59 protein-coding genes and 1 pseudogene (2 of these 60 only partly in view) are annotated in these 54,395 nt (G+C 60.2%); 39 read left to right on the top strand and 21 right to left on the bottom strand.

Annotated features, from left to right (window positions below; translation table 11 throughout):
• A protein-coding gene (gene dadA / locus AB3G35_RS03870; RefSeq protein WP_029611630.1) for a D-amino acid dehydrogenase crosses the window boundary here: on the bottom strand, window positions 1-369 show its beginning. 933 nt of this gene lie to the left of the window's left edge; 369 of the gene's 1,302 nt are visible here — the first part of the coding sequence; its start codon is at window positions 367-369; its stop codon lies beyond the left edge, outside the window.
• 156 nt (window positions 370-525) lie between these two features.
• Between dadA and AB3G35_RS03865 the strand changes: the two genes are divergently transcribed.
• Window positions 526-1,014, top strand: coding sequence for an Lrp/AsnC ligand binding domain-containing protein (locus AB3G35_RS03865; protein ID WP_016782681.1), 489 nt, complete (start codon window positions 526-528; stop codon window positions 1,012-1,014).
• Between the two features lie 74 nt (window positions 1,015-1,088).
• On the opposite strand, the gene AB3G35_RS03860 is transcribed toward AB3G35_RS03865, so the two are convergent.
• A complete protein-coding gene (locus AB3G35_RS03860; protein ID WP_016782682.1) occupies window positions 1,089-1,442 on the bottom strand; it encodes a YkgJ family cysteine cluster protein in 354 nt (117 codons plus the stop codon).
• Between the two features lie 147 nt (window positions 1,443-1,589).
• Between AB3G35_RS03860 and AB3G35_RS03855 the strand changes: the two genes are divergently transcribed.
• Window positions 1,590-2,891, top strand: coding sequence for an FAD-binding oxidoreductase (locus AB3G35_RS03855; RefSeq protein ID WP_106115662.1), 1,302 nt, complete (start codon window positions 1,590-1,592; stop codon window positions 2,889-2,891).
• A 99-nt stretch (window positions 2,892-2,990) separates the two neighbouring features.
• Here AB3G35_RS03855 and AB3G35_RS03850 read toward each other — a convergent pair whose 3' ends face one another.
• Complete coding sequence (locus tag AB3G35_RS03850) at window positions 2,991-3,224, bottom strand: DUF1127 domain-containing protein (protein ID WP_016782684.1); 234 nt, start codon at window positions 3,222-3,224, stop codon at window positions 2,991-2,993.
• A gap of 170 nt (window positions 3,225-3,394) precedes the next feature.
• Here AB3G35_RS03850 and AB3G35_RS03845 point away from each other — a divergent pair, with 170 nt between their 5' ends.
• Both AB3G35_RS03845 and AB3G35_RS03840 read left to right on the top strand, forming a co-directional pair.
• Entirely contained in the window at window positions 3,395-4,816 is a 1,422-nt protein-coding gene (locus tag AB3G35_RS03845; RefSeq protein WP_083369715.1) for a PLP-dependent aminotransferase family protein, read from the top strand.
• A gap of 31 nt (window positions 4,817-4,847) precedes the next feature.
• Complete coding sequence (locus AB3G35_RS03840) at window positions 4,848-6,398, top strand: phospholipase D family protein (RefSeq protein ID WP_315249314.1); 1,551 nt, start codon at window positions 4,848-4,850, stop codon at window positions 6,396-6,398.
• A gap of 283 nt (window positions 6,399-6,681) precedes the next feature.
• Here the strand turns inward: AB3G35_RS03840 and AB3G35_RS03835 are convergent, their stop codons facing one another.
• Window positions 6,682-8,175 (bottom strand): aldehyde dehydrogenase, encoded by a 1,494-nt coding sequence (locus AB3G35_RS03835; protein ID WP_083369714.1) that lies wholly within the window; start codon window positions 8,173-8,175, stop codon window positions 6,682-6,684.
• Window positions 8,176-8,343: 168 nt separating this feature from the next.
• Between AB3G35_RS03835 and AB3G35_RS03830 the strand changes: the two genes are divergently transcribed.
• Window positions 8,344-8,715, top strand: a complete 372-nt coding sequence (locus tag AB3G35_RS03830) for a cupin domain-containing protein (protein WP_016782688.1) — start codon at window positions 8,344-8,346, stop codon at window positions 8,713-8,715.
• 198 nt (window positions 8,716-8,913) lie between these two features.
• Window positions 8,914-9,207 carry an I78 family peptidase inhibitor gene (locus tag AB3G35_RS03825; RefSeq protein ID WP_016782689.1) on the top strand — a complete coding sequence of 98 codons (294 nt, stop codon included), beginning with the start codon at window positions 8,914-8,916 and terminating at the stop codon, window positions 9,205-9,207.
• A gap of 70 nt (window positions 9,208-9,277) precedes the next feature.
• Here AB3G35_RS03825 and rpmG read toward each other — a convergent pair whose 3' ends face one another.
• The 3 genes from rpmG to AB3G35_RS03810 form a co-directional block, all read right to left on the bottom strand.
• The gene (gene rpmG, locus AB3G35_RS03820) at window positions 9,278-9,433 is read right to left on the bottom strand and encodes a 50S ribosomal protein L33 (RefSeq protein ID WP_003437824.1); all 156 of its coding nucleotides are present in this window, start codon (window positions 9,431-9,433) and stop codon (window positions 9,278-9,280) included.
• 11 nt (window positions 9,434-9,444) lie between these two features.
• Window positions 9,445-9,678: a 50S ribosomal protein L28 gene (gene rpmB, locus AB3G35_RS03815; protein ID WP_019410280.1), complete on the bottom strand. Its 234-nt coding sequence runs from the start codon at window positions 9,676-9,678 to the stop codon at window positions 9,445-9,447.
• Window positions 9,679-9,826: 148 nt separating this feature from the next.
• A complete protein-coding gene (locus AB3G35_RS03810) occupies window positions 9,827-10,039 on the bottom strand; it encodes a hypothetical protein (RefSeq protein WP_134050281.1) in 213 nt (70 codons plus the stop codon).
• 151 nt (window positions 10,040-10,190) lie between these two features.
• Here AB3G35_RS03810 and AB3G35_RS03805 point away from each other — a divergent pair, with 151 nt between their 5' ends.
• Window positions 10,191-11,777 carry an ABC transporter substrate-binding protein gene (locus AB3G35_RS03805; RefSeq protein WP_324708351.1) on the top strand — a complete coding sequence of 529 codons (1,587 nt, stop codon included), beginning with the start codon at window positions 10,191-10,193 and terminating at the stop codon, window positions 11,775-11,777.
• Between the two features lie 3 nt (window positions 11,778-11,780).
• Here AB3G35_RS03805 and radC read toward each other — a convergent pair whose 3' ends face one another.
• Window positions 11,781-12,455 (bottom strand): DNA repair protein RadC, encoded by a 675-nt coding sequence (gene radC / locus AB3G35_RS03800; RefSeq protein ID WP_016782692.1) that lies wholly within the window; start codon window positions 12,453-12,455, stop codon window positions 11,781-11,783.
• Between the two features lie 122 nt (window positions 12,456-12,577).
• Here radC and coaBC point away from each other — a divergent pair, with 122 nt between their 5' ends.
• From coaBC to argB, 4 genes and pseudogenes are all read left to right on the top strand, one after another.
• Window positions 12,578-13,786, top strand: a complete 1,209-nt coding sequence (coaBC, locus tag AB3G35_RS03795; protein WP_016782693.1) for a bifunctional phosphopantothenoylcysteine decarboxylase/phosphopantothenate--cysteine ligase CoaBC — start codon at window positions 12,578-12,580, stop codon at window positions 13,784-13,786.
• 5 nt (window positions 13,787-13,791) lie between these two features.
• Complete coding sequence (gene dut, locus AB3G35_RS03790) at window positions 13,792-14,247, top strand: dUTP diphosphatase (protein WP_016782694.1); 456 nt, start codon at window positions 13,792-13,794, stop codon at window positions 14,245-14,247.
• A gap of 70 nt (window positions 14,248-14,317) precedes the next feature.
• A pseudogene (locus AB3G35_RS03785) lies at window positions 14,318-15,721 on the top strand (phosphomannomutase/phosphoglucomutase); the annotation flags it as partial.
• 25 nt (window positions 15,722-15,746) lie between these two features.
• Window positions 15,747-16,652: an acetylglutamate kinase gene (gene argB, locus AB3G35_RS03780; protein WP_016782696.1), complete on the top strand. Its 906-nt coding sequence runs from the start codon at window positions 15,747-15,749 to the stop codon at window positions 16,650-16,652.
• Window positions 16,653-16,714: 62 nt separating this feature from the next.
• Here argB and pyrE read toward each other — a convergent pair whose 3' ends face one another.
• Window positions 16,715-17,356 carry an orotate phosphoribosyltransferase gene (gene pyrE / locus AB3G35_RS03775; protein WP_016782697.1) on the bottom strand — a complete coding sequence of 214 codons (642 nt, stop codon included), beginning with the start codon at window positions 17,354-17,356 and terminating at the stop codon, window positions 16,715-16,717.
• A gap of 82 nt (window positions 17,357-17,438) precedes the next feature.
• On the opposite strand from pyrE, the gene AB3G35_RS03770 reads away from it, so the two are divergent.
• Window positions 17,439-18,218, top strand: a complete 780-nt coding sequence (locus tag AB3G35_RS03770) for an exodeoxyribonuclease III (protein ID WP_016782698.1) — start codon at window positions 17,439-17,441, stop codon at window positions 18,216-18,218.
• 179 nt (window positions 18,219-18,397) lie between these two features.
• Here the strand turns inward: AB3G35_RS03770 and AB3G35_RS03765 are convergent, their stop codons facing one another.
• On the bottom strand, window positions 18,398-18,766 hold the full coding sequence (locus AB3G35_RS03765) for a DUF4870 domain-containing protein (protein WP_016782699.1): 369 nt from the start codon (window positions 18,764-18,766) through the stop codon (window positions 18,398-18,400).
• Window positions 18,767-18,801: 35 nt separating this feature from the next.
• The gene (gene rph, locus AB3G35_RS03760; RefSeq protein WP_369782315.1) at window positions 18,802-19,524 is read right to left on the bottom strand and encodes a ribonuclease PH; all 723 of its coding nucleotides are present in this window, start codon (window positions 19,522-19,524) and stop codon (window positions 18,802-18,804) included.
• A 206-nt stretch (window positions 19,525-19,730) separates the two neighbouring features.
• On the opposite strand from rph, the gene AB3G35_RS03755 reads away from it, so the two are divergent.
• The 6 genes from AB3G35_RS03755 (at window position 19,731) to AB3G35_RS03730 (ending at window position 25,040) form a co-directional block, all read left to right on the top strand.
• A complete protein-coding gene (locus AB3G35_RS03755) occupies window positions 19,731-20,594 on the top strand; it encodes a YicC/YloC family endoribonuclease (RefSeq protein WP_088378678.1) in 864 nt (287 codons plus the stop codon).
• Between the two features lie 13 nt (window positions 20,595-20,607).
• On the top strand, window positions 20,608-21,228 hold the full coding sequence (gmk, locus tag AB3G35_RS03750; RefSeq protein WP_016782706.1) for a guanylate kinase: 621 nt from the start codon (window positions 20,608-20,610) through the stop codon (window positions 21,226-21,228).
• A 168-nt stretch (window positions 21,229-21,396) separates the two neighbouring features.
• Window positions 21,397-21,660 carry a DNA-directed RNA polymerase subunit omega gene (gene rpoZ / locus AB3G35_RS03745; protein ID WP_016782707.1) on the top strand — a complete coding sequence of 88 codons (264 nt, stop codon included), beginning with the start codon at window positions 21,397-21,399 and terminating at the stop codon, window positions 21,658-21,660.
• Between the two features lie 60 nt (window positions 21,661-21,720).
• Entirely contained in the window at window positions 21,721-23,826 is a 2,106-nt protein-coding gene (gene spoT, locus AB3G35_RS03740; protein ID WP_016782708.1) for a bifunctional GTP diphosphokinase/guanosine-3',5'-bis pyrophosphate 3'-pyrophosphohydrolase, read from the top strand.
• A 24-nt stretch (window positions 23,827-23,850) separates the two neighbouring features.
• Window positions 23,851-24,231: a RidA family protein gene (locus AB3G35_RS03735; protein WP_016782709.1), complete on the top strand. Its 381-nt coding sequence runs from the start codon at window positions 23,851-23,853 to the stop codon at window positions 24,229-24,231.
• A 68-nt stretch (window positions 24,232-24,299) separates the two neighbouring features.
• A complete protein-coding gene (locus tag AB3G35_RS03730) occupies window positions 24,300-25,040 on the top strand; it encodes a hypothetical protein (protein ID WP_016782710.1) in 741 nt (246 codons plus the stop codon).
• Between the two features lie 125 nt (window positions 25,041-25,165).
• Here AB3G35_RS03730 and AB3G35_RS03725 read toward each other — a convergent pair whose 3' ends face one another.
• Entirely contained in the window at window positions 25,166-26,014 is an 849-nt protein-coding gene (locus AB3G35_RS03725) for an NAD-dependent epimerase/dehydratase family protein (RefSeq protein WP_106115667.1), read from the bottom strand.
• Between the two features lie 188 nt (window positions 26,015-26,202).
• On the opposite strand from AB3G35_RS03725, the gene exbB reads away from it, so the two are divergent.
• The 6 genes from exbB (at window position 26,203) to AB3G35_RS03695 (ending at window position 32,998) form a co-directional block, all read left to right on the top strand.
• Window positions 26,203-27,183 (top strand): tonB-system energizer ExbB, encoded by a 981-nt coding sequence (exbB, locus tag AB3G35_RS03720; RefSeq protein ID WP_029611632.1) that lies wholly within the window; start codon window positions 26,203-26,205, stop codon window positions 27,181-27,183.
• Window positions 27,184-27,189: 6 nt separating this feature from the next.
• Window positions 27,190-27,615: a TonB system transport protein ExbD gene (exbD, locus tag AB3G35_RS03715; RefSeq protein WP_016782713.1), complete on the top strand. Its 426-nt coding sequence runs from the start codon at window positions 27,190-27,192 to the stop codon at window positions 27,613-27,615.
• Window positions 27,612-28,358 (top strand): energy transducer TonB, encoded by a 747-nt coding sequence (locus AB3G35_RS03710; RefSeq protein ID WP_016782714.1) that lies wholly within the window; start codon window positions 27,612-27,614, stop codon window positions 28,356-28,358. The genes exbD and AB3G35_RS03710 overlap by 4 nt, the downstream gene beginning before the upstream one ends.
• A gap of 162 nt (window positions 28,359-28,520) precedes the next feature.
• On the top strand, window positions 28,521-29,441 hold the full coding sequence (locus AB3G35_RS03705) for a hydrogen peroxide-inducible genes activator (protein ID WP_016782715.1): 921 nt from the start codon (window positions 28,521-28,523) through the stop codon (window positions 29,439-29,441).
• Between the two features lie 11 nt (window positions 29,442-29,452).
• Entirely contained in the window at window positions 29,453-31,528 is a 2,076-nt protein-coding gene (gene recG, locus AB3G35_RS03700; protein WP_169869601.1) for an ATP-dependent DNA helicase RecG, read from the top strand.
• Between the two features lie 75 nt (window positions 31,529-31,603).
• On the top strand, window positions 31,604-32,998 hold the full coding sequence (locus AB3G35_RS03695) for an aminoacyl-tRNA deacylase and HDOD domain-containing protein (protein WP_169844952.1): 1,395 nt from the start codon (window positions 31,604-31,606) through the stop codon (window positions 32,996-32,998).
• 133 nt (window positions 32,999-33,131) lie between these two features.
• On the opposite strand, the gene AB3G35_RS03690 is transcribed toward AB3G35_RS03695, so the two are convergent.
• The 4 genes from AB3G35_RS03690 to AB3G35_RS03675 all read right to left on the bottom strand — a co-directional run bounded on the left by AB3G35_RS03690 (window position 33,132) and on the right by AB3G35_RS03675 (window position 35,523).
• Window positions 33,132-33,512: a hypothetical protein gene (locus AB3G35_RS03690; RefSeq protein WP_016782718.1), complete on the bottom strand. Its 381-nt coding sequence runs from the start codon at window positions 33,510-33,512 to the stop codon at window positions 33,132-33,134.
• A gap of 190 nt (window positions 33,513-33,702) precedes the next feature.
• Complete coding sequence (locus tag AB3G35_RS03685; protein WP_016782719.1) at window positions 33,703-33,978, bottom strand: HU family DNA-binding protein; 276 nt, start codon at window positions 33,976-33,978, stop codon at window positions 33,703-33,705.
• Between the two features lie 189 nt (window positions 33,979-34,167).
• On the bottom strand, window positions 34,168-35,316 hold the full coding sequence (locus AB3G35_RS03680) for an NAD(P)/FAD-dependent oxidoreductase (protein ID WP_095039722.1): 1,149 nt from the start codon (window positions 35,314-35,316) through the stop codon (window positions 34,168-34,170).
• 39 nt (window positions 35,317-35,355) lie between these two features.
• Window positions 35,356-35,523 carry a rubredoxin gene (locus tag AB3G35_RS03675; RefSeq protein WP_003437744.1) on the bottom strand — a complete coding sequence of 56 codons (168 nt, stop codon included), beginning with the start codon at window positions 35,521-35,523 and terminating at the stop codon, window positions 35,356-35,358.
• A gap of 203 nt (window positions 35,524-35,726) precedes the next feature.
• On the opposite strand from AB3G35_RS03675, the gene AB3G35_RS03670 reads away from it, so the two are divergent.
• Window positions 35,727-36,290, top strand: coding sequence for a chorismate lyase (locus AB3G35_RS03670; protein WP_083369713.1), 564 nt, complete (start codon window positions 35,727-35,729; stop codon window positions 36,288-36,290).
• Complete coding sequence (gene ubiA, locus AB3G35_RS03665) at window positions 36,290-37,180, top strand: 4-hydroxybenzoate octaprenyltransferase (RefSeq protein ID WP_134050295.1); 891 nt, start codon at window positions 36,290-36,292, stop codon at window positions 37,178-37,180. Before AB3G35_RS03670 ends, ubiA begins: the two co-directional genes overlap by 1 nt.
• Before the next feature lie 133 nt (window positions 37,181-37,313).
• Here the strand turns inward: ubiA and AB3G35_RS03660 are convergent, their stop codons facing one another.
• Together AB3G35_RS03660 and AB3G35_RS03655 are read right to left on the bottom strand one after the other, a co-directional pair.
• Window positions 37,314-39,695, bottom strand: a complete 2,382-nt coding sequence (locus tag AB3G35_RS03660) for a penicillin acylase family protein (RefSeq protein WP_369782314.1) — start codon at window positions 39,693-39,695, stop codon at window positions 37,314-37,316.
• Window positions 39,696-39,732: 37 nt separating this feature from the next.
• Window positions 39,733-40,320, bottom strand: coding sequence for a DUF6436 domain-containing protein (locus tag AB3G35_RS03655; protein ID WP_016782724.1), 588 nt, complete (start codon window positions 40,318-40,320; stop codon window positions 39,733-39,735).
• 108 nt (window positions 40,321-40,428) lie between these two features.
• On the opposite strand from AB3G35_RS03655, the gene AB3G35_RS03650 reads away from it, so the two are divergent.
• Complete coding sequence (locus tag AB3G35_RS03650) at window positions 40,429-41,370, top strand: alpha/beta hydrolase (protein ID WP_016782725.1); 942 nt, start codon at window positions 40,429-40,431, stop codon at window positions 41,368-41,370.
• 78 nt (window positions 41,371-41,448) lie between these two features.
• Here AB3G35_RS03650 and AB3G35_RS03645 read toward each other — a convergent pair whose 3' ends face one another.
• Window positions 41,449-42,201 (bottom strand): hypothetical protein, encoded by a 753-nt coding sequence (locus AB3G35_RS03645; protein ID WP_086795616.1) that lies wholly within the window; start codon window positions 42,199-42,201, stop codon window positions 41,449-41,451.
• 152 nt (window positions 42,202-42,353) lie between these two features.
• Between AB3G35_RS03645 and AB3G35_RS03640 the strand changes: the two genes are divergently transcribed.
• Genes AB3G35_RS03640 through AB3G35_RS03630 form a run of 3 tightly spaced genes read left to right on the top strand, consistent with a single transcriptional unit; the run spans window position 42,354 to window position 44,237 of the window.
• Window positions 42,354-42,989: a 2OG-Fe(II) oxygenase gene (locus AB3G35_RS03640; RefSeq protein WP_016782727.1), complete on the top strand. Its 636-nt coding sequence runs from the start codon at window positions 42,354-42,356 to the stop codon at window positions 42,987-42,989.
• On the top strand, window positions 42,986-43,480 hold the full coding sequence (locus tag AB3G35_RS03635) for a DUF523 domain-containing protein (protein WP_016782728.1): 495 nt from the start codon (window positions 42,986-42,988) through the stop codon (window positions 43,478-43,480). The genes AB3G35_RS03640 and AB3G35_RS03635 overlap by 4 nt, the downstream gene beginning before the upstream one ends.
• A 43-nt stretch (window positions 43,481-43,523) precedes the next feature.
• On the top strand, window positions 43,524-44,237 hold the full coding sequence (locus AB3G35_RS03630; protein ID WP_016782729.1) for a carbonic anhydrase: 714 nt from the start codon (window positions 43,524-43,526) through the stop codon (window positions 44,235-44,237).
• A gap of 115 nt (window positions 44,238-44,352) precedes the next feature.
• On the opposite strand, the gene AB3G35_RS03625 is transcribed toward AB3G35_RS03630, so the two are convergent.
• Window positions 44,353-44,988, bottom strand: coding sequence for a hypothetical protein (locus AB3G35_RS03625; protein ID WP_016782730.1), 636 nt, complete (start codon window positions 44,986-44,988; stop codon window positions 44,353-44,355).
• 344 nt (window positions 44,989-45,332) lie between these two features.
• Between AB3G35_RS03625 and coxB the strand changes: the two genes are divergently transcribed.
• The 9 genes from coxB to AB3G35_RS03580 all read left to right on the top strand — a co-directional run bounded on the left by coxB (window position 45,333) and on the right by AB3G35_RS03580 (window position 53,625).
• Window positions 45,333-46,457, top strand: a complete 1,125-nt coding sequence (gene coxB / locus AB3G35_RS03620; RefSeq protein ID WP_037001590.1) for a cytochrome c oxidase subunit II — start codon at window positions 45,333-45,335, stop codon at window positions 46,455-46,457.
• A gap of 82 nt (window positions 46,458-46,539) precedes the next feature.
• Window positions 46,540-48,129 (top strand): cytochrome c oxidase subunit I, encoded by a 1,590-nt coding sequence (gene ctaD, locus AB3G35_RS03615; RefSeq protein WP_016782732.1) that lies wholly within the window; start codon window positions 46,540-46,542, stop codon window positions 48,127-48,129.
• Window positions 48,130-48,271: 142 nt separating this feature from the next.
• On the top strand, window positions 48,272-48,844 hold the full coding sequence (locus AB3G35_RS03610; RefSeq protein ID WP_169909883.1) for a cytochrome c oxidase assembly protein: 573 nt from the start codon (window positions 48,272-48,274) through the stop codon (window positions 48,842-48,844).
• 11 nt (window positions 48,845-48,855) lie between these two features.
• Window positions 48,856-49,743, top strand: a complete 888-nt coding sequence (locus tag AB3G35_RS03605) for a cytochrome c oxidase subunit 3 (protein ID WP_016782734.1) — start codon at window positions 48,856-48,858, stop codon at window positions 49,741-49,743.
• A complete protein-coding gene (locus AB3G35_RS03600; RefSeq protein ID WP_196883331.1) occupies window positions 49,740-50,477 on the top strand; it encodes an SURF1 family protein in 738 nt (245 codons plus the stop codon). The genes AB3G35_RS03605 and AB3G35_RS03600 overlap by 4 nt, the downstream gene beginning before the upstream one ends.
• A complete protein-coding gene (locus AB3G35_RS03595; protein ID WP_106115674.1) occupies window positions 50,452-51,045 on the top strand; it encodes a hypothetical protein in 594 nt (197 codons plus the stop codon). The genes AB3G35_RS03600 and AB3G35_RS03595 overlap by 26 nt, the downstream gene beginning before the upstream one ends.
• A gap of 11 nt (window positions 51,046-51,056) precedes the next feature.
• Window positions 51,057-52,106 (top strand): heme A synthase, encoded by a 1,050-nt coding sequence (locus tag AB3G35_RS03590; RefSeq protein ID WP_106115675.1) that lies wholly within the window; start codon window positions 51,057-51,059, stop codon window positions 52,104-52,106.
• Window positions 52,094-52,993, top strand: coding sequence for a heme o synthase (gene cyoE, locus AB3G35_RS03585; protein ID WP_369782313.1), 900 nt, complete (start codon window positions 52,094-52,096; stop codon window positions 52,991-52,993). The genes AB3G35_RS03590 and cyoE overlap by 13 nt, the downstream gene beginning before the upstream one ends.
• Window positions 52,990-53,625, top strand: coding sequence for an SCO family protein (locus AB3G35_RS03580; RefSeq protein ID WP_016782739.1), 636 nt, complete (start codon window positions 52,990-52,992; stop codon window positions 53,623-53,625). Before cyoE ends, AB3G35_RS03580 begins: the two co-directional genes overlap by 4 nt.
• Before the next feature lie 138 nt (window positions 53,626-53,763).
• Here the strand turns inward: AB3G35_RS03580 and AB3G35_RS03575 are convergent, their stop codons facing one another.
• Window positions 53,764-54,395, bottom strand: partial view of a MetQ/NlpA family ABC transporter substrate-binding protein gene (locus AB3G35_RS03575; RefSeq protein WP_016782740.1) — the 3' portion only. It continues 139 nt past the right edge of the window; 632 of the gene's 771 nt are visible here — the last part of the coding sequence; its start codon lies beyond the right edge, outside the window — the gene reads right to left on this strand; its stop codon occupies window positions 53,764-53,766.

The following is a 54,395-nucleotide window of genomic DNA, read 5'->3' as shown; positions in this document are numbered from 1 at the left end:
ACGCAGTTCATCGAGGCAGTCACGGCTGTACTCGGACAGGCGGACCATGCGCTCCTTGTTCACGGCGTAGCGGCTGGCGGTGCAGTTGCGCAGCATCTGGGCCATCCACAGGTACTGGTCGATGCTGGTCGTGGCCTTGATGGCCAGAGGCGCGTGGCGTTCGAGCAGCCATTTGATGGCCTTGAGCGGCACACCCGGTGCAGCCCACGGCGAAGCGTAGCCCGGGGACACCTGGCCGGCGTTGGCAAAGCTGGTTTCCATTGCAACGGCTGGCTGACGGTCGACGACGACCACATCGAAACCGGCTCGGGCCAGATAATAGGCGCTGGCAGTACCAATAACGCCGCCACCCAATACCATAACTCGCATATTTATATCCCTCATCGCGGCCAGCCGCAGACGTTTATTGTTCAGAGCGAAGATGAGCGCAGTATAAGAAGCATTGGCTAGTGGAATTCACTGTATAAGCAGCTATATTTGGCGACAATTCCCGGGCGAATCGCTTTTCACGGAGGAGAATCTCCTATGCGTACAAATCATCAAACAAAGCGTGAACTGGACAAGATAGACCGCAACATTTTGCGCATCCTGCAAGTCGATGGCCGCATCTCGTTTACCGAGCTGGGCGAGAAGGTCGGGTTGTCCACAACGCCCTGTACCGAACGGGTGCGCAGGCTGGAACGCGAAGGGATCATCATGGGCTACAACGCCCGGCTCAACCCGCAGCACTTGCAGGGCAGCCTGCTGGTGTTTGTGGAGATCAGCCTGGACTACAAGTCAGGCGATACCTTCGACGAATTCCGACGGGCCGTGCTGAAGTTGCCCCATGTGCTGGAATGTCATCTGGTGTCGGGGGATTTTGACTATCTGGTGAAAGCGCGGATCAGCGAGATGGCTTCATACCGCAAGCTGCTGGGCGACATCCTGCTCAAGCTGCCCCATGTGCGCGAATCCAAGAGCTATATCGTGATGGAAGAAGTGAAAGAGAGCCTGAATTTGCCGATTGCAGATTGACCGCGTCCCTCGACCGGCTTTTGCCTTTAGTCCCCTTTCCCTGCGGGAGAGGGTTAGGGTGAGGAGCTCTTGATCTAGACCAACACCTGCCGCGTGCTGGCGATGTATTCATGCACCAGCTTCTCTGCACTGGGGTGAATCATCTCTACCGGGCGTCGGCCATTGGGGCACGGCAAGGTGGGCGTCGTACCGAACAGCCGACAGATCAGTGGCCGCTCTTCATACACCGTGCAGCCATTGGGCCCCAGATGCACACAGTTCAGCTCATCCATCGCCGCTTCCTGCTCGGCCGCCGTCTTGCGTGGCAAGCGGGCCATTTCTTCGGATGAAGTGGTCACAGGCCCGCAGCAGTCATGGCAACCCGGCACGCAGTCGAATGAGGGGATTTGCTGCCTGAGAAAGCGGATCTTGTGGCTGTTGCAGCTCATCCAGAACGTACCGATTTTGAAAAGGCCGCAGAGTCTGCCTGAAAACCCCTGCACTAGACAGGGCCATTCGGCTGTTCTTGCCCCGCGGGAATGGCACGGCTTATGCTCCGTCAAATTTTCCAAACATCAATAATCAGGATTACGCACATGAACGCCCCAGTTCAGCGCAGCCAGCACACCGCTTCTTATTACGCCGCCAGCAGCCTGCCGCAACCCGATCACCCGGTGCTGCAGGGCGAGCTGATGGCGGATGTGTGTGTGGTGGGCGGTGGCTTTTCCGGCCTGAACACGGCCCTGGAGCTGGCCGAGCGCGGCATGAGCGTGGTCTTGCTGGAAGCGCACAAGATCGGCTGGGGCGCCAGCGGGCGCAATGGTGGCCAGTTGATTCGCGGTGTCGGTCATGGCCTTGAGCAGTTTGAAGGCATCATCGGCAAGGACGGTGTACGACACATGAAGCTGATGGGGCTGGAGGCCGTGGAAATCGTGCGCCAGCGCGTCGAGCGCTTCAATATTTCCTGCGACCTGACCTGGGGCTATTGCGACCTGGCCAACAAGCCCCGTGACCTTGAAGGTTTTGCCGAAGAAGCCCAGGAGCTGCGCGACCTGGGCTATCGCCACGAAACCCGCCTGTTGCAGGCCAATGAAGTACATACCGTGGTGGGTTCGGACCGTTATGTTGGCGGTTTTGTCGATATGGGCTCGGGGCATTTGCATCCGTTGAACCTGGCGCTGGGCGAAGCCGCAGCGGCGGCACAACTGGGTGTAAAGCTGTTCGAAAACTCCGCCGTGACCCGTATCGATTATGGCCCTGAGGTGCGGGTGCACACGGCCCAGGGCACTGTGCGGGCCAAAAGCCTGGTGCTGGGTTGCAATGCTTACCTCAAGGACTTGAACCCGCAGCTCAGTGGCAAAGTGCTGCCTGCGGGCAGTTACATCATCGCCACCGAGCCGTTAAGCGAGGCCCAGGCGCACGCTTTGCTGCCGCAAAACATGGCCGTGTGCGATCAGCGAGTGGCGCTGGACTACTACCGGCTTTCGGCGGATCGACGCTTGCTGTTCGGGGGTGCCTGTCATTATTCGGGCCGTGACCCGCAGGATATTGCGGCGTATATGCGTCCGAAAATGCTTGAGGTGTTCCCCCATCTCAAGGATGTAAAAATCGATTACCAGTGGGGCGGCATGATCGGCATCGGTGCCAACCGTTTGCCACAGATTGGCCGCCTGCCAGACCAACCCAATGTGTATTACGCCCAGGCTTACTCGGGGCACGGGGTCAATGCCACTCACCTGGCGGGCAAGTTGCTGGCCGAAGCCATCAGTGGCCAGCACAGTGACGGTTTTGATCTGTTTGCCAAAGTCCCGCATATCACCTTCCCCGGCGGCAAATACCTGCGTTCGCCGTTGCTGGCGCTGGGGATGCTGTGGCACCGGTTAAAAGAACTGCGTTAAACCTGTGGGAGCGGGCTTGCCCGCGATCAAGCCCCCCGGTGTAGCCGACACACCGCGGCGCTCCCATCGCGGGCAAGCCCGCTCCCACAGGCGTTGCAGTCATGAACGCCAAAACGGCTTGCAGCCTTCACGCTGAGCCATTTCACGGCTCAGGCCCACGTCACGCAGCTGTTGTTCGTCCAGGTTCAGCAGTACGCGGCGGCTGCGGGCGCGGTGGCAAAACAGGCCCCACAACCCAAGGCCGGTCGGGATGCTGGTGACTTCACGGGTTTCATGCTCGGCCAGTAATTGTTGGCTGTGCAGCGTCAGGCGCACATCGCTCAAACCATTCATCAGACAGCTCCTTTTGACTCAATTGCCATGAGTCAGCATGATGGCCGCCTGCTCAAAACCATGACAGATTCAGCAAAGTCCTTTTAAGTGCATACAGATTCGGCATTTCAGGCGCTGAATCCTTGGTTTTAGCCCTATCTGTACTGGTCAACCCTGCAGGAGCCCTGCCCATGACCCTCTACGTCAACCTCGCCGACCTGCTAGGCACACGCATCGAACAAGGCTTTTATCGCCCTGGCGACCGTTTGCCTTCTGTACGCGCGTTAAGCGCCGAGCACGGCGTGAGCCTGAGCACGGTGCAGCAGGCGTATCGGTTGCTGGAGGACAATGGCCTGGCATCGCCGCGGCCCAAGTCCGGGTACTTTGTGCCGATGGAGCGTGAGCTGCCCGCCCTGCCGGGCATGGGCAAACCGGCGCAACGCCCGGTGGAAATTTCACAATGGGAACAGGTGCTGGAACTGGTGCGCTCGGTGCCACAAAAGGACGTGATCCAGCTGGGGCGCGGCATGCCCGATGTCACCACACCGACCATCAAGCCGCTGTTGCGCAGCCTGGCGCAGATCAGCCGGCGTCTGGATTTGCCCGGTCTGTATTACGACAACGTCTACGGTGTGCTGGGCCTGCGCGAGCAACTGGCGCGGCTGTTGCTCGATTCGGGCTGCCAGCTGGGCGCAGAAGATCTGGTGATCACCACCGGCTGCCATGAGGCGTTGTCGTGCAGCATTCGCGCCGTGTGCGAGCCGGGGGATATCGTCGCGGTGGATTCGCCGAGCTTTCACGGCGCCATGCAAACCCTCAAGGGCCTGGGTATGAAAGCCCTGGAAATCCCCACCGATCCACTGACGGGTATCAGCCTCGAAGCCCTGGAACTGGCCCTGGAACAGTGGCCGATCAAGGCCATCCAGCTCACCCCCAGTTGCAATAACCCGCTGGGCTATATCATGCCCGAGGCCCGCAAGCGGGCGCTGGTCACCCTGGCCCAGCGTTTTGATGTGGCAATCATTGAAGACGATGTGTACGGCGAATTGGCCTACACCTACCCTCGCCCGCGCACCATTAAATCCTTCGACGATGACGGTCGTGTCCTGCTGTGCAGTTCTTTCTCCAAAACCTTGGCCCCCGGCTTGCGCGTTGGCTGGGTTGCGCCGGGGCGTTATCTGGAGCGGGTGCTGCATATGAAATACATCAGCACCGGCTCTACTGCGCCGCAGCCGCAACTGGCGGTTGCCGATTTTTTGAAAAACGGTCATTTCGAGCCGCACCTGCGCAAAATGCGCAGCCAGTATCAGCGCAATCGCGACCTGATGCTGGGTTGGATCAGTCGTTACTTTCCGCCCGGCACCCGCGCCAGCCGGCCCCAGGGCAGTTTTATGCTCTGGCTTGAGCTGCCGGAGGGGTTTGACAGCCTGCGCCTCAATCGCGCGTTGCTGGACCAGGGAGTTCAGATCGCAGTGGGCAGTATTTTTTCGGCCTCGGGCAAGTACCGTAACTGCCTGCGCATGAACTACGCTGCAAAGCCTACACCGCAGATCGAAGACGCTGTGCGCAAAGTGGGTATGGCGGCCAGTAAACTGCTGGCAGATTCCGTTTAACTCCCGTGACGTCTGCCCGAGGCTCTACCCGTTGAAATCACTTTGCGCATTGTTTTTAGCCGTCTTGCTGGGAGGCTGTGCCACGTTGGACGTACCCCGTGAACCCACCCAGGCGTTGCCCGCAACCGACTCTTCCTTTGGCCGTTCAATCCAGGCCCAGGCCGCACCGTATCAGGGCCGCTCGGGGTTTCGCCTGCTGCCCAACAGCGGCGAAGCGTTCAGGGCCAGGGCCGAGCTGATCCGCAACGCGCAAACCAGCCTCGACCTGCAGTACTACATCGTCCACGACGGGCTGAGTACGCGCATGTTGATCGACGAGCTGCTCCAGGCGGCCGATCGCGGAGTACGGGTGCGCATCCTGCTCGATGACACGGCCAGTGATGGCCTGGACGATGTGCTGGCAACCCTTGCGGCCCATCCCAATATCCAGATCCGCCTGTTCAACCCGCTGCAACTGGGGCGCAGCACGGGCGTGACCCGGGCGATGGGGCGGCTGTTCAATCTCTCGCGTCAGCACCGGCGCATGCACAACAAGCTCTGGCTGGCCGATAACAGCGTGGCGATCGTCGGCGGGCGCAATCTGGGCGATGAATATTTCGATGCCAAGCCGGAGCTGAATTTCACCGATATCGACCTGCTCAGCGTCGGCCCGGTGGCAGAACAATTGGGGCACAGCTTCGACCAATACTGGAACAGCGCCCTGAGCCAGCCGATTGGCGATTTTGCCTCTTCGAGCCTGACTGAGCACGAGCTGGGCAAGGCGCGCAAACAACTGGAAGCCTCGCTCAAGCGTGCGCAGCAACGCAACCCGGCGCTGTATCAAGAGCTGGCCTCGTACGAAACCCGCCCGCAGCTCGACGTGTGGCGCAAGGAACTGATCTGGGCCTGGAATCAGGCGCTGTGGGATGCACCCAGCAAGGTGCTGGCCCGCGACGAGCCTGACTCACATTTGATGCTGACCACGCAACTGGCGCCGGAATTGGCGGGGGTGAACCAGGAGCTGATTCTGGTTTCCGCCTACTTTGTACCCGGTGAAACCGGGCTGCTGTACCTCACGGGCCGCGCCGATGCCGGAGTGGATGTACGTTTATTGACCAATTCGCTGGAGGCCACCGACGTACCCGTGGTGCATGGCGGTTATGCACCGTATCGCAAGGCGCTGCTGGAGCATGGGGTCAAGCTCTTTGAGCTGCGGCGCCAGCCGGGCAGTAGCGGCGGCAGCGGCCCGCATTGGTTCAAGCCGGGGATGAGTTCGGATTCGAGCCTGCACAGCAAGGCGATGATTTTCGACCAGCAGAAATCCTTTATCGGCTCGTTCAATTTCGACCCGCGCTCGGGCTTGTGGAACACCGAGGTCGGCGTGCTGGTGGACAGCCCTGAACTGGCTGCCGAGGCCCGCAAACTGGCGTTGCAGGGCATGGCCCCGGCCTTGAGTTATGAACCGAAACTGGAACAGGGCAAGTTGGTCTGGGTGACCGAAGACAACGGCCAGTTGCACACCTTGCACCATGAGCCCGGCAACTGGTGGCGCCGGCTCAATGCCTGGTTCAGCAAGAGTGTGGGGCTTGAGCGAATGCTCTGAGTGACGGCTGCCCTCTCCCCAACCCTCTCCCGGAGGGAGAGGGAGCTGATTGGGGGATATTTTAGAGTTTCGGCAATCTGACAGTTTTAAGTTGAATCCAGCATCAACTCGGTCAGTCCCCTCTCCCTCCGGGAGAGGGTTAGGGTGAGGGCGCTACTTGTGTAGTGTAAAAACCATTGTGGGAGCGAACCCGCCCGCGATGAAGGCACCGGGGTCTGTCAGTCAGACCTCAGTGCTGCCATCGCGGGCAAGCCCGCTCCCACAGGGTGTTGCGCTTACGCTGTTACAGCTTGATCCAGGTGGACTTCAGCTCGGTGTACTTGTCGAACGCGTGCAGCGACTTGTCACGGCCGTTGCCCGACTGCTTGAAGCCACCAAACGGCGCGGTCATGTCGCCGCCATCGTATTGGTTGACCCACACGCTACCCGCGCGCAGGGCCTTGGCGGTCAGGTGCGCCTTGGAAATGTCCGCAGTCCACACGGCTGCTGCCAGGCCGTAAGGCGTGTCGTTGGCAATCTTGATGGCCTCTTCGGCGCTGTCGAAGGTGATCACCGACAGCACAGGGCCGAAGATTTCTTCCTGGGCGATTTTCATCGCGTTACTGACGCCGTCGAAAATGGTCGGTTCAACGTAGGTGCCGCCGGTTTCTTGCAGGATTTGATTACCGCCTGCGACCAGTTTTGCGCCTTCACTATGGCCAGACTTGATGTACGACAGCACGGTGTTCATTTGCTGGGTATCGACCAGAGCGCCCACGGTGGTGTCCGGATCCAGCGGGTTGCCGGGCTTCCAGCCCTTGAGTGCGTCGACCACCAGCGGTAGGAATTTGTCTTTGATCGAGCGCTCCACCAGCAGGCGCGAACCGGCGGTGCAGACTTCGCCCTGGTTGAAGGCAATGGCGCTGGCCGCCGCTTCGGCAGCGGCTTGCAGGTCCGGCGCATCGGCGAAAACGATGTTCGGGCTTTTGCCGCCAGCTTCAAGCCAGATGCGCTTCATATTGGATTCGCCCGCGTAAATCATCAATTGCTTGGCGATTTTGGTCGAACCGGTAAACACCAGCGTATCGACATCCATATGCAGGGCCAGGGCCTTGCCAACGGTGTGGCCGTAGCCTGGCAGCACGTTGAACACGCCCGCAGGAATACCGGCTTCAACCGCCAGCGCTGCGATACGAATGGCTGTCAGAGGAGACTTTTCGGACGGCTTGAGAATGACCGAGTTACCGGTCGACAGGGCCGGGCCCAGTTTCCAGCAGGCCATCATCAGCGGGAAGTTCCACGGCACGATGGCAGCAACCACGCCCACCGGCTCACGGGTTACCAGGCCCAGCTGGTCGTGGGGGGTGGCGGCAACTTCATCGTAGATCTTGTCGATGGCTTCGCCGCTCCAGCTCAGCGCGCCGGCAGCACCGGGTACGTCGATATGCAGGGAGTCACTGATCGGCTTGCCCATGTCCAGGGTTTCAAGCAGGGCCAGTTCTTCGGCGTTTTGCTTGAGCAGGCCGGCAAAGCGGATCATTGCCGCCTTGCGCTTGGCCGGGGCCAGGCGCGACCAGACGCCGGACTCGAACGTCTTGCGGGCCACTTCAACGGCGCGCTGGGCATCTGCGCTATCACAGCTGGCAACCTTGCCCAGCAAGCGGCCATCGACCGGGCTCAGACACTCGAACGTTTCATTGGAGACCGCAGCGGTGTACTCACCGTTGATAAAGGCGCGACCTTCGATTTTCAGCTGTTGGGCCCGTTGTTCCCAGTCAGCACGCGTCAGGGTGGTCATTCGAGTGTCCTCCTCTTGTTGAAATGGAAGCGCCACCCTAAACCAGTGGCCATTGAACTTTCAATATATTTGACACAAGTGACGCATACGGCATGGCTTGTTCGTTTTAATAAACATAGACTTTGGTTTTCTGACCACATACGCCGCAATTTCGGGGGGATAACAAAGATGAGCATCGCAAGCGTAGTCGACTTCAGCACTGCCAATACCCAGGCTGAGCGTTTTAGTCCGGCCCCGGAAAAGGTGCTCAAAGGCAGCCCCGAACAAGTTATCCACAACCACTACGACAGCCCCTGTGGGCAAATGAACGCCGGAGTGTGGGAAGGAGCTGTGGGCCAGTGGACCGTCAATTACACCGAGCACGAATACTGCGAGATCGTGCAGGGCGTTTCCGTTTTGCGTGACCATGAAGGTAACGCCAAGACCCTGCGCGCCGGAGATCGCTTTGTCATCCCCGCGGGCTTCAAAGGGACATGGGAAGTACTGGAGCCATGTCGGAAAATTTACGTCGTCTTTGAGAAAAAGGCCGAAGACAGCTGATCCAGAGCTTTAAACAAGCCCTGCCACGCTTTGCTGGCGGGGCTTTTTTATGCCTGCCCTTCAAGGTAACGACTACAAATTCAGAAATACGTCACCAGCACCTTTCGCGCCGATTTGGGCCAGTCTTGGGAGAACGCCGGGCACTTACGGAATGAGACCCGCAGCGTTACTTCATTTATCTGAAAACAGGGAAGATCCATGTCCAGTCTGAATGCGTTGAAACGTTTGTTAGTGGCCAGCAGCGTCGTACTGGGGGTTTGCTCCACGCCCGCAATGGCTGAGCAGGGCGGCAAGTGCAAACAGGTTGCAATCAATTTTCTGGTTGCGCCTGAGGCGACGCCTGCCCTGCTGGAGATGTTGCGTCGCGAGACCGGGGCGACAGAAATTCGCGTCGAGGAACCCGGCAAGGGCTATACCAAGGAATACAACGCTGATCGTCTTCGCGTTATTGTCGACGAAAACAACCTGATGCAGAGCTTTATGTGCGGCTAAGGCCGAAAAGCGCGCACAAAAAAGGCCCGTATCGTGAGATATGGGCCTTTTTCGTAAGAAGAAAAACCAATTACTTGATTTTGGCTTCTTTGTAGATCACGTGCTTGCGAACCCGCGGATCGAATTTTTTGATTTCGATTTTGTCCGGAGTGGTGCGCTTGTTCTTATCAGTGGTGTAGAAATGGCCTGTACCAGCGCTCGACACCAAACGGATCAATTCACGCATGATTAGCTCCCTTAGATCTTGCCAGCACGGCGGATTTCGGCCAGCACGACAGTGATGCCACGCTTGTCGATGATACGCATGCCTTTAGCAGATACGCGCAGACGTACGAAACGTTTCTCTTCTTCAACCCAGAAGCGGTGATGCTGCAGGTTCGGCAGGAAACGACGACGGGTTTTGTTATTTGCGTGGGAAATGTTATTCCCAGTCACCGGACCCTTACCGGTAACTTGACAGACTCTCGACATGCCTCAGCCCTCTAAAACCACATGCCCAACCCGGCATGGGTTGGCCGCTTAATCTCTCAGTCATGGCGCCAGGCGCCGCGTTTCTTTAAGGGTCTTACCGGCTACACCTACAAACGCAGGAACCGGGCCCCTAGAAAAGAGCGCTGCTTTATACCAGAAAGACTAAAGAGCAACAACAAGCAGTGTGATTTGGTGTAATTAATGAAGCCGCCATTTTAACGCCAATCCACGCCGCGTCTATGCCTTGTGGCGTTTTACCGCTCGTCGCTGGGTGAAAGATTTCAGGTGCTAGCGCCATCTTGTAGCCGCTGCCGAAGGCTGCGATCGAGCGCGCAGCGATCGCGTTTTCACGATTATTCAAGGCCCTGCGGGCCTTGTCGCAGCCTTCGGCAGCGACTACAGGATGTCGAATGCCATTAAAAAGTAGTCATTTAGCAATCAGAACACTAGGGTAAGGCTTTTCCAGACTGCACTTGCAGATGGGCCTCATCGACTTGTACAGGAAACAGATCATGCGCCTCGCTGCCGTCCCTTTTTTGCTCACCTTTTGCCTGAGCCCGCTGGTACAGGCGGCCACCTTGAGCGTTTGCACCGAGGCCAGCCCTGAAGGGTTCGACGTTGTGCAGTACAACTCGCTCAGCACCACCAATGCTTCGGCAGACGTGCTGATGAACCGCCTGGTGGACTTTGACGCCAAAGCCGCAAAGCTGGTGCCTTCACTGGCGCAAAGCTGGTCAGTGTCCCCTGACGGTCTTGTGTACGACTTCAAGCTACGCCCCGGGGTCAAGTTCCACAACACGGCCTATTTCACTCCAAGCCGTGAATTGAATGCCGATGACGTGCGTTTCAGCTTCGAACGCATGCTTGATCCCACCAACCCGTGGCATAAGGTGGCCCAAAGCGGTTTCCCCCATGCGCAATCCTTGCAACTGCCCGAGCTGATCAAAAAGATTGAAACACCCGACCCGCTGACTGTGCGCTTTACCCTCAGCCGCCCTGATTCGACCTTTCTGCCAGCACTGAGCATGGGCTTTGCCTCGATCTACTCAGCCGAATATGCCGACAAACTGATGAAAGCGGGCACGCCCGAGTTGATGAACAGCCAGCCGATCGGCACCGGGCCCTTCATCTTCAACCGTTTCCAGAAAGACGCCGTGGTGCGCTACAAGGCCAACCCGGACTACTTTGCCGGCAAGCCTGCGGTGGATGGGCTGATTTTTGCCATCACCCCTGATGCCAACGTGCGCCTGCAGAAGTTGCGTCGCAATGAATGCCAGATTGCCCTCTCGCCCAAGCCGCTGGACGTAGCCGCCGCGGCCAAGGATCCGGCGCTGGCAGTCACGCAAACCCCGGCCTTCATGACCGCGTTTGTGGCCATCAATAGCCAGCATCCGCCACTGGATAAACCCGAAGTTCGTCAGGCCATTAATCTGGCTTTCGACAAGGACACTTATCTCAAGGCCGTGTTTGAAAATGGCGCCCAGGCGGCCAACGGGATTTACCCGGCAACCACCTGGAGTTATGCCAAGGACTTGCCGGGGTATGCTCACGACCCGCAAAAAGCCCGGGAGTTGTTGGCCAGGGCGGGGCTGAAAGACGGCTTCAAAACCACAATCTGGACGCGCCCGACAGGCAGCGTGCTCAATCCCAACCCGAGCCTTGGAGCACAGTTGCTGCAGGCTGACCTGGCCAAGGTGGGCATCCAGGCCGATATCCGCGTGATCGAGTGGGGTGAGTTGATCCGTCGCGCCAAGGCGGGCGAACATGACCTGCTATTTATGGGCTGGGCGGGCGATAACGGTGACCCGGACAACTTCCTCACGCCGCAGTTTTCCTGTGCGGCAGTGAAGTCCGGGACCAACTTTGCGCGCTATTGCGACAAGACCCTGGACGGTTTGATCAGCCAGGGCAAAACCCTGACCGAACAGGACAAGCGCAGCGCGTTGTATCAAAAGGCGCAAGCGCAGATCCAGCAGCAAGCCCTGTGGCTGCCGCTGGCCCATCCAACGGCCTACGCACTGACCCGTAAAGACGTACAGGGATATCAGGTAAGCCCGTTTGGGCGTCAGGACTTTTCAACAGTCAGCGTTAAGCCCTGAGCCTTACATCCAGCCGCGTTCGACCATCGAAAGCGGCTGGCCGTCGCCGACTATAAAGTGATCCAGAACCCGCACTTCGATCAGGTCCAGCGCCTGGATCAGACGCCTGGTCAAAGTCCGGTCAGCCTGGCTGGGTTCGCTGATGCCGGAGGGATGGTTGTGGCAGAAAATCACCGCTGCGGCATTGTGCGCCAGGGCGCGCTTGACCACTTGGCGCGGGTAGACGCTGGCGCTGTCTATCGAGCCCCTGAAAAGCACTTCAAAGGCCAGCATGCGGTGCCGGGTGTCCAGAAACAGGCAACCAAACACTTCGTGCGGCTCATGACGCAGCAAGGCCTTGAAATAGTCGCGAACAGCTTGCGGGCTCTCTAGCGCGCTTTCGCGGCGCAAGCGTTCGGCCAGATGGCGGCGACTCATTTCCAGTACGGCCTGCAACTGGCTGAACTTGGCCGGGCCCAGCCCGAGCTGGCGACAGAAGGCACGCAGATCAGCTTCGAGCAAGGCCCGCAGGCTGCCAAATTCGCTGAGCAGATGGCGCGCAAGATCGACCGCGCTTTTGCCCGAAACCCCGGTGCGCAAGAAGATTGCCAGCAGTTCGGCGTCGGAAAGACTGCCGGATCCGTGTTGCAAAAGCTTCTCCCGCGGACGCTCTGCCGCAGGCCAATCTCGAATGCTCATAACACCTCCTTGTGAGTGGGCGCCGCTGTTCCCTGGCAGGCGCTGTGTTATCTTAGCCCATCATTTTTGCGCAGCATTTGGCCATTTTCTGCGCAGTCATCATCGAACTAAAAGGCAGGCCTATGCAGCGGCTGTATCGAAAACGCATTGTCTTGGGCGTCGGCGGCGGCATCGCGGCTTACAAGAGTGCAGAGCTGGTTCGCCGTCTCCTGGACCAAGGCGCGGAAGTACGGGTTGTCATGACCCGCGGCGGCAGCGAATTCATCACCCCCCTGACCATGCAGGCGTTGTCCGGGCACCCCGTTCATCTGGATTTGCTCGACCCTGCGGCAGAAGCGGCCATGGGGCATATCGAGCTGGCCAAGTGGGCCGACCTGGTGCTGATTGCACCTGCAACTGCAGACCTGATTGCCCGCCTTGCCCAAGGCCTGGCCAATGACCTGCTGACCACCCTGGTGCTGGCTACGGATGCCACGGTTGCCATCGCGCCGGCGATGAACCAGGCCATGTGGCGCGACCCGGCCACCCAGGCCAATACCCGACTGCTCGAAAGCCGCGGCCTGCGCGTGTTTGGCCCGGCGTCTGGCAGTCAGGCCTGTGGCGACGTGGGTTTTGGCCGCATGCTCGAAGCCGATGATCTGGTGCACTGCGCCGCCGAGTGTTTCCAGCGCCAGCTGCTGACCGGCAAGCATGTGCTGATTACTGCCGGGCCGACCCAGGAAAACATCGACCCGGTGCGTTACATCACCAACCACAGCTCGGGCAAAATGGGCTTCGCCCTGGCCGAAGCGGCAGTGGAAGCCGGTGCCCGCGTGACCCTGATTACCGGCCCGGTACACCTGCCGACTCCGGATCGCGTCACCCGCATCGACGTGGTAAGCGCCCGTGACATGCTCGCAGCCTGTGAAGCGGCGATCCCCTGTGACGTGTTTATCGCGTCCGCTGCGGTTGCAGACTACCGCCCGGAAGTCGTTGCCCCGCAAAAACTCAAGAAAGACCCTACCAAGGGTGACGGCCTGCTGCTGCAGATGGTGCGTAATCCAGACATTCTGGCCACTATTGCTTCACGCCCTGACCGCCCTTTCAGTGTCGGTTTTGCCGCAGAAACCGAGCACTTGCTCGATTACGCAGCACGCAAGCTCAAAGACAAAAACCTCGACCTGATTGTCGCCAACGATGTGGCCAACCCCAGCATCGGCTTCAACAGCGAAGAGAACGCCTGCAGCGTGATTGATCGCGAACTGCACGCCACCGTATTTGCCCAGACCAGCAAGGGCAAGATTGCCCGCCAACTGGTCACTTTTATCGCCGAACGTCTGAACCAGGTTTAACTCGTATGCACGCTTTGCAAGCCAAGATCCTCGACCCACGCATTGGTAACGAATTCCCGCTGCCGCAGTACGCCACCCCGGGCTCCGCCGGCCTCGACCTGCGCGCCATGCTTAAAGAAGACACCGTTCTGGAGCCGGGCCAGACCCTGCTGATCCCTACCGGCCTGTCGGTATACATTGGCGACCCTGGGCTTGCCGCCCTGATCCTGCCGCGTTCGGGCCTGGGCCATAAACATGGCATCGTGCTGGGGAACCTGGTCGGCCTGATCGACTCTGATTACCAGGGCGAGCTGATGGTGTCGTGCTGGAACCGTGGCCAGACCGCCTTCAACATCACCATCGGCGAACGTATCGCTCAGCTGGTACTGGTGCCGGTGGTACAAGCACACTTTGAACTGGTCGAAGAATTCGACGAAAGCCAGCGCGGCGCTGGCGGTTTTGGCCACTCCGGCAAGCTCTGATTTTGCACGACAAGGCCAGGCGTCCGACCTGGCCTTCAGCCCCTTCCTGAATCCTCTGCGCGTGGAGCACCCTGCGATGAGTAACCCCGCTTCGGTCCCACCGATACTGCCTGACAGCATTTTCCGCGCCTATGACATCCGCGGTGTGGTGCCAAAAACCCTGACCGCTGAAACCGCGTACTGGATCGGCCGTGCCGTCGGTGCCGAAAGCCTGGCCAAGGGTGAACCCCATGTGTCGGTAGGTCGGGACGGGCGCCTGTCAGGCCCTGAGCTGGTCGAACGCCTGATCCAGGGCGTGGCAGACAGTGGCTGCCAGGTTAGCGATGTTGGGCTGGTGCCGACCCCTGCGCTGTATTACGCCACGCATGTGCTGGCAGGCAAGTCGGGGGTGATGCTCACGGGCAGCCATAACCCGCCGGACTACAACGGTTTCAAGATCGTGATCGCGGGCGATACCCTGGCTGATGAGCAGATCAAGGCACTGCATACGCGGCTCAAGGCCAATGACCTGACCTGGGGCGAAGGGCGTATAGAACGTGTAGATATTTTGCCCCTCTACACCGAAGTGATTACCCGCGATATCAAGCTGGCCAAGCGCTTGAAGGTCGTTGTGGACTGCGGCAACGGCGTGGCCGGGGTCATCGCCCCCCAGTTGATTGAAGCCTTGGGTTGTGATGTGACCGCCCTTTTTTGCGAAGTGGATGGCAATTTCCCCAACCATCACCCCGACCCTAGCAAGCCGGAAAACCTCGTGGATTTGATCGCCAAGGTCAAAGAAACCAATGCCGATATAGGGCTTGCCTTTGATGGTGATGCTGATCGCGTGGGTGTCGTGACCAACACTGGCACCATGATCTTTGCTGACCACTTACTGATGTTGTTCGCCCAGGATGTAATGGAGCGCAACCCGGACGCCGAGATCATTTTCGATGTGAAATGCACCCGCCGTCTGATCCCGCTCATCAAGGAACTCGGCGGTCGACCACTGATGTGGAAGACAGGCCATTCGCTGATGAAAAAGAAGATGAAAGAAACCGGCGCCTTGCTGGCTGGCGAAATGAGCGGGCATATCTTTTTCAAAGAACGCTGGTTCGGTTTTGACGACGGCATCTATAGCGCTGCACGCCTGCTGGAGATCCTCAGCAAGCGTGAGGTAACTGCTGAAGAGCTGTTTGAAACCTTCCCGAACGATATTTCCACACCTGAAATCAATATCGATGTGACGGACGAGAGCAAATTCAGCATCATTGAGGCCCTGCACGACGCCCAATGGGGCGAAGCCGCCGAGCTGACGACCATTGATGGTGTGCGGGTTGACTACCCTCATGGCTGGGGCCTGGTTCGCGCCTCCAACACCACCCCGGTGCTGGTGCTGCGATTCGAGGCCGAAACCGAGGCCGAACTGCAACGTATCAAGGATGTCTTTCACGCTCAATTGCAGCGTGTGGCACCTGATCTCCAACTACCGTTTTGACCGACTTGTTCTACCGGAGCCCTGAATGACCCTCGAACGTGATGCCGCCTCCAACGTCGCCAAGGTTTTGTCCGAAGCGCTGCCCTACATTCGCCGTTACGTCGGCAAGACGCTGGTGATCAAGTACGGCGGCAACGCTATGGAGAACGATGACCTGAAAACCGGCTTTGCCCGTGACATCGTGCTGATGAAGGCCGTGGGGATCAACCCGGTCGTAGTCCACGGTGGCGGCCCGCAAATCGGCGACCTGCTCAAGCGTTTGTCCATCGAGAGCCATTTTATCGACGGCATGCGCGTGACCGACTCGCAAACCATGGATGTGGTGGAAATGGTGCTGGGCGGCCATGTGAACAAGGAAATCGTCAACCTGATCAACCGCCACGGCGGCAGTGCCATCGGCCTGACCGGTAAGGACGCGACGCTGATTCGCGCCAAAAAAATGGTCGTGACCCGTCAGACGCCAGAAATGACCAAGCCGGAAATCATCGACTTCGGTCATGTGGGCGAGGTCATCGACATCAACACCGACCTGCTGCACATGCTGACCAAGGGTGATTTCATCCCGGTGATTGCGCCGATCGGCGTGGGCGCCAATGGCGAGTCCTACAACATCAACGCCGACTTGGTGGCGGGCAAGGTTGCCGAAGCCCTCAAGGCCGAGAAACTGATGCTGCTGACCAACATCGCCGGCTTGATGGACAAGGAAGGCAAGGTACTGACCGGCCTGACGACCGCTCAGGTGGATGACCTGATCGCCGACGGCACCATTTATGGTGGCATGCTGCCAAAAATCCGCTGCGCACTGGAAGCTGTGCAAGGTGGCGTGACCACGGCGCATATCGTCGACGGGCGCGTGCCGAATGCCGTACTGCTGGAAATCTTCACCGATACCGGTGTAGGTACGCTGATTACCAATAGCAAACCGGCTTAAGCAGAACTAAAAAAGCCCCGCCCGGAGTGATCCGGGCGGGGCTTTTTTATGGGCGGGGGGGATTAAATCCCGTACTGCGCCCGGTACGCCTCAACGGCTGGCAGGTATTGCTTGAGCGTTTCGTCTTCGGCCAGGTATTGCAGCACCTGGTTCAACGAAACAATGCTGATCACCGGAATACCGAAGTCGCGCTCGACTTCCTGGATCGCCGACAGCTCGCCGTTACCGCGCTCCTGACGGTTGAGGGCAATCATCACGCCGGCCGCCTTGGCGCCCTGGGCCTGGATGATCTGCATCACCTCACGGATAGCGGTACCGGCCGTGATCACGTCGTCGATGATCAGGATATCGCCTTCCAGCGGCGAGCCAACCAGGCTGCCGCCTTCGCCGTGAGCTTTGGCTTCCTTGCGGTTGAAGCACCACGGCAGGTCGCGGTCGTGGTGTTCGGCCAGTGCCACGGCAGTGGTCGCCGCCAGGGGGATGCCCTTGTAGGCCGGGCCAAAGAGCACGTCGAAGGAAATGCCGCTGTCAACGATGGCCGCCGCATAGAAGCGCCCCAGCTGGGCCAGGGCGGAACCGGTGTTGAACAGGCCGGCATTGAAGAAGTAAGGACTGGTGCGCCCGGACTTCAGGGTGAACTCACCGAAGCGCAGTACGCCGCGATCGATGGCAAAACGGATGAAGTCGCGCTGATACGCTTGCATGAAAAAGGCCCCAGATACCACGGATTTAGCTAATTGGTAAGACGGCGTGTATCATACACGCACGAGATTTTTGGGGCCATTTATGCGGATCATCAGTGTGAACGTCAATGGTATTCAGACGGCAGTCGAGCGCGGTTTGCTCAGTTGGCTGCAAGCTCAGAATGCCGACGTTATCTGCCTGCAGGACACCCGTGCCTCCGCCTTTGAACTGGACGATCCAGCCTACCAGCTCGATGGCTACTTTCTTTATGCCTGTGACGCCGAAGTTCCTGCCCAAGGTGGTGTGGCTTTGTACTCGCGGTTGCAGCCGAAAGCAGTCATCACCGGGCTTGGCTTCGAGACGGCCGATCGCTACGGGCGCTACCTGCAAGCCGATTTCGATAAGGTCAGCATCGCGACCTTGCTGCTCCCTTCGGGGCAGAACGGCGATGAAGACTTGAATCAAAAATTCAAGCTAATGGACGACTTTGCACGCTATCTCGACAAGCAGCGTCGCAAGCGTCGTGAGTACATCTACTGCGGCTCGCTGTATGTGGCGCAGCAGAAACTCGACATTAAAAACTGGCGCGACAGCCAGCAATCGCCTGGCTTCCTGGCGCCTGAACGGGCCTGGATGGATGAGATTGTCGGCAACATGGGCTATGTCGATGCCCTGCGTGAAGTCAGTCGTGAAGGCGACCAGTACAGCTGGTGGCCGGACAACGAACAGGCCGAGATGCTGAATTTGGGCTGGCGTTTTGACTACCAGTTGCTGACACCGGGCTTGCGCCGCTTTGTACGAAGCGCTCGCATGCCGCGTCAGCCACGCTTCTCGCAGCACGCGCCATTGATCGTGGACTACGACTGGACACTGACTATCTAAGTGTTTTTTCGCAGTTAAAAAAAGGCCCGTATCGGAAGATACGGGCCTTTTTTGTACGCAACCCATTGTGGTGGCGGGCGATGTGGGAGCGGGCTTGCCCGCGATGGCATCAACGCGGTTTACCAGACAGACCGCATCGTTTGCATCGCGAGCAAGCCCGCTCCCACAAGGCAGGTGTGTTACTTGAGCGGCCGCCAGGTGAAAGGGTAACGATAAGCCACCCCGTCATTGGCCTTGACCCCGGCAATCACCACCAGCACCACCGCACCGATCAGCACCAGGCCCAGCAGCGCAAAGCCGATCAGCACGAACATCAGCACATAGCAAATGGCCGAGGCAATCGCCACGGTGATCTGGAAGTTCATCGCTTCCTTGCCCTGATCGTCGATAAAGGGATCGCTCTCGCGCTTTACCTGCCACAGGATCAGCGGGCCGATCAGGCTGCCAAACGGAAACCACATCCCCAGGAACGCCGAAAAATGACAGAACATGGCCCATTTGCGAGCGTCGCGGCTCGGTCCAGGTTTTGAAAGATCCAGTTCGCTCATGAGATTCTCCAAGTGCTAAGCGTTGGCTCGGGTAATCAGTCAGCCAGTGCCGCTTGTTGCAGGGCAAAAATTTTGTTCATGCCTTTCTGCGCCAGTGCCAGCATGGCGTTCAGCTCTTCAGGCTGGAACGGCGCGCCTTCGGCGGTGCCTTGAACTTCGATGAAACCGCCGCTACTGGTCATCACCACGTTCAGGTCGGTTTCAGCAGCCGAATCTTCAGGATAGTCCAGGTCAAGTACCGGTACGCCCTGGTACATGCCCACCGATACCGCCGCGATCATCTGCTTGATCGGGTCGCCGCCCTTGAGGCCGCCACGCTTCTTGATGATTTTCAGGGCGTCGACCAGGGCAACCATTGCACCGGTGATCGAGGCAGTGCGGGTGCCGCCATCAGCCTGGATCACGTCGCAGTCGACGTACAGGGTGATATCGCCCAGCTTGGACATGTCCAGCGCAGCACGCAGGGAGCGGCCGATCAGGCGCTGGATTTCCAGGGTACGCCCGCCTTGCTTGCCGCGGCTGGCTTCGCGCTGGTTACGGTCGCCGGTGGCGCGTGGCAGCATGCCGTATTCGGCAGTCAGCCAGCCCTGGCCCTGGCCTTTGAGGAAGCGCGGTACGCCATTCTCGACGCTGACGGTGCAGATGACTTTGGTGTCACCGAACTCGACCAGTACAGAACCCTCTGCGTGTTTGGTGTAGTTGCGGGTGATGCGGATCGGGCGGAGCTGATCGGCAACGCGACCACTTGGACGTTTCATGTGGGATACCTGTACGGGACGGAAAACTGCCGAGCATTATAAAGGAAAGGGCATGGCCGCGCAGGGCGCGTCGGTGGACGCCGGCGCTGAACGGCGGTGAAACGTATTTACGACCGACGTCATTTGGGGCAGTTGCCCGCACTGCGTTACAATCTGTCGTCTAACTTGCCGCCAGGCTTAACTCATCCAATCGCGAGGTACCGTCCATGGTGCACAGCATGACCGCCTTTGCCCGCGTCGAAAGCGCCGGCACTCAGGGCACCCTGAGTTGGGAGCTGCGTTCGGTCAACAGCCGCTACCTGGAGCCGCACCTGCGTCTACCTGAATCTTTCCGTGATCTCGAGGGTGCGGTGCGTGAAGCGCTGCGCCAGGGCATTTCCCGGGGCAAGCTGGAATGCACCTTGCGTTTCACGGAAGAAACCACCGGCAAGCCGCTGCAGGTTGACCGCGAACGTGCCGCACAGCTGGTGGCCGCCGCCGAGACCATCGCCAGCCTGATCAAGCAGCCTGCCGCGCTCAACCCGCTGGAAGTGCTGGCCTGGCCCGGTGTTCTGGTGGCCGATGCCAGCGACCCGCAAGCCTTGAACACCCAGGCCCTGGCGCTATTCAAGCAAGGCCTGCAAGAACTGAAAAACGGCCGTGAGCGCGAAGGCGCGGAGCTGGCCCGCTTGATCAGCGATCGCCTGACCGCCATTGAAAGCGATGTTGAAACCCTGCGCGAGCTGGTGCCGCAAATGCTCGCCACCCAGCGGCAAAAGGTCCTCGACCGTTTTGCCGACATGAAGGCCGAGCTGGACCCGCAGCGTCTCGAGCAGGAAATGGTCATGCTCGCGCAAAAGAGCGACGTGGCCGAAGAGCTGGACCGCCTGAGCACCCATATTCTTGAAGTACGCCGCGTACTCAAGTCGGGGGGTGCTGCCGGGCGACGTCTGGACTTCCTGATGCAAGAACTGAATCGCGAGGCCAATACCCTCGGCTCCAAGGCATTCGATCCACGCAGCACCCAAGCGGCGGTCAACCTCAAGGTGTTGATCGAGCAGATGCGTGAACAAGTACAGAATATTGAGTAAGGCATCCCCTGACATGACCCACAGCACTGGCACCCTTTATATCGTTTCTGCCCCTTCAGGCGCAGGCAAGACCAGCCTGGTCAAGGCCTTGATCGACGTTGAGCCGCAGATCCGGGTATCGGTTTCGCACACCACCCGCGCCATGCGTCCGGGCGAGGTCAATGGCGTGAACTATCACTTCGTCGAGCGCGAAGAGTTCGTCAAAATGATCGAGCACGGTGACTTCCTGGAACGTGCCGAAGTGTTCGGCAACCTCTACGGCACCTCGCAAAGCCACCTGCAGCAGACCCTGGATGAAGGCCACGACCTGATTCTGGAAATCGACTGGCAAGGTGCCGAGCAGGTACGCAAGCTGATGCCCCAGGCGCGCTCGATCTTTATCCTGCCGCCAAGCCAGGAAGCCTTGCGCCAGCGCCTGGACAACCGTGGCCAGGACAGCGACGAAATCATTGACGCCCGCATGCGCGAAGCCGTGAGCGAAATGAGCCACTATGTGGACTATGACTACCTGATCATCAACGACGATTTCGCCCTGGCCCTTGAAGACCTCAAGGCCATTTTCCGCGCCAATCGCCTGCAGCAAAAGCGCCAGCAACAGCGTTTTGGCAAATTGCTGGCCGAACTGCTGGGTTAATGAACACTTCCCAAAACCCCTGTAAGGGCTTTACATTGGTGCTTACAGAGGTTTTTGGAGCAGTGGCCGAAAAATCAGCGCTTCCCTAATGGCTGGTGATTTTTTAAACTGTTCAGTCCGCTCGCCCATCCGGGCAGCGCGCATATTGCATTTGCTACGAGGAAGACCATGGCCCGCGTAACCGTTGAAGACTGTCTAGAACACGTGGATAACCGCTTTGAGCTGGTCATGCTCTCTACCAAGCGTGCCCGTCAACTGGCCACCGGCGGTAAAGAGCCTCTGGTGCAGTGGGAAAACGACAAGCCTACCGTTGTTGCCCTGCGCGAAATCGCAGAAGGCCTGATGAGCTACGAGTTTATCGCCAACGCTGAAATCGTCGAAGACGAACCGCTGTTCGCAGCGTTCGAGGACGAGTCCAACGAGGCGAACTAAGCCTATGCCCGGTCGACGTAGCACGGCGAAGGGTAAAAAGTTTTGGCAGGAGGTTTCCTCATGCCGAGCATAGACGCCCTCGCCGATCGCTTGTCGGCGTACCTCGGCCCGGACCAGGTCAATCTGGTCCGCCGGGCGTACTTCTACGCAGAACAAGCCCACGACGGCCAACGCCGACGCAGCGGCGAGCCTTATGTCACGCACCCGCTGGCAGTGGCCAATATCCTTGCCGACATGCATATGGACCATCAGAGCCTGATGGCGGCCATGCTGCATGACGTGATTGAAGACACCGGTATTGCCAAGGAAGCGCTGGTAGCGCAGTTCGGCGAAACCGTGGCCGACCTGGTCGATGGCGTCAGCAAGCTGACGCAGATGAACTTCGAAACCAAGGCCGAAGCCCAGGCAGAAAACTTTCAGAAGATGGCCATGGCCATGGCACGCGACATCCGCGTGATCCTGGTGAAGCTGGCTGACCGTCTGCACAACATGCGTACCCTCGAAGTGCTGTCCGGCGAAAAACGCCGACGGATTGCCAAGGAAACCCTGGAAATCTACGCACCCATCGCCAATCGGCTGGGTATGCACAGCATTCGTATCGAATTCGAAGACCTCGGTTTCAAGGCGATGTACCCGATGCGCTCTGCGCGCATTTACCAGGCGGTCAAGCGCGCCCGGGGCAATCGCAAGGAAATCGTCAACAAGATTGAAGAATCGCTCAGCCACTGTCTGGCCATCGACGGCATTCAGGGCGAAGTCAGCGGTCGTCAAAAGCACATCTACGGCATCTACAAGAAGATGCGCGGCAAGCGCCGGGCCTTTAACGAGATCATGGATGTTTACGCATTCCGGATCATCGTCGACAAGGTCGACACCTGCTACCGCGTACTGGGCGCTGTACATAATTTGTACAAACCCCTGCCGGGCCGGTTCAAGGACTACATAGCCATTCCCAAGGCCAACGGCTATCAGTCGTTGCATACCACGCTGTTTGGCATGCATGGCGTACCGATCGAGATCCAGATCCGTACCCGTGAAATGGAAGAAATGGCCAACAACGGCATCGCCGCCCACTGGCTGTACAAGTCCAGTGGCGACGAGCAGCACACGGGCACCCATGCCCGGGCGCGGCAATGGGTCAAGGGCGTGCTGGAAATGCAGCAACGCGCCGGCAACTCCCTGGAATTTATCGAAAGCGTGAAGATCGACCTGTTCCCGGACGAGGTCTATGTGTTCACGCCCAAAGGCCGGATCATGGAGCTGCCCAAAGGCTCCACGGCCGTCGACTTTGCCTACGCGGTTCACACCGATGTCGGCAACAGCTGTATCGCCTGCCGGATCAACCGTCGCCTCGCGCCGCTGTCCGAGCCGCTGCAAAGCGGCTCCACGGTCGAGATCGTCAGCGCTCCCGGCGCCCGCCCCAACCCGGCCTGGCTCAACTTTGTGGTCACTGGCAAGGCGCGCACCCACATTCGCCATGCTCTCAAGCTGCAGCGCCGTTCCGAGTCGGTCAACCTGGGCGAACGCCTGCTGAACAAGGTGCTCAACGGTTTCAACAGCGCCCTGGACAAGATCCCGGCCGAGCGCGTGCAGGCCATGCTTCAGGAATACCGCCTGGAACAGATCGAAGACCTGCTCGAAGATATCGGCCTGGGCAATCGTATGGCCTATGTGGTGGCCCGACGCCTGTTGGGCGAAGGCGAAGCGTTGCCCAGCCCCGAAGGCCCGCTGGCGATCCGCGGCACCGAAGGCTTGGTGCTCAGCTACGCCAAATGCTGTACGCCGATCCCGGGCGACCCGATCGTTGGCCATTTGTCTGCAGGCAAAGGCATGGTCGTGCACCTGGACAACTGCCGCAATATCAGTGAAATCCGCCACAACCCCGAAAAGTGCATCCAGCTGTCGTGGGCCAAGGACGTTACCGGCGAATTCAACGTCGAATTGCGCGTCGAACTGGAACACCAGCGCGGCCTGATCGCGCTGCTGGCCAGCAGCGTCAACGCTGCCGACGGCAACATCGAAAAGATCAGCATGGACGAACGCGATGGTCGCATCAGCGTGGTCCAACTGGTGGTCAGCGTGCACGACCGTGTGCACCTGGCTCGCGTGATCAAAAAACTGCGCGCCCTTACCGGGGTCATACGCATCACTCGCATGCGTGCGTAGCCATCTAATTACAAGGAGTCACCCATGTCCAAGACTGTTATCACCAGCGACAAGGCACCTGCTGCAATCGGTACTTATTCTCAGGCGATCAAAGCTGGCAATACTGTCTACATGTCCGGTCAAATCCCTCTGGACCCAAAAACCATGGAGCTGGTTGAAGGCTTTGAAGCCCAGACCATCCAGGTTTTCGAAAACCTGAAGTCGGTTGCTGAAGCAGCAGGCGGTTCGTTCAAGGACATCGTCAAGCTGAACATCTTCCTGACTGACCTGAGCCACTTCGCCAAGGTCAACGAGATCATGGGCACCTACTTCGAACAGCCATACCCGGCCCGCGCCGCCATCGGCGTTGCAGCCCTGCCAAAGGGTTCGCAGGTAGAGATGGACGCTATCCTGGTTATTGAGTAACACCCCCCGGCGCAGCGTCTTCATGCTGCGCCAACCCCCGCTCTTCCCGGCTTCAAAAGGATCCCACCATGCGCAAAGCGCTCGTGTTGTCACTGCTCGCCATTGTCTTGGGTGGTTGTGCCAGCGAACCCGCCCGCCGCGACATCAGTGGTGTCTGGATCAACCAGGCCGCAATCGATGCAGCTGCCAATGGCGGCAACCTGCGCGAAGCCCTGCTGGCTTATGGGCCGAACCTGGAATGGGACATCGACGTCAAAAACGCCACCGCCCACTACACCAACGGCTTTGAGTCAGTTGAAGGCAAGCTGCTGCCTGCGGATGATGGCATGTGGCAGGTCAGCTTTTATGGCAGCAGTTCCACCGACTTGAGCCTGGAGGGCGAAACGCTGGTCCAGGCCGAAACGGATGCAGAGCCGCGCCAGCCTTTTGTGCGCTCGCAGGTCAAGGTTGCAAGCGATGCGCCATTAGGCACGAGCTTTGAAACAGCGCTCAACGCCGCCTACCTGGGTGGCCAGTGGCGTGTGGTCAGCGGTGCGGGCAAGGGCAATCAGGTGACGTTCTCGGCAGACGGCCAGGTGACAGGGCTGCCCAACACCCAAAATTATGTGCTGTGCCTAGCGGGCGATTGCGCATCGATGAGCGGCGAATACGATAGCCTCTGGCTGCAGCAAGGTGAAACGGGTGCGGCGCACATTTTTGTTCGCGATGGCCGCAAGCTGGAAATCTTCCAGGCGCTGGACGCCTCGGCGCCAGACGACATGCCCCAGTTCTACCCGGGCAAGCTTGAATGGTCGCTGGAGAAACTGTAAGCCAACCTAATCCCCTGACCTGTGGGAGCGGGCTTGCTCGCGATAAGATCGCCGCGATTTTTCTTTCAAACCGCGCCGCCTGAATCGCGAGCAAGCCCGCTCCCACAAGACCACTCTCAGGCCTGCTAGCCCAAAACCGCTGCATAGCCCTCACGGTAACTCGAATAGCGCGGCTCCCAGCCCAGCGCCTTGGCGCGGGCATTGCTGCAGCGCTTGCTGCCTGCCCGGCGCACGCTCGCTTCGGCGGCCCATTCGGTAATGCCCAAACGCTCACGCAACCAGTCCACCACCTCTGCCAAAGGTGCAGGTGCGTTATCCACACCTATATAGCAATCATCCAGTGCCTTGCCTTGGCGGTCCGCCTCCAGCAGAAAGGCCAAAAGCCCCGCCGCATCATCGGCATGGATACGGTTGCCATACAGCGGCGGCTCAACCGCCACGCGATAGCCTTTGCGCACTTGCCCCAGCAGCCACTCTCGACCCGGCCCGTAGATCCCGGTCAGGCGTACCGCACTGGCAGCAATGCCACTATCCAGCGCCGCCCGCTCGGCATTCAGGATGATCCGGCCCGAGTAGTTGGTGCTCAGGGCGGGTGATGTTTCGTCGATCCACTCCCCGTCTTTTTGGGCGTAAACGCCGCTACTGGAGACAAACAACAGGCGCTTGGGCTGTTGGCCATGCTGTTTGAGCCAGGCCAGGGTGTTTTTCAGGCCGTCTACATACGCCGCCTGATAACCCGCTTCGTCATGCTCGGTCGCCGCCGCGCTGTACACCACATAGTCGATCGGGCCGGTTGGCCATTGCGCCGGGCATTGCTCACTGAACAAGTCGCCCGCCACACCGATAACCCCCGCGGGTAAACGCTCGATGGAGCGGCGCAGGCCATAGACCTGCCAGTCCGCGTCGAGCAGTTGGGTAGCCAGGCGGCCACCGACATCGCCGCACCCGACGATCAATACTGAGGCTTTGGACATCGTAAAAATCCTAATGAAAAGTTACAAAACGACTTGATTTAACACGACCAAAGTCGTGACTTTCGAAAAAAACAGATGCTATTGCTTTTGTTAACAAGAATTACTTGCAATAATAACCCATCATTTTGCCCTTGGTCTTACACCGCGTTGTAGGGCATTACCTCATTACTTTCTCAGGTCCGGCTAGCATGACACGCAATCATCCCACCGCTTCGCCAACCCAGCCTTTGAGCCCAACACGCGTCTGGCGTGGGGTTGCGGCGCTGATGTTCAGCTTGATGTTGGCACCTGTCGCGGCCTTTGCCGACGAGCCTGCTACCCCGGCCGTACACGCGGCCACCGAGGCAGCGGCCCCGGCACCTGTCGCTGCACCAGGTGCGACTGATCCTACACTGGTAGAGGGCGCAGCCGCTCCCGCCGATGACGCTCCGCAAATCGTTGCCGAAGAAGACAACAGCCTGGGCATGGCCCATGACCTGTCGCCTTGGGGCATGTATAAAAACGCAGACATCATCGTCAAAATCGTAATGATCGGCCTGGCTATTGCTTCGATCATCACCTGGACGATCTGGATTGCCAAAGGCTTTGAAGTGCTGGGCGCCAAGCGTCGTCTGCGCAGCGAAATCGCCCAACTGAAAAAAGCCCGCACCTTGAAAGAAGCCAGCGAAACGGCTGGCAAAGAAGGCACCCTGGCCCACCTGCTGGTGCAGGACGCCCTTGAAGAAATGCGCCTGTCGGCCAACAGCCGTGAAAAAGAAGGCATCAAGGAACGTGTGAGCTTCCGTCTTGAGCGTCTGGTTGCAGCGTGCGGTCGCAACATGAGCAGCGGCACCGGCGTACTGGCCACCATCGGTTCCACAGCACCGTTCGTCGGTCTGTTCGGTACTGTATGGGGCATCATGAACAGCTTTATCGGTATCGCCAAAACCCAGACCACCAACCTGGCCGTGGTTGCGCCGGGTATTGCCGAAGCCCTGCTGGCCACGGCACTGGGTCTGGTTGCAGCGATCCCTGCGGTAGTGATTTACAACGTCTTCGCCCGCTCCATCACCGGCTACAAAGCCCAGGTGGCGGATGCGTCTGCTGAAGTGTTGCTGTTGGTTAGCCGTGACCTCGATCACCTGCCGCCCGAGCGCAGCTCGCAACCGCACATGGTGAAAGTGGGGTAATCGGCCATGGGCCTGCATTTAAAAGAAGGCGATGATGATCTCGCCGAGAACCATGAAATCAACGTCACCCCCTTTATTGACGTGATGCTGGTACTGCTGATCATCTTTATGGTGGCAGCACCGCTGGCCACTGTGGATATCAAGGTTGACCTGCCTGCGTCCAGCGCCAAGCCGGCGCCTCGGCCCGAGAAACCGGTGTTCCTCAGCGTCAAGGCTGACCAGCGTCTGTACCTGGGCGAAGAGCCGGTCACGGTTGAAGCCCTGGGCCCGACCCTGGATGCCAGGACCCACAACAACAAAGACACGACGATCTTCTTCCAGGCCGACAAGGGCGTGGACTACGGCGACCTGATGAGCGTGATGGATGCTTTGCGCGCAGCCGGTTACTTGAAGGTAGGTCTGGTCGGACTTGAGACGGCAGCCAAGAAATGACCATAGCGCGCCAAAAGATGACGCGTTACGCAATCAGCCTGGCCGCGGTGTTGGCCATCCATGCAGTGGCAGTAGCTCTTATGCTGCAATGGTCCAACCCGCGGGCAATCGAACTTCCGCCGCAAGCGATGATGGTTGATCTGGCACCGTTGCCAGCACCGCCACCGCCAGCGCCGCCCAAAGTGGTGACACCACCACAACCCCCGGCGCCGGTGGAAGAGTTGCCGATACCCAAGCTGGCCGAAGCGCCTAAACCGAAGATTTCTGTACCCAAACCGGTCAAGCCCAAGCAAAAGCCGCAACCGCCCAAGCCTGTGGAAAAACCGGACCCGGTCAAAGAGAAGCCTTCAGAAGAGAAACCGAGCGACGCAACGCCGACCAAGAACACCAGCGAGAAATCCGCTGCACCGGCCCCGGGGCCGTCGGCGCAACAACTGGCTGCCAAGGCCAGCTGGGAAGGTACGCTGCTCAATCACTTGGGCAAGTACAAGAAGTATCCGCCTGCTGCGCAATCCCGTGGCAAGGAAGGCCTGAACCGTCTGCGCTTCGTGGTGGACGCTGAAGGCAAGGTGCTGTCCTACGAGCTGGTAGGGCGTTCGGGTAACGCTGATCTGGACCGGGCCACCCTGGAAATGATCCGCCGGGCACAACCGTTGCCCAAGCCACCTCCTGAAATGCTGACCAATGGCAGTATCGAGATCGTGGCACCCTTCGTTTATTCCATCGATAAGCGTCGGCGCTAACACCACAAAAGGCACCCCAGGGTGCCTTTTGTGCATCTGGGGTCTGGATAAAAAACCAGTTATAGCGTGATTGGCGACTGTAGCTCTGAGGGCAATGTCTGATAACGTGCGTCTATCGATTGCTGCCGCTATGCTTGGCCCGCAACCAAAGGGACGCCCGCTATGACGCTTACAGAATTACGCTACATCGTTACCCTCGCCCAAGAGCAGCACTTCGGCCATGCCGCCGAACGTTGCCATGTCAGCCAGCCGACCCTGTCGGTGGGTGTGAAAAAACTGGAAGACGAACTCGGTGTGCTGATTTTCGAGCGCAGCAAAAGCGCGGTGCGCGTCACGCCGGTGGGTGAAGCCATCGTGGCTCAGGCGCAAAAAGTGCTTGAGCAGGCCCAGGGCATTCGTGAACTGGCACAGGCCGGCAAAAACCAGCTGACGGCTCCGCTCAAAGTGGGGGCGATCTACACCGTAGGCCCGTACCTGTTCCCGCACCTGATCCCGCAACTGCACCGGGTCGCCCCGCAGATGCCGTTGTATATCGAAGAAAACTTCACCCATGTGCTGCGCGACAAACTGCGTAACGGTGAGTTGGACGCGATCATTATCGCCCTGCCGTTCCATGAAGCCGACGTGCTGACCCTGCCGCTGTACGACGAGCCGTTTTATGTGCTCATGCCCAGCGAGCACCCGTGGACCAAAAAAGACACCATCGACGCCAGCCTGCTCAACGACAAGAGCCTGCTGTTGCTGGGTGAAGGCCACTGCTTCCGCGACCAGGTGCTGGAAGCCTGCCCGACCGTGGCCAAAGGCAATGATGGCGCCATGCACACCACGGTGGAGTCCAGCTCGCTGGAAACCATCCGTCATATGGTGGCATCTGGCTTGGGTATCTCGATCCTGCCGTTGTCGGCCGTGGACAGCCATCACTATGCCCCGGGCATTCTGGCCGTGCGCCCGTTGACCCCGCCGGTACCGTTTCGCACCGTAGCCATCGCCTGGCGCGCCAGCTTCCCGCGGCCCAAGGCGATTGAAATCCTCGCGGACTCGATCCGCCTGTGCTCGGTGGCCAAGCCACCTGCCGCGACCTAAGTGCCCGTGTGATGACCGAGTTGTCGAATGTGTCGGTCACCGCGCTCAAGGGCGTCGGTGAGGCTATGGCCGAGAAACTGGCCAAGGTCGGGCTGGAGAACGTCCAGGACGTGCTGTTCCATTTGCCCTTGCGTTATCAGGACCGCACCCGCGTGGTGCCGATTGGCGCCTTGCGCCCCGGTCAGGATGCCGTGGTCGAAGGCCGGGTCATTGGTGCCGACGTGGTCATGGGCAAGCGCCGCAGCTTGCTGGTGCGCATCAACGATGGCACCGGCGGCCTGAGCCTGCGCTTCTACCACTTCAGCAATGCGCAAAAGGAAAGCCTCAAGCGCGGCACCGAAGTGCGATGCTATGGCGAGGCCCGCCCCGGCGCCTCGGGGCTGGAGATCTACCACCCCGAGTACCGCGCCATTACCGGCGATGAGCCACCGCCCGTCGACACCACCCTGACGCCGATCTACCCCACCACCGAAGGCCTGACCCAGCAGCGTTTACGCCAGCTCAGCCAGCAGAGCCTGGCCATGCTTGGCCCGCGCAGCCTGCCCGACTGGCTGCCGCCGGAGCTGGCCAAGGACTATCAGCTGGCCCCGCTGGATGAGGCCATTCGCTACCTGCATCAGCCCCCCGCCGATGCCGACGTTGAAGAACTCGCCCTGGGCCATCACTGGGCCCAGCACCGGCTGGCCTTTGAAGAGCTGCTGACGCACCAACTGTCGCAGCAGCGCCTGCGCGAGAGCTTGCGCTCGCAACAAGCCCCGGCGTTGCCCAAGGCGAAAAAACTGCCGGAGCAGTTCCTCGCCAACCTGGGCTTCCCCCCGACTGGCGCACAGACCCGGGTCGGCAACGAGATTGCCTACGACCTCAGCCAGCCCGAACCCATGCTGCGCCTGATCCAGGGCGACGTGGGTTCCGGCAAGACCGTGGTCGCGGCGATGGCGGCCCTGCAGGCGCTTGAAGCGGGTTATCAGGTGGCCCTGATGGCGCCCACGGAAATCCTCGCCGAGCAGCACTTCATCAACTTCAAGCGCTGGCTCGAGCCTTTGGGCCTTGAAGTGGCATGGCTGGCCGGCAAGCTCAAAGGCAAGGCACGGGTTACTGCGCTTGAGCAAATCGCCAGCGGCGTGCCGATGGTGGTTGGCACCCACGCCCTGTTCCAGGACAACGTGCAGTTCAAGAACCTGGCGCTGGTGATCATCGACGAGCAGCACCGCTTCGGCGTGCAGCAACGCCTGGCCCTGCGCAACAAGGGCGTCGGCGGGGTGATGTGCCCGCACCAGTTGATCATGACCGCCACGCCGATCCCGCGCACCCTGGCCATGAGCGCCTATGCCGACCTCGACACCTCGATTCTCGACGAGCTGCCGCCGGGCCGTACCCCAGTCAACACCGTGCTGGTGGTCGATACCCGGCGCCTGGAGGTGATCGAACGGGTGCGCGCCGCCTGTGCCGAAGGGCGTCAGGCCTATTGGGTCTGCACCTTGATCGAAGAGTCCGAGGAGATGACCTGTCAGGCAGCTGAAACCACCTTTGAGGACCTTTCCAGCGCCCTGGGCGAGCTGCGCGTCGGCCTGATCCACGGGCGCATGAAAGCCGCAGAAAAAGCCGAAGTCATGGCCCGGTTCAAGGCCGGCGAGCTGCAACTGCTGGTGGCCACTACGGTGATTGAAGTGGGGGTCGACGTGCCCAACTCCAGTCTGATGATCATCGAAAACCCCGAGCGTCTCGGCCTGTCCCAGCTGCACCAGTTGCGCGGGCGCGTAGGCCGGGGCAGCGCCGTCAGCCATTGCGTACTGCTGTATCACCCGCCGCTGTCACAAATCGGCCGTCAGCGCCTGGGCATCATGCGCGAGACCAACGATGGCTTTGTGATCGCCGAAAAAGACCTCGAACTGCGCGGCCCCGGCGAAATGCTCGGCACCCGCCAGACCGGTCTTCTGCAATTCAAGGTCGCCGACCTGATGCGCGACGCCGACCTGCTGCCCGCCGTGCGCGAGGCCGCCCAGGCGTTGATCGAACGCTGGCCCGGCCATGTCAGCCCCCTGCTTGATCGCTGGCTGCGCCACGGTCAGCAATATGGTCAGGTGTAAAAGACCATTCAGTAAATGGCCCGGCGGCCGATCAAGAGCTAATCAAAATCGAGTTGTACAGAACGGATGCAGACCATGACTGAAGTTGCCAGTGCCCTTGCTGCTGCAAGCACGCCATCTGTTATCGGGCGCTTGCTCGGTGACCTGGCTGTTGCCTATCGCAAAGTCCCGGATCACCCGGGGCTCGACCCTGCGCGCAAGGTGCATGCCGTACTGCTCGACGATTCGATCGGCCCCCTGCTGGTGCTGTTCACCCAGAACCATTTACTTGATCTTAACCGTCTGGCCGACTTGACCGGGCGGCGCATGACCGCCGTTGCGCCGGAGCGCCTGCAGGTCTTGCTGGACAAGCATGGCCTGAGCCAGCTGCCGGGCTTGCCGGCGCTGGTCAACTCGCCCTGCCTGTACGAAGAACACTTGCTGCAACAACCCTCGCTACTGATCAGCACGGGCGAGCCGGACCTGTGGCTGGAGATTGCCCAGCAAGACTTCAGGCCTCTGCTCAAAAATGCCAGCGCCGGCCGTTTTGGCGAGCCCTTGGGCGCCATCACGCCTGATCTCGGCGGGGACGATGGCGAGGCCATTACCCGGGCGGTGCAGGCCTTCACGGCGCGGCGTATCCAGCAACGGCTGGAGGCCACCATCGAACTGCCACCGCTGACCGAGAGCGTGCGCAGAATCATGCGGCTGCGCTCCGACCCTGATGTGACCATCGATGAAATCACCAGCGTAGTGGAAACTGACCCGGCGCTGGCGGCGCAGGTCATGAGTTGGGCATCGTCATCGTTTTACGCCTCGCAGAGCAAGATTCGCTCGGTCGAAGACGCCATTGTGCGCGTGCTGGGGGTTGATCTGGTGATCAACCTGGCACTCAGCCTGTCGCTGGGTAAAACCTTGAGCCTGCCCAAGGACCACCCACAATCGAGTACTCCTTACTGGCAGCAGTCGATCTACACCGCGGCGGTGATTGAAGGGCTGACCCGGGCCATGCCCCGGGAGCAGCGCCCCGAAGTCGGCATGACTTACCTGGGCGGGCTGTTGCACAACTTTGGTTACCTGCTGCTGGCCCATGTATTTCCGCCGCATTTCTCGCTGATCTGCCGTCATCTTGAGGTCAACCCCCATGTCAGCCACAGCCTGATCGAGCAACACCTGTTGGGTATCAGCCGTGAACAGATGGGCGCCTGGCTGATGCGCTTTTGGGGGATGCCGGATGAGTTGGCGATTGCCGTACGCTATCAACACGACCCGGCTTATGTGGGGGTGGATGCGCAGTATCCGAATCTTGTGTGCGTAGCCCTGGGCTTGTTGCGCAGCCGCGGAATCGGGCACGGGGCTTGTGCGCCGTTGCCGGATGCGTTGTTCGAACGTCTTGGCGTGCCACGAGAAAAGGCTGAGGCGGTGGTGGGCAAAGTATTGGAAGCTGAAGTGCTGCTGCGCGAGATGGCGGCGCAGTTCGGTCAGGCTTGAATAGCTAAAAGCACAAGCCCTCACCCCAACCCTCTCCCGGAGGGAGAGGGAGCTGATTGTCGGTGTTCTTGAAATCGCGCGCGGTCAGTTCCCTCTCCCTCTGGGAGAGGGCCAGGGTGAGGGGCTCTTGATCTTAAACCTTGGCCTTTTTACGCGGCTTGAGGTACTTGGTCAGGCCCTGGAACCAGATCACCAGCGCCGGATTGCCCTTGATCTGAATCGACTTGTCCTGAATCCCGGTCATAAACGCCAGTTGCTTGTTTTTTGCCTGCAGCGTGGCGAAGCCGTAGGCGGCATCTTTAAAGGCGATGGCAAACGCCGGCTCCGGGTACAGGCCGCCGTGGCTGGTGATGCGCTGGTCTTTGACCTTGAAATGACGGGCCACTTTGCCGTCGAGGGTTTGCAGCTGGAACACCAGATCCTTGTCCACCAACTGTTGCTGGAAAGCAGGATTGTTGCGGCTGGCTTTGCCCATCAGAAAGCCCAGCATCCAGAGCAGAAAACGAAATTTCATTTACGCGGCCTCGGGGAATTAAAAAATGGCCGGCGCAGTGTAACGATTTGAGCGAAGAACGCCATGTTTCTGAATAGATAGGCGCAGATGGGCTGGATTTTGCCACTTATGGCCGCACAATCGACCCGTGTTTTATCAAGAATGGGCTGCTGGCAGGGCCAGCTTGCCCATTCTTCATGCCGCCAGCGCCTTAAGGGTTCACGCTGTCCTTGAGGAACTTGCCCGGCTTGAACGCGACCGTGTTGCTGGCCTTGATGGTGACCGGCTGACCGGTTTGCGGGTTTTGCCCCGTACGGGCACCGCGATGGCGCTGGATAAAGGTGCCAAAGCCGACCAGCGTGACGCTGTCCTTGCGATGCAGGGCCTGGGTGATTTCTTCCAGCACTGCATTAAGAACGCGGTTGGCTTGCTCTTTGGTTAGGTCGGCCTTTTCAGCGATAGCTGCGGCGAGATCGGGTTTACGCATGATGAAGCCTCTTTGACGGTTTTTTGTTGTTATGTCCGTGCTGCTCTCTACGGAACAGCGCCCAAGGCGCCGCAGGCTCTAAACTGCGGCAGACCGGTGTGAGAATGGCACGCGCCCAAGGTCGGCGCCAGCCTCTGCACAGGCTTTGTTGAGTCAAGGCAATGCCATATACGACAGAGTAGGCTGTGTTTACGCCAAAAGTGCAGGCAGCTCTTTGTTTAGCGCCAGTTTTTCGCGAACGGCTTCCCCCGTCAGGGCATAACCGAGCAACTTGCCCTCTGCGTCGCGGCACAGCGCCTTGATATCGCCACCCTGGCCTTCCACGGTCCACACCCCTTCGCAGCCACGCGGCACAGGTGACACCACCAGCGGGCACACCGGGGTTTTCACCGTAATGGGCATGGCCCCGTAGCTGACGGCGGTCGGATTGCCTGCCAGGGTTTGCGCCAGTGCACGGGCGCAACTCATCAGCGGCATCACATACAGCAGGTTAAGGCCGTCAACTTCGGCACAATCGCCCAATGCATAGATATTGGTGTGGGAGGTTTTAAGCTGACGATCCACTTCAACCCCGCGATTGACCTTGATCCCCGCCGCCGCGGCCATATCGATGCGCGGGCGCAGGCCGATGGCCGACACCACCACATCGCACGGCACGACACTGCCATCGGACAAATGCGCCTCCAGCCCGGAGTCAGTGCGTTGCAGGCGGGTCAGCACCGGGCCCAGGTGAAAGCGCGCGCCCAGGCCTTCCAGACCGGCCTGCACCGCCGCGGCAGCAGCAGGGTGCAACAGGGTGGGCATCACTTGCTCGCAGGGCGCGACCAGGTCGACCTCGTAGCCGCCTGCGATCAGGTCATTGGCGAATTCGCAGCCGATCAGCCCGGCTCCCAGAATCAACACGCGGCGCTTGCCGGCCGCTGCAGCGCGAAAGCGTGCGTAATCTTCCAGATCGTTGATCGGGTAGATGGCGTCCTGGGCATCACCCTCCACCGGCACCCGCACCGTTTGCGCGCCCCACGCCAGGATCAGGTCGCGATAGGGCACGGCCTCTTCGCCGATCCACAATTGCTTGTGGCCCGGGTCGATACCGCTGATACGGGTGTGGGTGCGCACCTGGGCCTTGAGCTGCGTGGCCATTGCCTCGGGCGTGGCCATGCTCAGGCCGTCGGCCTCCTTGTTCTTGCCAAAGCCGGTGGACAGCATCGGCTTGGAGTAAGAACGCCCGTCATCGGCCGTGATCAGTAGCAGCGGGGTTTCGCTGTCCAGCTTGCGAAACTCCCGGGCCAGGTTATAGCCGGCCAGCCCGGTGCCAACGATCACGACAGGTGCGTTCATTCCAATCTCCAAGGGTCAATCAGGTTTTAAAAGGGTCGATCAGTTGATTTCAATCATCTCGAAATCCATTTTGCCGACGCCGCAATCCGGGCACAGCCAGTCTTCCGGCACGTCTTGCCACAGGGTGCCGGGGGCGATGCCGTCATCCGGCCAGCCGTCGGCTTCGTTATAAATCAGTCCACATACAATGCATTGCCACTTTTTCATCGGGGTAATTCCTACAGGTTCAGGCATGGACGAGGCCGCGAACTTCTCGATGCTGGCCGGGCTGCTCGTCAAATTCAGGGCGTTTTGTACTGATGACCACAGGCAGATGCAAGCACCAATGCTGGCAAAAGTCCCTTGGCCGCTCATTCGAGGAGCAGCGTGATAAGCTCGCTGGCCTCAATGGCTGCCAATTATGACCCACCGTGCCGCACTTAACGTCTCCGCTTATCTCCCCCGTCTGGCTTGAGCAAGGCCAGTTGCCTGCGTTGCCGGACGCACAGACCCTGGACTGGCTGTTTGACGAAGGTTCGCTAACTCGGCGTCTCACTATAGTTTCAGATAACTCCTTCAGCGTACTTCCGCTATTTGAGGGCTGGCAGGTGTTGCGCCCGGACGAATGCGCAGCGCTGGCCCTGCCACAAGGCGAACAAGGCTGGGTGCGTGAAGTGTATTTGCGCGGGCGCGGCGAGCCCTGGGTATTTGCCCGCAGCGTCGCGGGCAAAAGCTCGCTGGAAGATGGCGGGCTGAACATGGACGAACTGGGCACCCGCTCGCTGGGCGAATTGCTGTTCAGCGACCACGCCTTTGCACGCGGCGCGTTGCAGGTCTGCCACTACCCGCGTGAATGGCTGCCGCCGGCCGATCAGGCCGATCACCTGTGGGCCCGCCGCTCGCGCTTTGTGCGCGCAAAACTGAGCGTGCTGGTGGCCGAAGTGTTTTTACCCAAACTGTGGGCCGCCCTGGGTGCCCGGTCGGAGAACAACTGATGTACACGCGCCTGCTCAAATCCCTGAACCGCCTCAACCCTCGCGCCTGGGACTTTATCCAGCTGACCCGCATGGACAAGCCCATCGGCATCTACCTGCTGTTGTGGCCCACCCTGTGGGCGCTGTGGGTGGCGGCCAAGGGTGTGCCCTCGCTGGGTAACCTGGTGATCTTCGTGCTCGGGGTGATCCTGACCCGCGCCGGTGGTTGTGTGATCAACGACTTTGCCGACCGCAAGGTGGATGGTCACGTCAAGCGGACCGAACAACGGCCGATGGCCAGCGGAAAAATCAGCAGTAAAGAAGCGCTGGTGTTCTTTGCGCTGCTGATGGGGATCAGTTTCCTGCTGGTGCTGTGTACCAACGCCCAGACCGTGTGGCTGTCATTCGGCGCGCTGGCGCTGGCGGCCACCTACCCGTTCATGAAGCGTTACACCTACTACCCGCAGGTGGTACTGGGCGCGGCGTTCTCGTGGGGCATACCGATGGCCTTCACCGCCGAGACCGGCAGCCTGCCGGCTGCGGCGTGGTTGCTGTACATCGCCAACCTGCTGTGGACCGTGGGGTATGACACCTACTACGCCATGACCGACCGCGAAGATGACCTCAAGATCGGCGTCAAATCCACCGCCATCCTGTTTGGCGATGCCGACCGTGTGATTATCCTGAGCTTGCAGGGGCTGGCCTTGGGCTGCCTGCTGCTGGCGGGTTCGCACTTTGAACTGGGTGGCTGGTTCCACCTTGGCCTGCTGGCAGCGGCGGGCTGTTTTGTGTGGGAATTCTGGTATACCCGCGACCGCGACCCGCAGCGCTGCTTCAAGGCCTTCCTGCACAACCACTGGGCGGGGTTGGCGATTTTTGTGGGCATCGTGCTCAATTATGCGGTGGCTTGAGCCCCTGCCCCGCGAGTTTTTTCAACGCTGACCCAACCCCTGTGGGAGCGGGCTTGCTCGCGATGCGGACAGCGCGGTGGCGCTGCAAGACCGCGACGATCCAGTCGCGAGCAAGCCCGCTCCCACATCGGCCTTACCCCGCTGGCACCAGCCGCAAGGTGCTGCGGGTATTGAGCTGGATTTCGTTTTCGTCCATATGCGGTTTGTCGTAATCACCCTCGATGTAGGACTCAGCCTGGTCGCGGTAGTGCTTGTCGAACGGCACGCCACTTTGCCCGACCGGGTTGATGGTCAGCCCGTGGGACGGCTCGGCAAAGTCGATCAGGCGCCGGGTAGACGGGCCGTAGCTCACTGGCCACGGGGCATTGCCCAGTTTGGCGCTGAGGTTGTTGGGCACTTCGTGGCCGCCGGGGGCGGCGAAGGGGCCGACGTTGAGCAGCCAGTCCAGGGGCTTTTGCCGCCCCAGCGGATGTTCATGGGTCAGGGTGTGGGCCACGCCCCAGCGCCATTGCCCGGGGTCGTCACCCAGGGTGGCCTTCAAATGGGCGATGCTGGCCTGCCACGCCACCTTGACCGTATCGGCGCGGGTTTCTGTGCGCGCGGTGCTGCGGTTGTCCCACCACGGTGAATCCGGGCTGGCCGCCAGGCGCGGCAAGGCAGCATCGATCACACGCGTAGTCAGCATGGCATCAAAAAAACTGTCGCCCAGTTTGTCGCGCATGGTGGCCTCTGTGAGGCTGTACAAAAACTGGTTGAACAAGGTCGCCGCAGTTGAGTCCAGCGGGTAATCGCCCTTCCACTGTGCCAGTTGCTCCACCAGTTTGCGTTCGCCCGGGTCCGTGACCACTTCGCGCAGCACCGGCAACAGGGGCTTGAGCACACGCTGCGCGTAGCCCGTGGCAGTCCCCAACTGCAGGGCCTGGCTGTTTATCAGGTTCCACTTCACGCTGGCATCGCTGAGCTGGCGATCAAGCTGCTGGCCGCGATCGGCCAGGTTGTAATAACCGGGAATCTCGATGCCGGCAGGCGACAGCGGCTGAAAGTTGGCCGACACGATATAGCCCCGCGCCGGGTTTTCTTCCTGGGGGTTGGCGCTGAACGGGTAAAAACCGTCTTTATCGGCCTGTGAGGTGCTGCCATCGAGGATGAATGCCGGGTTGACCCCCGCCGGGCGTTTGGGCAACTGCGCTGCTGCCCACCATCCGATATCCCCCTTGGCGTTTGCCCACACCAGGTTCAGCCCCGGCGCCTGAATAAACGTCGCTGCCGTACGCGCCTTGCTCAGGGTGTCGGCGCGGTTGAGCTGGTAGAAGCCTTCGAGGATCGGATTTTTCGTCTCCAGAAAGCCCCACCACATGGCAATCGGGGTGTTGCCCGCCGTGGCGCCCAGCACGTCATTGATAATCGGCCCGTGGGGCGACTGGCGCAAGGTGAGGGTCACCGGCGCCTCGCCCTTGACGGCAATCTGTTGGTCGCTGCGGGTCATGTCGACCCACTGGCCGTGGTACCACACCTGGTTGGGGTTGGCGGGGTTGGTCTTTTCCGCGATCAGGTCCAGGTCGTCGTTCTGGAACATGGTCAGGCTCCAGCCAAAATCGCGGTTGTTGCCTAGAAACGCGAACGGCACCAGCGCCTGATGGTAGCCATACAGGTCAAAGTCCGGGGCCGAGAGCTGGGCCTCGTACCACACGGATGGCACGGCAAAGCGAATGTGCGGGTCACCCGCCAGCAGCGGCTTGCCGCTTTGCGTGCGTTTGCCCGACACCACCCAGGCGTTGCTGCCTTCAAACTGCGGCAAGCCTGCCTGGCTCAGGGCCTGATCGCTCAGTTGCGCCAACGCCCCCAGGGCTTTCCAGTCACTGGCCGCCAGCGCCGGGGCCAATACACCCTGGGGTTGCCAGTCGAGGTCAAAAATCTTCAGGTAATCGCTGCCCAGTTGGTCGCGCACATAGGTTAGCAATGGCTCTGTGCGAAAGGCGGCGGCAAAACTGTAGGCCATGTACCCGGCGACGCTGATGGTGTCTTCGGCCGTAAAGGGCCGTGGCTTGATGCCCAGCAGGTCGAACTCCACGGGCCTGGCGTGGTGGGCCTGGTACTGGTTGATGCCGTCCAGGTACGCCTGCAAGGCCAGGAATGCCGGCGACTGCGGGTCCAGCTCAGCCAGGTAGCTGGCGGCCCGCTCACGGATCCGCAGGCTGCGAAACAACTTGTCGGTATCGACCAGCTTTGGCCCCAGCACTTCGGCCAGCTCGCCCCGCGCGAGACGGCGCATGATTTCCATCTGAAACAGCCGGTCTTGCGCCTGGACATAGCCCAGGGCGCGGTACATGTCGGCCTGGTTGCCTGCGCGGATATGCGGCACCCCTCGCTCGTCATAACGCACCGTCACCGGCCCTTGCAGCGTCGCCAGCGCAACCTGGCCCTGACGCGTGGGCAGTTTGCTTTGCACATACCAGAACCCGCCACCCGCGAGGGCGGCAACGACAACGGCGATAACGGTCAGGCTGCGTTTCATGGAGCAATTCCTTGTTCGGGTCGTGGGCGCCACAGCGTTATGGCCGGGCAGAGCGCTCGTCCTGCCACGCGCAGTAACAGCCCACCGCCATCGTGTGCGTGGCCTTGACCGGGCGCCCCTCGCTCAGGGCTTGCAGGATCGGCTCGATAAAGCTGTTGCTGGCATTGCAGGTGGCACCTTCGCTGTAAGGGCCGAAGTAGGCCAACTGGCCGCTGCGGTCCCAGATGGCGACCGCCGGGCTGGCGCTCAGGCGCTCGGCGCCGGGCAGGCTGTGCAGGGGTTTGATGGCGCCCAGGGTGGCGGGGAGCTGACCGCGGCTGCCGGGCTTTTGCAGCGAATAGAACTCGACGCCTTGGGGCGCGTAATGAGCCAGCAGCTCGCTGAGGTGCTGCTGGTTGCCGACGTTGCACGGGCAAGCCGGGTCCCAGAAGTGCACCACGCGGATTGCCCCGGGGCCGGACAGCTCGGCGGGCAGGCTGAGGATGTCCCCGGCAAATACTGCGGTCTGCTCGCTGAAGGCGCGAATGTAGCGGCCCTGGAACCAGTCATAAGCGGCCCACAGCCCCGCCGCGCAGATCAGCGCCAGCAGGCAGGCCAGCAGGGTTTTGGGCGTGGGCAGCGGCATGCAAAAGCTCCTTGAAGGCCGCGTAGCTTGCCATGCCTGACCTGACAGATGAATATCGATGGTCTATAAAGCCTGTTTTGCGCGCCCGCGCCCTGTCTGGAAGCCCCTATGCCTGCCCCGTTTTCTCCCGATTCCTTGCGTGCCAGCCTGCAGCCGTTGGCCGCCGGGCAGCCGCTATCGAGTGAGGCGCTGGCGTACCAGCGTTTTTACGGGCTGGATTTCGCACAGCGCTCACCGGCAGTCAAACGCCAGTTGGGGCGCTTCAATGCGGGCGGTTATGAAATCGTCAGCCAGGTGTGGTGGCCTGATGCCCCGCCAGTGGCCACGCTGTTTGTGATTCACGGTTTTTACGATCACATGGGGCTGTATCGGCATGTGATCGAGTGGGGGTTGAACCGCGGGTTTGTGGTGATTGCCTGCGACCTGCCAGGGCACGGCCTGTCCAGTGGCGAACGGGCCAGCATCGATGATTTCGCCCAGTACCAGGCGGTGCTGCAAGGTCTGTTTATCGAAGCTCAATCATTGCAATTACCGCAGCCCTGGCACTTGTGCGGGCAGAGTACGGGTGGGGCCATTGTGCTCGATCACCTGCTGCGCTACGGCGAGCAAAGCCCGGCCCAGGGCAAGGCCATTCTGCTCTCGCCGTTGGTACGGCCCAAAGACTGGGGCTGGTCAAAACTCAGCTACTACCTGCTGCGCCCGTTCGTAAAAGGCATTGCCCGGCGTTTTAGCGAGAACTCCAACGACCCGGCTTTCTTGCCGTTCCTGCAAGCCGACCCGCTGCAACCGCTGCGTTTGCCCACGGCCTGGGTGGGCGCGCTGGCGCGCTGGATCCCGCGAATAGAGAACGCGTCGCCGAGTGCGCGTCAGCCTTTGGTGGTTCAGGGCCAGGCCGATAAAACCGTGGATTGGCAACATAACCTTGAAGTGCTCAAAACCCGGTTCAATCAGCCCCGGGTGCTGTTGTTGCCTGAAGCGCGGCACCATCTGGCGAATGAAACGGCCGCAATACGCGAGCAGTATTTCGGCTTTCTGGACCAGTATCTCTGAGACTGACTCTTGCTGCAGGAGCTGGCTTGCCTGCGATGCCATCGCGAGCAAGGCCGCTCCCCCAAGGGCACCGTAGTTTTATGGGTTCAGGTTTGCAGTGCTTTGCCCCACCGCCAATCCGGCGCGAACTGCAGCCAGAGCAGCCTGATAATAGGTCTTGCCGTCAGGCGACTGGGCGAAGGTGACGAACTCTTCCAGTTCCGGGTCAGACAGGTCGCGATACACATAGAGCAAGGTGTTATCCAGCTCACCGCCGATCTGATCCATGAGGCGTTGGCGCTGGCTGTTCAACATGCTTTGCGCTTGCCCGCCGCCCAGTAGCCCGGGGATCATCGAACTCAAGCTGTCAGCGGCAACACCGGCAATTGCCAGGCTGACCTCGGCCCCGGCTTCCCGCGCAGGCAGTGCACGGGACAAATGATTGATCAGCAACTGGCGGGTGGCGTCAGCCTCCATGCGCGGCAGGCCCTGGGCGTGCTGGGCCAATTGGTCGCGGCGGGTGGCCAGCAACTCGGCAGAGACAATCTTGCCGCCCAGGGGCGAGCGAAAAAACATCAAGGCCGGCTTTGGGTCAGGCAAATTGCTGCGCATCTGGTCCCTGGCACGCTTGTCCATCGCCGCAGCTTCAAAGCGCTGGTTGCTGTTATTGACCAGCGCTTGATAGACCGCAGGCGGCAAATTGTTGCGGTAGCGTTCCTGGGCAGCGCTCAGTGCGTCATTGAAGTGCGCACGTTGTTGTGGCCAGCCGGCGACCGTAAACAGATCATCGAGGTTATCTGCCCATGCGGGTAACGTACAAAACATCATTAACAGTAAAAACAAGCGGTGCATGGGGGGCTCCTGTCTGCAGGGCGCTATTGTCCGGGTGTGGCGTAGGACTTGTCGAGAATTCCTCTCGCTCTTGTAGGCTTAAAATGCCCAAGTGTTTTTTTTCGACGTTGGCAGCCAGACGGAGCTGTCAGATTTTGAGGCGGCTCGATACTATGCGCGCCATGCACATACCCTCTGATCACCCGCTGTTGCTACGCATCGTCGACGACCTGTATACGCAGGGATGGTCACAGCAAACTATCTTCCTGCCCGAGGCTCTGACCCTCGAACTGGCGGCTGAGTGCCATAAACGTTCTGCCGAGGGCGAACTGACCCCGGCAGCGGTAGGGCGCGGCGTGACGCAGGAGGTCCGCGAAGGTATTCGCGGGGACCATATTCAATGGTTGGAGCCGGGTGAGGCTTTGGCCTGCGACAGTTACCTGGGGTTGATGGAAAGCCTGCGAATCGCCATGAATCGCAGGCTTTTTTTGGGCCTGGAGGACTTTGAAAGCCACTTTGCCCTGTACCCGCCGGGGGCTTTCTACCTCAAGCATCTGGACCGTTTCCGTGATGATGACCGGCGCATGGTTTCGGCCGTGGTCTATCTCAACCAGGGCTGGCTGCCTGAGCACGGTGGGCATTTGCGCATGTACCTGGACGGCAATGTCGACTATGACGTGTTGCCAACGGGTGGTTGCCTTGTAGTATTTCTCTCGGGCGAAATCCCCCACGAAGTCATGCCTGCCACCCGTGACCGCCTGTCGTTGACCGGCTGGTTTCGCCGTCGCGCCACCGAGGTGTTTGTATGAGCCCCAAAGTATTGGTCAGCCGTTGCCTGCTGGGCCACCGTGTGCGTTACGACGGCGGCGCCAGCGGCCCCTATGCACAACTGGCGCAATGGCAGGCTGAAGGCCGGGTGATTGCCCTGTGCCCGGAAGTAGCGGGGGGCTTGCCCACGCCACGCGCTGCAGCAGAGATCCCTGGTGGCCAGGGCGTCGAGGTGCTCGCGGGCAAGGCTGCGGTCATCACCACCGAAGGCGAAGACGTAACCGAGGCGTTTGTGTCCGGGGCGCGTCAGGCTCTGGCGCTGGTTGAGCGTCATGGCATCCGCCTTGCTATTCTCAAGGCCAACAGCCCGTCCTGCGGCAACCGGCTAACCTATGACGGCAGCTTTAGTGGGGTAAAAGTCGAGGGGCAGGGCGTAACTGCGGCCTTGTTGACCCGTGCCGGAGTACAGGTATTCAGTGAGCTGGAGCTGGAAGAAGCGGCCAAAGCACTGGGTATTTTGACGGAGAAATGACTTCAGGTAACATCCGCTACCACTTTTGCCCAGGGATACAACGATGACTGACAAGCCTAAACCACAGGCCTCGGCCGCGGCCGAAAGTGCCGACACAGCACTGCACCATATCGTTGATGGCTTTTTGCACTTTCATCACGAAATCTTCCCTGAACAAGAAGCTTTTTTCAAAAAACTCGCCACGGCGCAAAACCCGCGGGCGATGTTTATCGCCTGCGCCGATTCGCGCATCGTGCCGGAGCTGATCACCCAGAGCGCACCGGGCGATCTGTTCGTGACCCGTAACGTGGGCAACGTTGTACCGCCTTACGGCCAGATGAACGGGGGTGTTTCCACGGCCATCGAGTACGCGGTACTGGCACTTGGCGTGCAGCACATCATCATTTGCGGGCATTCCGATTGTGGCGCGATGCGCGCCGTGCTCAACCCCGCCAGCCTGAAAAAAATGCCGACGGTAAAAGCCTGGTTGCACCACGTGGAAGTGGCCAAGACCATGGTGCAGGACAACTGCAACTGCGCGAATGAATCGGAAAGCATGCATGTGCTGACCGAAGAAAACGTGATTGCCCAACTGCAGCACTTGCGCACGCACCCGTCGGTGGCGTCACGCATGGCCAACGGGCATCTGTTTATTCATGGCTGGGTGTACGACATCGAAACCAGCGCCATCAAGGCCTACGATGCCGACAAGGGCGCCTTCCTGCCGCTGGACGGCACCAGCCCGATCCCGAGCGCGACGCCCAAAGCGCGGTTTTAAGCGGCATGATCGGTGGGAGCGGGCTTGCTCGCGATGGCTTCAACGCGGTCCGTCAGTTAAACCGCAGCGACTGCTTCGCAGGCAAGCCAGCTCCCACAAAAAGCCTGCAAAAATCTTACAACGCCAGGCCAACGCCCAATTGCTTGGACAGGCACGGCCAGCGCTTCCAGGCAGCGCCGGTCTCGGGGCTGGTCAGGCGCTCGCGGTAGGCCTCGACCGACTCCAGGGCAAAGCTCTCTTCGTTGAGCATCAGGTCAACGGCATGATGCACGGCGGCGTCCAGCTGGTTGGCGAAGTCTTCGCCGATCAACTGGTGGGCAATCAGGTTGGCCACGGTCATGTCCAGCGGAATCAGCGGCTGCTGGAAGTGCTTGATATAAAGATCGTTGACCTCTTCGACCAGGCGGTGCGCCAGGTAAGCCTCGTCCAGCAAACCCTCCAGCCCTTCGTGGCCATCGAGCAGCGGCAGTGGCTGGGCAAAAAACTGCTCGGCGATTTTCAGGATGGGCGTTATCTGCGACTCGATACCGGCTTCACGGGCAACTTCATTGGCCGCATCAAGCAAGTCGGGCACCTGGTCGATATAGGCGCTGACAAAACGCGTCATCACCACATTACGGTCGACTTCAGGCAGTTGAATAGCGGTGTGCAGGTGTGGCAATTGAGCGGCCAGATGCTTGGCGAGCAGGCCCGTGCTGGCCTCATGTTCTTGGGCACGCGAGATCTGCACGCGGATGGCGGCGGTGTTCATGGGAACTCCAGGGGGGGTGTCAGGCAGGGAGGTACTTTAAAAGTAGCCTTCTCAAGTCAAGGAAAGGGCTTTTTCAGGGGGAGTATTGTTATTCATTTTGTGACCAGGCAGTGAGTGCCATTTGTCGATGGTCCCTTATTTCATTGTTTTGGCCCCTCGTATTGCGGGGTTGGGCCGGGTGTCTATACTCGTTTCTGTAACCGTTATTCGATGACGCTCGACTGCTTGAGCAGACGAGGCTCGGCGGTAATAGACAGCTGGTTTGAACACCGCCCCCTTGTAGCGCTGCCCGTGTACTGATGCAGACCGGCGCAATAACAAGAAAAACAAAGGGGAACACCGCGATGCGACATCCACACCTATGGATGGGCCTGCTGTTGTGGTCAGTGTTCGGCCAGGCACAAGCGGCCTGGACCGTGAATATGGCGCCGGGTGCAACCGAAGTCAGCCATGCGGTCTTCAACCTGCACATGACCATCTTCTGGATCTGTGTGGTGATCGGCATCATCGTCTTCGGGGCCATGTTCTGGTCGATGATCGTTCACCGTCGCTCCACCGGCCAGCAGGCCGCCAGCTTCCACGAGAGCACCAAAGTCGAAATCCTGTGGACGATCATCCCCCTGGTGATCCTGATCGCCATGGCTGTACCGGCGACCCGCACCCTGATCCATATCTATGACAGCAGTGACTCGGATGTGGATATCCAGGTCACCGGCTATCAGTGGAAATGGCATTACAAATACCTGGGCCAGGACGTCGAGTTCTTCAGCAACCTGGCCACCCCCGCTGATCAAATCCATAACCAGGCCCCCAAGGGCGAGCATTACCTGCTTGAAGTCGATGAACCGCTGGTGTTGCCCATTGGTGCCAAGGTGCGGTTTCTGGTGACGTCGGCCGACGTGATCCACTCCTGGTGGGTGCCGGCCTTTGCGGTCAAGCGGGACGCCATCCCCGGTTTTATCAACGAAGCCTGGACCCGCGTCGAGAAGCCCGGCATCTATCGCGGCCAATGTGCCGAGCTGTGCGGCAAGGACCACGGTTTCATGCCGATCGTGGTCGATGTCAAAACCAGGGCCGATTACGACACCTGGTTAGCCGAACGCAAGGCCCAGGCCGCGCAACTCAAGGAATTGACCAGCAAGGAGTGGACCCTCGACGAACTGGTGGCGCGGGGTGACAAGGTCTACCACACCGCTTGCGTGGCCTGTCACCAGGCTCAGGGCCAGGGCCTGCCGCCCATGTTCCCGGCACTCAAGGGGTCGCCGATTGCCACCGGGCCTGCCGCCGATCACCTGCACCGGGTGTTTTTCGGCAAACCGGGCACGGCAATGGCCGCGTTTGGCAAGCAACTGTCGGAAGTCGACATCGCTGCGGTCGTGACCTACGAGCGCAACGCCTGGGGTAACAACAAGGGCGACATGGTGACGCCAAAAGACGTGCTGGCGCTCAAACAGGCGCAAGGCAAATGAGCCGCTCAAGGGTGTGCCCACGCAACGGTCGGGGGCACTGTGCCGCCGACTTCTTGGTCCAGCTGCTTGCAGGAGTCAGGACATGAGTGCTGTTATCGATGACCACGGCCATGCAGACGGCCAGGCTCACGGCCCGGCCAAAGGCCTGATGCGCTGGGTATTGACCACCAACCACAAGGACATCGGCACCTTGTACCTGTGGTTCAGCTTCTGCATGTTTTTGCTCGGTGGCTCGTTTGCGATGGTGATCCGCGCCGAGCTGTTCCAGCCCGGCCTGCAGATCGTGGCCCCGGCCTTCTTCAACCAGATGACCACCATGCACGGGCTGATCATGGTCTTTGGCGCGGTGATGCCGGCGTTTGTCGGCCTGGCCAACTGGATGATCCCGCTGATGATCGGCGCGCCGGACATGGCCCTGCCACGCATGAACAACTTCAGCTTCTGGCTGTTGCCCGCGGCGTTCCTGCTGCTGGTTTCAACGCTGTTCACCGCCGGGGGCGGGCCCAACTTCGGCTGGACGTTCTACGCCCCGCTGTCCACCACCTATGCACCCGAAAGCGTGACTTACTTTATTTTTGCCATTCATTTGATGGGTATCAGTTCAATCATGGGGGCCATCAACGTGATAGCCACCATTCTCAATTTGCGCGCCCCCGGCATGACCCTGATGAAAATGCCGCTGTTTGTCTGGACCTGGCTGATCACCGCCTTCCTGCTGATTGCGGTGATGCCGGTGTTGGCCGGGGTGGTGACCATGATGTTGATGGACATTCACTTCGGCACCAGCTTTTTCAGCGCTGCGGGTGGCGGTGACCCGGTGCTGTTCCAGCATGTGTTCTGGTTTTTCGGCCATCCCGAGGTTTACATCATGATCCTGCCGGCTTTCGGCGCCGTCAGCGCGATCATCCCGACCTTCTCGCGCAAGCCGCTGTTCGGCTACACCTCGATGGTCTACGCCACGGCCAGCATCGCCTTCCTGTCGTTTATCGTGTGGGCGCACCACATGTTTGTGGTGGGCATTCCGCTGGTGGGCGAGCTGTTCTTTATGTACGCCACGCTGCTGATCGCGGTGCCCACCGGGGTCAAGGTATTCAACTGGGCCAGCACCATGTGGCAAGGCTCGCTGACCTTTGAAACGCCGATGCTGTTTGCCGTGGCCTTTGTGATTCTATTCACCATCGGCGGGTTTTCCGGGTTGATGCTGGCCATTGCCCCGGCCGATTTCCAGTACCACGACACCTATTTTGTGGTGGCGCATTTCCACTATGTGCTGGTGCCGGGGGCAATCTTTGGCATCTTCGCCTCGACCTACTACTGGCTGCCGAAATGGACCGGCCACATGTATGACGAAACCCTGGGCAAGCTGCATTTCTGGCTGTCATTTGTGGGCATGAACCTGACGTTCTTCCCGATGCACTTTGTGGGGTTGGCGGGCATGCCGCGGCGGATTCCGGACTACAACCTGCAATTTGCCGATTTCAACATGGTGTCGTCGATTGGCGGGTTCATGTTTGGGGCTACGCAGTTTTTGTTCCTGTTTATTGTCATCAAATGCATTCGCGGCGGCCCGCCAGCACCGGCCAAACCGTGGGACGGCGCCGAAGGTCTGGAATGGAGCGTGCCTTCGCCCGCGCCGTATCACACCTTTACCACGCCGCCGGAAATCAAATGAAAGGTCAAAGGCCCCTCACCCCAGCCCTCTCCCGAGGGAGAGGGAGCAGATTGGGGGTGTTCTCGACGCCGCATGCGGTCAGTCCCCTCTCCCTTTGGGAGAGGGTTAGGGTGAGGGGCTTTTGGCTCCAGGGAGATCAAGGGTGAATAACTCAACCCCCATCAAACGCCTGGTCCTGCGCCTGTCGCTGCTGGTGGTGGTGATGTTTGCCTTTGGCTTTGCCCTGGTGCCGATCTACGACGTGATGTGCAAGGCCTTCGGCATCAACGGCAAGACCGCCGGGCAGTACGAAGGCGAGCAGGTGGTAGACCCGAGCCGTCAGGTGCGGGTGCAGTTTTTGTCCACCAACGCCATCGACATGGTGTGGGACTTCTACCCCAAGGGGGATCAGTTGGTGGTCAACCCCGGGGCAGTCAACGAGATGGTCTTTGTTGCCTACAACCCCACCGACCATCCGATGTCGGCCCAGGCAGTGCCGAGCATTTCTCCCGCCGAAGCGGCTCAGTATTTTCACAAAACCGAGTGTTTTTGCTTTACCCAACAGGTGCTGCAACCGGGTGAACGGATCGAAATGCCGATGCGCTTTATTGTCGATCGGGCCATGCCCAAGGATGTGAAACACCTGACGCTGGCTTACACGCTGTTCGATATCACCGCTCGCCATCCGCCCGTCGCCGCTGTCGCCGGCAAGGACGCTGACCAGCCTTCCCGATAGGAGAACGCCTCATGGCAACTCACGATCAGTACTACGTCCCGGCACAGAGCAAGTGGCCGATCATTGCCACTATCGGCTTGCTGGTCACGGTGTATGGCTTGGGCACATGGTTTAACGATCTTAAGGCGGCGCGGCCTGAGTCCCACGGGCCGCTGATCTTTTTCGTCGGCGGTCTGATTGTGGCCTACATGATGTTCGGCTGGTTTGGCGCCGTGATCAAAGAGAGCCGCGCCGGGCTCTACAGCTCACAACTGGACCGTTCGTTCCGCTGGGGCATGACCTGGTTTATTTTTTCCGAGGTGATGTTCTTTCTCGCCTTTTTTGGTGCCCTGTTTTATGTGCGTCACTTTGCTGGCCCGTGGCTGGGCGGTGAAGGCAGCAAGGCGGTGGCACATATGCTGTGGCCCGACTTTCAGTTCGCCTGGCCGCTGCTGCACACCCCCGACCCTGCCCTGTACCCGCCACCCAAGGGCACCATCAGCCCCTGGGGCTTGCCACTGCTCAACACTGTGTTGCTGGTCAGTTCCAGCGTCACCCTGACCATCGCCCACCACGCACTGAACAAGGGCCATCGTGGCGCGCTGAAGTTCTGGCTGGGACTGACGGTGTTGCTGGGCGCAGGCTTTTTGGGGTTCCAGGCTGAGGAATATGTCCACGCCTACAAGGAGCTGGGCCTGACCCTGGGCTCGGGGATCTATGGCGCGACATTCTTTATGCTCACCGGCTTTCACGGCGCCCATGTCACCATCGGCGCACTGATCTTGCTGATCATGCTGATTCGCATCGTGCGCGGGCATTTCAATGCCGAGCATCAGTTCGGCTTTCAGGCCGCAACCTGGTACTGGCACTTTGTGGATGTGGTGTGGCTCGGCCTGTTCTTGTTTGTTTATGTGCTATGACTCACTTTCGCCCCGGTATCGCGCCCACCCTTACGGTGTTGGCATTGCTGCCACTGCTGTTGTTTCTGGGCTTCTGGCAGTTGGGCCGCGCAGAGCAAAAGCGCGTATTGCTCGACAACTACGCCGAACGCCAGGTGGCCGCACCGGTAGCGGTCGGGCAACTGCTCGGGCTTGCCGACCCGGCCTTTCGCCGCGTGCAGTTGCGCGGCCATTTCGACGGGCAACACAGCCTGCTGCTGGACAACCGCGTGCGTGACGGCCAGGTCGGTGTCGAGCTGCTGCAACCGTTTCAGGATCAGGCCAGCGGCCAGTGGCTGTTGCTCAATCGCGGCTGGTTACCGTGGCCAAGCCGCCGCACCCCGCCGCAGTTCAGCACCCCCGGGCAAATCCTGGATATTCAGGCCTGGGTCTATGAGTCGCCGGGCACGCCCTTCCAGCTACACGCCGACCCGCTGGACGCCCCCTGGCCACGGCTGGTGACGGCCGTCATGCCCGCCAAACTGTGGGCCGAACTGGGCCGTGAAGGCTTTGCCGACGAGGTGCGCATCGCCCCCGGCCCGGCAGCGTATCAGGCCGACTGGCCGCTGATTGCCACGGGCATGGGCCCGGAAAAACACACTGCCTATGCTGTGCAATGGTTCGCGATGGCACTGGCGTTGGTCGGCCTCTATCTGTACCTCGGTTGGCACACTGCACAGGAGAAACGCCATGGGAACGGCCATCAATCCGCCTGACTCCGCGCCTGCGCCGTCGCCGGTTACACGCCGGCGCGGGCGGTTGCAGCTAGTCCTTATTTTGCTGCTCACCGTCGGCCCGATGGTGCTGGCCACGGGCATGTACAAACTCAAGTTCTGGCTGCCCGAAAGCCGCAGCTACCACGGCGAGTTGCTCGGCAACGGGCAAAGTCGCGCCGCCCTTGGGGTGACAGCCGATGAACAACGCTGGCAACTGCTGGTGACCGCGCCACAAGCTTGCGCGGCGGACTGCCAGCAACTGGTGTACCTGGCCCGGCAACTGCAGATTGGCCTGGGCCGCGATGCCTCCCGCGCCAGCCACGCCCTGGCGTCAGCACAACCGGTGGATGCCGCCTACGCCGCGACACTGCAGCTCGAATACCCGCAATTGCAGCGCTACACCCTGGACCTGCCGACTTATACACAGGGCGCCGAGGGCAACGGGGCGGCGCAACTGTGGATCATCGACCCCCACGGCAATCTGGTGCTGCGCTACGGCCCCGGGGTGATCGGCAAGGACGTGCTCAACGACCTGCGCCTGCTGCTGAAGCTGTCCAATATCGGATAGAGGGCTATGTCATGGCCAAAGCCGGATTTCGTCTTGCCCTGCTTGCCACCCTGCTGGCGCTGGTGGTGGTGCTGCTCGGCGCCTATACCCGCCTGACCCACGCCGGCCTCGGCTGCCCGGACTGGCCCGGCTGCTACGGGTTTATCAGCGTGCCCAAGACCGAGGCGCAACTGGCCCATGCCGAGCTGCATTTTCCCGATACCCCGGTGGAAGCTGACAAAGGCTGGAGCGAGATGACCCACCGTTATTTCGCCGGCTCCCTGGGCCTGTTGATCGTGTTGCTGGCGGCCCGGGCCTGGCGGCAGCGGCACTTGCCCGATCAGCCGCTCAAGCTGCCACTGTTTATCTTGCTGGTGGTAATCGCCCAGGCCGCCTTTGGCATGTGGACGGTGACCCTCAAGCTTTGGCCGCAGGTGGTTACGGGGCATTTACTGGGCGGCTTCGCGACCTTGAGCCTGCTGTTTTTGCTGACGTTGCGCTTATCTGGCGTATTGCCCGCGCTGGCAGTGCCGCGGCGCCTGCAGCGCTGGGCCACCGCCGGGCTGGTGCTGGCGATCCTGCAGATCGCGCTGGGGGGCTGGGTCAGTTCCAACTATGCCGCCGTGGCCTGTGTTGATGTGCCGACCTGTCATGGCCAATGGTGGCCTGAGGCCGATTTCGCCAATGGCTTTCATCTGACCCAGCACATCGGCCCCAACTACCTGGGCGGGCAACTGGACAGCGAGGCCCGCACGGCGATTCACCTCACCCATCGTTTGGGCGCCGTGCTGCTGACCGGGGTGTTGCTGGGCCTGGCGTGGCAATTGCGCAAGGTCGGCATGACCCGGCTGGCGGGGTTGCTGCTGGTGGCGCTGGCAGCGCAGATCAGCCTGGGCCTGAGCAATGTGCTGTTGGGGTTGCCGCTGGCCGTGGCGGTGGCCCACAACGCCGGGGGCGCGGCGTTGTTGCTGACCCTGGTGCTGGTCAATTACCACACGCGTACGGCCCTGGTGCGGGTCAAGGCCCCGCGCTTTGCCCGCTGGAGCTTCAGCCTTAAAGGAGAGCAGCCGTGGCGACCGTAATGGGCGAGCACGTACAGCGGGCGTTGTGGCGCGATTATCTGGAGCTGACCAAGCCCAAAGTGCTGGTGCTGATGTTGATCACTTCGCTGATAGGCATGTTTCTCGCGACCCGCGCCGGCGTGCCCTGGCCCGTGCTGATCTTCGGCAATCTGGGTATTGGCCTGTGTGCCGGGGCCGCGGCGGTGGTCAATCATGTGGTGGACCGGCGCATTGACGCCGTCATGGCCCGCACCCACAAGCGCCCGCTGGCCCGGGGCCGGGTGTCGCCGCTGGCTGCGCTGACCTTCGCCCTGCTGCTGGCGCTGGCGGGCATGGCATTGTTGCTGGTATTTACCAACCCGCTGACGACCTGGCTGACGCTGGCATCGCTGCTCGGCTATGCGGTGATCTACACCGGGTTTTTGAAGCGGGCCACGCCGCAGAATATCGTCATTGGCGGGCTGGCCGGGGCAGCACCACCACTGCTGGGCTGGGTGGCCGTCACCGGGCAGGTCACCGCCGAGCCACTGCTGCTGGTGCTGATTATCTTCGCCTGGACCCCGCCGCATTTCTGGGCGCTGGCCATTTATCGCAAGGAGGAATACGCCAAGGCCGATATCCCGATGTTGCCGGTCACCCACGGCGAGCACTACACCAAGGTGCATATCCTGCTTTACACCTTCGTCCTGCTTGCAGTGAGCTTGCTGCCGTTTGTGATCCACATGAGCGGCTTGCTCTATCTGGGCTGTGCGCTAGGGTTGGGCGCACGCTTTCTGCATTGGGCGTGGGTGCTGTACCGTGGCACCCAGCCGCACGCGGCGATCAACACGTTCAAGTACTCTATCTACTACCTGTTCCTGCTGTTTATCGCGCTGCTTGTCGACCACTATCTGATGTTGAACCTATGACTAAAACTCAAAAAACCGTCTTTATCCTCGTTGCGCTGGTGGCGTTGGTCATGGGCCTGACGTTTAACAAAATGATGTCGGGCAAGAGCCAGGGTGACAACACGTCGCTGATCGATGCCGGGATCATCTTGCTGCCGCAAAGCCGCCAGCTGCCGGACGTGACGATGACCAACCAGGACGGTCAGCCGGTGGTGATGAATGAATTGAAAGGCAAGTGGAGCATGCTGTTTTTTGGCTACACCTTCTGCCCGGACATTTGCCCGACCACCCTCGCCCAGCTGCGCCAGATCAAAAGCGAGCTGCCCAAGGAGGTACAGGACAAGCTGCAGATCGTGCTGGTCAGCGTTGATCCCCATCGCGACACGCCGCAGCAGCTCAAGCAGTACCTGGGCTACTTTGACCCGCAGTTTGTGGGCCTGACGCCGGGTTCCATCGATGAGCTGCAGACACTGGCCAATGCGGTGAGCATTCCGTTTATTCCGGCCGATACCAGCAAGGCGAACTACACCGTGGATCACAGCGGCAATCTTGCGCTGATCGGCCCGGACGGTACTCAGCGGGGTTTTATCCGCGCACCGTTCAACAACCAGAAGATGGTTGCCCAGTTGCCGGGGTTGGTTGAGCGCAAGTAAGAGGGAGAGGGGCAGATTAATCTGCAGGAGCTGGCTTGCCTGCGATACAGGCGACACGGTCTTTCAGAAAAACCGCAAGGATGCCATCGCGAGCAAGCCCGCTCCCACAGAGGGGCGGGATTGCTCCGACAGAGGGTGTCAGAACGCCGGAACGATGGCGCCTTTGTACTTCTCAAGAATGAACGCTTTCACTTCCGGGGTGTGCAGGGCTGCAACCAGCTTTTGCATGTCAGCCGAGTCTTTGTCATCCGGGCGTGCAACCAGAATGTTCACGTAAGGCGAATCGCTGCCTTCGATGACCAGTGCGTCTTTTTCCGGGTTCAGCTTGGCTTCCAGCGCGTAGTTGGTGTTGATCAGCGCCAGATCAACCTGGGTCAGCACCCGTGGAATGGTGGCCGCTTCCAGCTCGCGGAACTTCAGATTCTTGGGGTTGGCGGTAATGTCTTTGGGGGTCGACAGGATGTTGCTCTTGTCCTTGAGCGTAATCAGCCCGGCCTTATCCAGCAACAACAGCGCACGGCCGCCGTTGGTGGCGTCATTCGGGATCACCACGGTAGAACCGTCTTTGATTTCATCCAGCTTTTTGTACTTGCTCGAGTAAGCGCCCAGCGGCTCCAGGTGAACAGCGGCAACGCTGACCAGATGGGTGCCCTTGGCCTTGTTGAACTCATCCAGGTACGGCTGGTGCTGGAAGAAGTTGGCGTCCAGGCGCTTTTCGGCCACTTGTACGTTTGGCTGGATGTAGTCGGTGAACACCTTGACCTTGAGGT

This window comes from Pseudomonas sp. WC2401, from assembly GCF_041200115.1.
GTDB lineage: Bacteria > Pseudomonadota > Gammaproteobacteria > Pseudomonadales > Pseudomonadaceae > Aquipseudomonas > Aquipseudomonas fragi.
The sequence above is the reverse complement of the archived record's forward strand: the minus strand, read 5'-3'. Positions and strand labels throughout refer to the sequence as shown.

Excerpts from the sequence above, each read along its gene's own strand:
- AB3G35_RS03865 (WP_016782681.1), top strand. The coding sequence starts at position 526 with ATGCGTACAAATCATCAAACAAAGCGTGAACTGGACAAGATAGACCGC.
- AB3G35_RS03860 (WP_016782682.1), bottom strand. The coding sequence starts at position 1,442 with ATGAGCTGCAACAGCCACAAGATCCGCTTTCTCAGGCAGCAAATCCCC.
- AB3G35_RS03855 (WP_106115662.1), top strand. The coding sequence starts at position 1,590 with ATGAACGCCCCAGTTCAGCGCAGCCAGCACACCGCTTCTTATTACGCC.
- AB3G35_RS03850 (WP_016782684.1), bottom strand. The coding sequence starts at position 3,224 with ATGAATGGTTTGAGCGATGTGCGCCTGACGCTGCACAGCCAACAATTA.
- AB3G35_RS03845 (WP_083369715.1), top strand. The coding sequence starts at position 3,395 with ATGACCCTCTACGTCAACCTCGCCGACCTGCTAGGCACACGCATCGAA.
- AB3G35_RS03835 (WP_083369714.1), bottom strand. The coding sequence starts at position 8,175 with ATGACCACCCTGACGCGTGCTGACTGGGAACAACGGGCCCAACAGCTG.
- AB3G35_RS03830 (WP_016782688.1), top strand. The coding sequence starts at position 8,344 with ATGAGCATCGCAAGCGTAGTCGACTTCAGCACTGCCAATACCCAGGCT.
- AB3G35_RS03825 (WP_016782689.1), top strand. The coding sequence starts at position 8,914 with ATGTCCAGTCTGAATGCGTTGAAACGTTTGTTAGTGGCCAGCAGCGTC.
- rpmG (WP_003437824.1), bottom strand. The coding sequence starts at position 9,433 with ATGCGTGAATTGATCCGTTTGGTGTCGAGCGCTGGTACAGGCCATTTC.
- rpmB (WP_019410280.1), bottom strand. The coding sequence starts at position 9,678 with ATGTCGAGAGTCTGTCAAGTTACCGGTAAGGGTCCGGTGACTGGGAAT.
- AB3G35_RS03805 (WP_324708351.1), top strand. The coding sequence starts at position 10,191 with ATGCGCCTCGCTGCCGTCCCTTTTTTGCTCACCTTTTGCCTGAGCCCG.
- radC (WP_016782692.1), bottom strand. The coding sequence starts at position 12,455 with ATGAGCATTCGAGATTGGCCTGCGGCAGAGCGTCCGCGGGAGAAGCTT.
- coaBC (WP_016782693.1), top strand. The coding sequence starts at position 12,578 with ATGCAGCGGCTGTATCGAAAACGCATTGTCTTGGGCGTCGGCGGCGGC.
- dut (WP_016782694.1), top strand. The coding sequence starts at position 13,792 with ATGCACGCTTTGCAAGCCAAGATCCTCGACCCACGCATTGGTAACGAA.
- argB (WP_016782696.1), top strand. The coding sequence starts at position 15,747 with ATGACCCTCGAACGTGATGCCGCCTCCAACGTCGCCAAGGTTTTGTCC.
- pyrE (WP_016782697.1), bottom strand. The coding sequence starts at position 17,356 with ATGCAAGCGTATCAGCGCGACTTCATCCGTTTTGCCATCGATCGCGGC.
- AB3G35_RS03770 (WP_016782698.1), top strand. The coding sequence starts at position 17,439 with ATGCGGATCATCAGTGTGAACGTCAATGGTATTCAGACGGCAGTCGAG.
- AB3G35_RS03765 (WP_016782699.1), bottom strand. The coding sequence starts at position 18,766 with ATGAGCGAACTGGATCTTTCAAAACCTGGACCGAGCCGCGACGCTCGC.
- rph (WP_369782315.1), bottom strand. The coding sequence starts at position 19,524 with ATGAAACGTCCAAGTGGTCGCGTTGCCGATCAGCTCCGCCCGATCCGC.
- AB3G35_RS03755 (WP_088378678.1), top strand. The coding sequence starts at position 19,731 with ATGGTGCACAGCATGACCGCCTTTGCCCGCGTCGAAAGCGCCGGCACT.
- gmk (WP_016782706.1), top strand. The coding sequence starts at position 20,608 with ATGACCCACAGCACTGGCACCCTTTATATCGTTTCTGCCCCTTCAGGC.
- rpoZ (WP_016782707.1), top strand. The coding sequence starts at position 21,397 with ATGGCCCGCGTAACCGTTGAAGACTGTCTAGAACACGTGGATAACCGC.
- spoT (WP_016782708.1), top strand. The coding sequence starts at position 21,721 with ATGCCGAGCATAGACGCCCTCGCCGATCGCTTGTCGGCGTACCTCGGC.
- AB3G35_RS03735 (WP_016782709.1), top strand. The coding sequence starts at position 23,851 with ATGTCCAAGACTGTTATCACCAGCGACAAGGCACCTGCTGCAATCGGT.
- AB3G35_RS03730 (WP_016782710.1), top strand. The coding sequence starts at position 24,300 with ATGCGCAAAGCGCTCGTGTTGTCACTGCTCGCCATTGTCTTGGGTGGT.
- AB3G35_RS03725 (WP_106115667.1), bottom strand. The coding sequence starts at position 26,014 with ATGTCCAAAGCCTCAGTATTGATCGTCGGGTGCGGCGATGTCGGTGGC.
- exbB (WP_029611632.1), top strand. The coding sequence starts at position 26,203 with ATGACACGCAATCATCCCACCGCTTCGCCAACCCAGCCTTTGAGCCCA.
- exbD (WP_016782713.1), top strand. The coding sequence starts at position 27,190 with ATGGGCCTGCATTTAAAAGAAGGCGATGATGATCTCGCCGAGAACCAT.
- AB3G35_RS03710 (WP_016782714.1), top strand. The coding sequence starts at position 27,612 with ATGACCATAGCGCGCCAAAAGATGACGCGTTACGCAATCAGCCTGGCC.
- AB3G35_RS03705 (WP_016782715.1), top strand. The coding sequence starts at position 28,521 with ATGACGCTTACAGAATTACGCTACATCGTTACCCTCGCCCAAGAGCAG.
- recG (WP_169869601.1), top strand. The coding sequence starts at position 29,453 with ATGACCGAGTTGTCGAATGTGTCGGTCACCGCGCTCAAGGGCGTCGGT.
- AB3G35_RS03695 (WP_169844952.1), top strand. The coding sequence starts at position 31,604 with ATGACTGAAGTTGCCAGTGCCCTTGCTGCTGCAAGCACGCCATCTGTT.
- AB3G35_RS03690 (WP_016782718.1), bottom strand. The coding sequence starts at position 33,512 with ATGAAATTTCGTTTTCTGCTCTGGATGCTGGGCTTTCTGATGGGCAAA.
- AB3G35_RS03685 (WP_016782719.1), bottom strand. The coding sequence starts at position 33,978 with ATGCGTAAACCCGATCTCGCCGCAGCTATCGCTGAAAAGGCCGACCTA.
- AB3G35_RS03680 (WP_095039722.1), bottom strand. The coding sequence starts at position 35,316 with ATGAACGCACCTGTCGTGATCGTTGGCACCGGGCTGGCCGGCTATAAC.
- AB3G35_RS03675 (WP_003437744.1), bottom strand. The coding sequence starts at position 35,523 with ATGAAAAAGTGGCAATGCATTGTATGTGGACTGATTTATAACGAAGCC.
- ubiA (WP_134050295.1), top strand. The coding sequence starts at position 36,290 with ATGTACACGCGCCTGCTCAAATCCCTGAACCGCCTCAACCCTCGCGCC.
- AB3G35_RS03660 (WP_369782314.1), bottom strand. The coding sequence starts at position 39,695 with ATGAAACGCAGCCTGACCGTTATCGCCGTTGTCGTTGCCGCCCTCGCG.
- AB3G35_RS03655 (WP_016782724.1), bottom strand. The coding sequence starts at position 40,320 with ATGCCGCTGCCCACGCCCAAAACCCTGCTGGCCTGCCTGCTGGCGCTG.
- AB3G35_RS03650 (WP_016782725.1), top strand. The coding sequence starts at position 40,429 with ATGCCTGCCCCGTTTTCTCCCGATTCCTTGCGTGCCAGCCTGCAGCCG.
- AB3G35_RS03645 (WP_086795616.1), bottom strand. The coding sequence starts at position 42,201 with ATGCACCGCTTGTTTTTACTGTTAATGATGTTTTGTACGTTACCCGCA.
- AB3G35_RS03640 (WP_016782727.1), top strand. The coding sequence starts at position 42,354 with ATGCGCGCCATGCACATACCCTCTGATCACCCGCTGTTGCTACGCATC.
- AB3G35_RS03635 (WP_016782728.1), top strand. The coding sequence starts at position 42,986 with ATGAGCCCCAAAGTATTGGTCAGCCGTTGCCTGCTGGGCCACCGTGTG.
- AB3G35_RS03630 (WP_016782729.1), top strand. The coding sequence starts at position 43,524 with ATGACTGACAAGCCTAAACCACAGGCCTCGGCCGCGGCCGAAAGTGCC.
- AB3G35_RS03625 (WP_016782730.1), bottom strand. The coding sequence starts at position 44,988 with ATGAACACCGCCGCCATCCGCGTGCAGATCTCGCGTGCCCAAGAACAT.
- coxB (WP_037001590.1), top strand. The coding sequence starts at position 45,333 with ATGCGACATCCACACCTATGGATGGGCCTGCTGTTGTGGTCAGTGTTC.
- ctaD (WP_016782732.1), top strand. The coding sequence starts at position 46,540 with ATGAGTGCTGTTATCGATGACCACGGCCATGCAGACGGCCAGGCTCAC.
- AB3G35_RS03605 (WP_016782734.1), top strand. The coding sequence starts at position 48,856 with ATGGCAACTCACGATCAGTACTACGTCCCGGCACAGAGCAAGTGGCCG.
- AB3G35_RS03600 (WP_196883331.1), top strand. The coding sequence starts at position 49,740 with ATGACTCACTTTCGCCCCGGTATCGCGCCCACCCTTACGGTGTTGGCA.
- AB3G35_RS03595 (WP_106115674.1), top strand. The coding sequence starts at position 50,452 with ATGGGAACGGCCATCAATCCGCCTGACTCCGCGCCTGCGCCGTCGCCG.
- AB3G35_RS03590 (WP_106115675.1), top strand. The coding sequence starts at position 51,057 with ATGGCCAAAGCCGGATTTCGTCTTGCCCTGCTTGCCACCCTGCTGGCG.
- AB3G35_RS03580 (WP_016782739.1), top strand. The coding sequence starts at position 52,990 with ATGACTAAAACTCAAAAAACCGTCTTTATCCTCGTTGCGCTGGTGGCG.